The following is a 57,671-nucleotide window of genomic DNA, read 5'->3' as shown; positions in this document are numbered from 1 at the left end:
TGCCGCCCTTCTGGGCTGCGAGCTGACCCTTCCGGGCGTGGCCCAGACGGTGATCCTGACTCGTTACGCCGACGCGTCGCCAATGCCGGACGGCGAGCGGCTGGCGGACCTCGCTCGCCATCGCACCACCCTGGCCATTCACCTTGGCGTGCGGCACCTGCCGAACATCGTCGCCGAGCTCCTGCCCCACTACGGCGCCGATTGTCCAGTGGCGGTGGTCCATCGTGCGACCTGGCCAGATCAGGACTGGGTTCGCGGTAGCCTCTGCGACATCGTCGCCAAGGTCGCCGCCAAGGGCTTTCGCCGCACGGCGCTGATTCTGGTGGGCCATGTGCTGGGTGACTCGCCGTTCGCCGATTCGGCGCTGTATCGAGCCAGTCACGCCCACCTGTATCGCCCAGTGGACTGAACGCCGACCCGCCTTGGCTGCCGCCTGACCGGGCCCGCTCGTCAGGCGGCTCGCCGTGCCGCTCTTCGCGCCCTTCCCACCTGATAGCCCCCGCCGATCTTGTAAGGATTATCAACATCCTCTAGTGGCTTTTTCCACACGCCTATACTCGCCATTACCAAAGCGTTCTGAGGGACGTATCGTGCCAGCAGCCAGATTGGCCCTACAGACGTATTCCTGTGTAAAGCCGGGAATGAACACAAATTCTTACAGGAGCTTGCCCATGACTACCGTACTGATGGTCGATGATCACCCGACCGTCCGCCTTGCCGTGCGCATTCTGCTCGAACGCGAACGCTTCGAAGTCGTCGGTGAATCCGGAAACGGGATCGAGGCCGTGCAACTGGCACGTCAGCTCTCGCCCAAGGTGGTGATCCTCGACATCGGTCTGCCGGGCCTGGATGGCATGGAGGTGATCAAGCGCCTGCAGATGCTCGACCCCGCGCCGAAGATCATGGTACTCACCGGCCAGTCCTCCGAACTTTACGTGCGGCGCTGTCTGGATGCCGGCATCGCAGCCTTCGTCAACAAGGACGAAGACCTCGACGCCTTGCTGTTCGCCCTCAAGGCCCTGGTCAAGGGATACTCGACCTTCCCGCAGATGTCGGTCAACAGCAACACCCTGGAATCCGAGACGGTACGCCTGAACAGCTTGTCGAACCGGGAAATGGAAGTGCTGCGACGGCTGTCGCGTGGGGAGAACAACAAGTACATCGGCATGGCCATGAACCTCAGCGCCAAGACCATCAGCACCTACCGCGGTCGCATCGGCGACAAGTTGAAGACCGAATCGCTGGTGGAAATGGTCGATCTGGCCAAACGCAACAGCATCACCTGAGCACAGGCCATGAGCATCAGCCTGCGAGGACTGCTTCTGACGCTGCTGCTGAGCCTGTCGTCGACAGCGCTCGCCGAGGGCCAGATGCGCCAGTTGCTCGCACGCTCACTGAGCGCAGCCCCCCCGCTGGCCCTGAGCCAGGCCGATCGTCAGTGGCTGGACCAACGCAAAGTTCTGGTGCTCGGCAGTTCGCAACCCGACTATCCGCCCTTCGAAATCAATGTCAGCCCCCAGGATTACGAGGGCCTGAGCGCCGATTACGCCGGCCTCATCGGCGAGCAACTGGGCCTTGCCATCCAGGTCCGGCGCTTTCCCACCCGCACGGCGGCCATCGAGGCCCTGCGCCGCGGGCAGATCGACCTGCTGGGCAGCTCCAACGGTTTCGAGGCGGCCAATCGCGAGCTGGCCCTCAGCCACCCCTACGCCGACGACCTGCCGGTGATCGTCACGCGCCAGGACCGCGCACAGCGGGACGACCCGCACCTGACCGGCAGCACACTGGCCATGGTCGATCATTATCTTCCCCCCGAGGCCGTGCGTGCGCTCTACCCCCAGGCCAAACTCACCCTCTACCCCTCCACCCAGGCCGGCCTCAGCGCCGTGGCGCTGGGCAAGGTCGACGCCTACATCGGCGACGCCATCAGCTCGGACTACGCCATTGGCCGTGCCTATCAAGGGCAGGTGCGCATCGACCACTTCGTGCCGACGCCCGCAGGTCATTTCGCCTTCGCCCTGGAGCAGCATGACGGCCGCCTGCTTGGGCTGGTCAACGCAGCGCTGGCGCGCATCACCGACAGCGAGCGACTGAACATCCTGCGCCGCTGGTCCAGCGGCAATACCAGCCTGCTGATGCAGCGCCGGCCTGCCACCCTGACCGATGAGGAACAGCAGTGGCTGCTGAACGCGCCGGCCATCGAGGTGGTGGTCAATCCGAGCCTGGCACCGCTGACCTTCAACGACAGCCAGCAGCAGCCTGCCGGTATCACCGTGGACGTGCTCAAGCAGATCAGCCTGCGCACCGGATTGCGCTTCGAGATCATCGAGCGCGAGGGGGTTGCGGCCATGGTCGATGAAGTGGCCCGCGGCGACGTGCAGATGGCCGGCGCACTGGACTACAGCCCTGAGCGCGCCGCACGGGTGCGTTTCACCCGCCCCTATCTGGTCAGCCCGACGGTGCGCGTGGTGCGAAGAAATGCACCTTCCAGCCCATCGCTGGACGGCCAGCGCGTCGCCCTGGTACGCGGCGCCTCGCCGCACGTTGCGCTGTTGCGGCACCACCCTCAGGCCCGGGTGATCGAAAGCGACAACGCCTTGACACTTCTGGAGGCGGTAGCCAAAGGACAGGCCGACGTCGCCTTGATCAGCCAGATTGCCGCCTCGTACTACCTCACCCACGTGTTCAAGGACCAACTGCGGATCGCCGGTTTGCAGGACGACGAGCAGTCGGTGGCGGCGTTCGCGGTCTCTCCCGAGCTGCCGCTGTTGCAGTCGATCCTGGACAAGGCACTGTTGAGCATTCCCCCCGACGAGCTGGATCAGCTCATCAACCGCTGGCGCACCAGCACCATCGCCAGCGACAGCCTGTGGGGCGATTACCGCGCATTGGCCCTGCAGGTGCTGGTGCTGTCGGCAGTGCTGTTGGCAGGCGTGGTGTTCTGGAACGGCTACCTGCGCAAGCTCATCCATCAGCGCGGCGACGCCCAGCGGGCCTTGCAGGCGCAACTGAGCCTGAGCCGCAGCCTGCTCGATCAGTTGCGTCAGGCCAAGGAAGAGGCCGAGCGCGCGAGCCAGGCCAAGAGCACGTTTCTGGCCATCATGAGTCACGAGATTCGTACACCCATGAACGCGGTCATAGGCCTGCTGGAACTGGCCCTTGACGACGCCCGGCCGGGAGACGCTGACAGGCAGGGCCTGCAGACCGCCCATGATGCCGCTCGTGGGCTGCTCGACCTGATCGGCGATATCCTCGACATCTCGCGGATCGAAGCTGGGCACATGACGCTACAGCCTGTGGCAGTGGATCTGGTCGAGCTGGTTCGCGCAACGACGCGGGCGTTCGAGGCCAATGTACGTCTCAAGGGCCTCCAGATGCAGGTCAGTTTGCCGGACACCCCGGTCTGGGTCAGTGTCGATGGGGTCAGGTTGCGCCAAGTGATTGCCAATCTGGTCAGCAATGCCATCAAGTTCACCGAACAGGGTCAGGTAGCGGTGACCTTGACGACGCAAACTGCCACACAGCAGCGGCTGCAGGTTGCGCTGCAGGTTCAGGACAGCGGCATCGGCATCGGCGAGGCGGATCAGGCCCGTCTGTTCAAGGCCTTCGGCCAGCTCGACAGTCAGCGCGTTCGACACGGCGCGGGGCTGGGCCTGATCATCAGTCGGACGCTGTGCCAGCTGATGGATGGCGACCTCCAGCTGCACAGCGTCGAAGGCGTAGGCACCCGGGTCGATGTACGCCTGCTCCTGCCAATCACCTCCCCGCCAGTCACTTCACCGGCCCAAGCACCTGCCGACACGGAGCGACAAGGCCGCCTGCGGATCCTGGTGGCCGATGATTATCCTGCCAACCTCATGCTGCTGGAGAGGCAACTGCGCAACCTGGGCCACGAGGTCAGCGTTGCCGAGAACGGTGAGGTCGCCCTGCGCCTGTGGCAAGCGAGTCCCTTCGACGTGGTCCTCACCGATTGCAGCATGCCCATCATGGACGGCCACGAGCTCACCCGCCGCATCCGCTGCCTGGAACGCGAGCGCGGTTCCGTGCCCTGTCGCATCCTAGGGGTCACGGCCAATGCCCAGGCCGAGGCGCGCGCGCAGTGCCTGGCCAACGGCATGGACGACTGCCTGTTCAAGCCCATCGGCCTGCAGACCCTGAGAACCCAGTTGGCGCAGGGCTCCAGGGGCGCAGCAGCGGCCAGCGACAGCGGCTTCGACCTGGAACAGCTGCGCCATCTGACCCAGGACGACACCGGCCTGACTCGACGCCTGCTCGAACAACTGGCACGCAGCACCGCTGAAGATCTCCAGGCGTTGCACCAGCTGACGCCGCACAGTGCGGCCGAGCAGGTCAAATCCCTGGTTCACCGCATCAAGGGAGGCGCACGGATGCTGAAGGTTCGCGGGGTGGTGCGCGACTGCGATGCCGTCGAGCGAGCACTGGCCGACGGCGCGCCGCTGGCCGATGAGCTGCACCGTCTTCGGACGAACCTGCAAGGCCTGGAACGCCAGCTCAGGCAAGGGCTGGATGCCCTGGGCGGCGCAGGGCCGCAAGACCAGGCCTGACCCGGCGCTCAGCCCCACCCGCGGCGCAGGGGCTGTGTGCGCCAGGGCTCAGGAGCTCTCCCGCACCACCAGTTCGAAGCCCAGGTCCTGCCGTTCTTCCTGCACCCGTCGACCATCGAGCAGGCTCAGCAACGCCTGGGCAGCGGTTCGCCCGACGGCGGCACGCGGCGTGCGAATCGAGGTCAGACGCGGCACCATGTGCGCTGAAGCCGGCAGGTCGTTGAAGCCGACCATGGCGACCTGCTGCGGTACCGCGATCCCCTGGCGCAGGGCTTGCAGTACCGCCCCTTGGGCGAGGTCATCGTTGCAGAAGAACACACCATCGACCTGCGGTGCCTGGGTGAGCAGACGGGAGAACAGCTCGCCCCCCAGGCCGATGGACGACGGTTGGGGGTCGAGCAGTTCCACCGCAGGATTGGGCAAACCCGCCTCGTGCAACACTTGGCGAAAGCCCTCGGCTCGCTGCATCACCCGGGGATCGAGTTGCGCCGCCACGAACGCCAGACGGGTGCGCCCCCGCTCGATCAGATGGCGCGCGGCGGCCCTGCCCGCCTGCTGCTGGGAGAAGCCTACAGACAGCGCGCCCGGCTCACCACCGAGCTCCATCATGTGCACGCAAGGTACACCGCTGGCGGCGAGCATCTGCCGCGAAGCCTCGCTGCGCTCGAAACCGGTCAGAAGGATGCCGCAGGGCTGATACGCCAGGTAATTGCGAATCAGGTTTTCTTCTTCGCCCACGTCATAGTGGTAATTGCCAATGAGCACTTCCAGGCCCCGCGGGCGCATCACCTCATGGATCGCTTCGAGGGTGTCGATGAACAGTTGGTTGGACAGCGAAGGGATGAGCACCACCACCGAGTGGCTGCGTGCGCTGGCCAAGGCGCGGGCGGCAGGGTTGGCGACGTAACCCAGGCTCGCGGCCGCGGCGACAACCTTTTCCACCAGCGCTGGCGCAACCGTGCTGATGCCACGCAGGGCACGCGACGCGGTGATGGGGGAGACCCCGGAGAGCCTGGCGACTTCAGCCAGAGTGGGACGACCGGTGGTGCGGGAGCCGATGCGGGTCATGAATGTTGTAATTTTACTGTTGCAAGAAGGGGGAACGGTCTCTAAGGTAGCGCTGTCTCAGGACGCAGGCAACGTCATAATCGCCGTAGCGTCCATACTGCGTATCACAAGATCAATAACACCCGGGAGGGTGGCGCCTGCGCTCACTGCTCTTCGAGCGTGAGACAGCGCTGTCTTACCCCGCAGGAGGTACCGATGAACCCTTCCCTATCTGCCATCGTGGTCATGGGCGTAGCGGGCTGCGGCAAAAGCTGCGTCGGCTCGGCCATCGCTACCCACAGCGGCGGTCGCCTGATCGAAGGCGATGCGTTCCACCCTGCCGAAAACATCCGCAAGATGAGCGCCGGCATTCCTCTGGACGACGACGACCGTGCAGGTTGGCTGACGCGACTTGGCGAGGAACTGCGCGCCATCGTCCAGTCCGGCGAGCGACCGATCCTCACCTGCTCGGCCCTCAAGCGCCGTTATCGCGAAACCCTGCGTCAGGCGGTGCCGGACCTGGGCTTCGTGTTCCTCGAACTGAGCCCGGAAGAAGCCGAGCGACGCGTGCTGGCCCGGCCTGGACATTTCATGCCTGCCAGCCTCATCGACAGTCAGTTCGCGGCCTTGGAACCTCCCTTGGACGAGCCTCGCACCCTGGCACTCGACGCCACCCAACCGATCGCCACACTCGCTGAACGGGTAGACGACTGGCTAAAGCCGTGCGGTGAGCCGAGCCTGGCGCGCACCGCCTGATCGGCGGCGGCTTCAGCTCACCAAAGACAGCGCTGTCTCGTCGGTTACGGCGGACACGCTACCCATAGCGCCCTTACAACAACAACGACAAGACCGAGGCATAGACCCATGTTCGGACTGGCTACTGATACCTATCTGCTGCTCGACGCACTGGTTACCATCGTCGGGCTGATTCTGCTGATCACCCATTTCAAGGTTCACCCCTTCGTCGCCTTGACCCTGGCCGCAGGCTTTCTCGGCCTGACGTCAGGGATGCCCGTGGCCAAGGTGATGAAATCCTTCCAGGACGGCTTCGGCGGCGTGCTGGGCTTCGTCGGCATCATCCTGGCACTGGGCACCATGCTGGGCAAGCTGATGGCCGACTCAGGCGGCGCCGACCAGATCGCGCAGACGCTGATCCGGGCCTTCGGCAAACAGAAAGTGCACTGGGCGATGATGTTCGCCGCGTTCCTGGTGGGCATCCCACTGTTCTTCGAAATCGGCTTCGTGCTGCTGATTCCGTTGGTCTTTATCGTCGCTCGACGCTCCGGGGTGTCGCTGGTGAAAATCGGCATTCCCCTGCTAGCCGGGCTGTCCGTGGTCCATGGGCTGGTGCCTCCGCATCCAGGCCCACTGCTGGCGATCGGCATCTTCCACGCTGACATCGGCAAGACCATCTTCTATGGCCTGCTGGTCGCCCTGCCCACTGCCGTCATCGCCGGCCCGCTGTTCGGCAACTTCATCTCGCGCTACATCCCCGGCAATCCTTCCCAGGAGCTGATGGACCAGATCGCCCGCGAGTCGGATCAGAAAAACCTTCCGAGCTTCACCATCACGCTGGTCACCGTGCTGCTGCCCGTGGCGCTGATGCTGCTCAAGACCTTCGCCGATGTGGTGCTGCCCACCGACCATATCGTGCGCCAGTGGATGGACCTGATCGGCCACCCGATCACCGCCTTGCTCGCCGCGCTGCTGCTGGCCTTCTACACCTTCGGCTCGGCGCGCGGCTTCAGCCGTCAGCAGATCATGAAGATGCTCGACCAGAGCCTGGCGCCGACCGCGGCCATCGTGCTGATCGTCGGTGCCGGCGGGGGCTTCAAGCAGATGCTGGTCGATACCGGGGTCGGCAACGTGATCGGCCAGATGGCGGTGCAGGCCGAGATCTCGCCGATCATGCTGGCCTGGTTGGTGGCAGCGGTCATCCGCATCGCCACGGGCTCGGCAACCGTGGCGACCATCACCGGTGCCGGCATCGTCGCCCCGGTCATTGAACTAGTGCCGGGAGTCAATCGTGAGCTGCTGGTGCTGGCCACGGGCGCAGGCTCGCTGATTCTGTCCCACGTCAACGACGCAGGCTTCTGGCTCGTCAAGCAGTACTTCAACATGACCGTGGCTGAAACCTTCAAGACCTGGAGCATGATGGAAACCATTCTGTCGGTCGTGGGCATCATCTTCATCATGTTGCTGTCGACAGTGGTGTGACCGTCGGTCGGAATGATGGCACCTTGCCGAGCGGGACAGGGCCTAAGAATCAACCGCCCTGTTCTGTGCAAAGGAGCATGCCCGTGAAGCCTTCTCTCATCCGTACGTGCCTGCTGGCTGCAGTGTTCTGCTCACCGCTGGCTATGGCTGTAGGTACCAGTAACGACTACCCCGACAACCCGCATAATCCAGGCCCTCAGCCTGGTGTGGACAGCACGCTGAACCCCATTCCGCCACCCACTCCGCGTGAGACGGATCCACGGGTGCCGAATGCCGACACCGAGAGCACGACCATAAAGCAGAAAGACGACGCCGATCTGCCTGGAATGGATCAGACCGGCTCTGAGGGGGCCGGGGGCGCAGGCGGCGCCAGCCGCTGAGGGTCTTTCACGACTCCCGCCTCCCATTGAAGGGGCGGGATCTCGCTCTCACCTTAGTTCTTCGCCCTTTCCTCACTCCGAACCCGAAGATCCAGACGCAGCTCATTGCTCGTACACGTACATTCCTTGCCTAGCCCTGCCGCAGGTCTTCGAAACAGGCCATTTCCGCGGGGATATGGCGCGAAGCTCGCGGCAGTGTCGCCGCGTCGCCTGATACCTGTTCGACATGCCAGTAACAGTGTTTGATCGCCCGTGTCACACCCACGTAGGCAAGGCGCTGCACCTCATGCGCCTGGGCGGTGTCGTAAGCCTCGGCATCGTTCTGACGCCCCAGACCTGCCATCCGATAGAGCTGATTCTTGTAAGGCGAGCGCGTCAGATACTGACAATCCCCGAGCATGAACACGGCATCGGCCTGTAGGCCTTTGGCGCTGTGGTAGGTGAGCAGGCGCAGCCGTCGCTGGTCACTAGGCAGGCCTGCCTCCAGCTTGATCAACTCATCCAAATGCTGACTTATCATCGACTTATCAGCTGTTTTTCGAAACAGTATCATCAGCGACTCACCGGCCTGATAGTGCTCCAGCGCAGTCTGCGCCAAGCCGAGTTCATCTCGCTCGAAGACCTTCACCGGCGTGATCGGCAGCTGAGCAGCCGCGCCGCTGGCCTTGGCCTTCTTGCCAGCGATGCAGGGGGTTCCTTTCACCAATTGTTCGGCGGCGTCGATGATGTGCTGCTGGCTGCGATAATTCTCGACGAGCATCACGCGAGTATTGGACGGCGACGGAAAAGTCTTGGCGAAGTCGATGAAATACTGGGGCGAACTGCCTCGCCAGCCATAGATCGATTGCCAGTCGTCCCCCACGCACATCAGTGACGAATGAGCGGCCCTGCGACCCACGCTCAGGTCGGAGCCTCGCCGGCGAATCTCGGCGAGGGTGGCACGCAGCCAGGAGACGATTTGCGGCGACACGTCCTGGAACTCGTCGATCATGAGATGGGCCATCGGTCTGAGCACCGAGTCCGGTACCAGCCGAAGGTTTTCAGGGTTGTGCTCGGCGAACAGGGCGAACATGCGGTTGTAGGTCATGACCGGTGGCGACATCTCCAGCAGGTGCGCCTCCAGTGCTTTCCAGTAAAGCGCCAGGGCCTCGAAGAACAGTGCGTCACTGTCACCTGCCGGAAAACGCATATCTGCGACTGCGCGGCTCACATCGAGGCCAAGGTTCTCGATGAATCCGGCCGCCGCCACGAAGGCGTCGAGCAAGGGAGTGGCCGCCAGCTCGCCCTTGACCTTGAATTCGAAGCCAGGCCCTGCCACGGCTTCATTGGCCAACGAGGCAGCAAGCCGACGAGCACTGTCGTAGCTGTCTATCCAAATCAATGGCTTATCGCAGAAAGCTTGAAACAAGGTGCGCTTCACAGACCATTCCGCCCGCACCGAAAGCTTGGCGCCCGGCCGTTGATACTGCGCGCTTTCGGCCGGATCGAAGCCCAGCACGACCCAAGCATCCAGCCCCTTCAGGCGCCCGTGCACATGGAACCCGTGCCCCCGGACCTGCACCACTTCACGGCAAGGTTCGATGCCCCTGATCGGCCAGACCCCGGCAGCGAACCACAGGTCTTCGATCGTGTCGCAGAGTTCCTCGTCGCGCCGGGCCGCCAGTTCGATGACCTGCAGGCGCTTCTGTACATCCGGATGATCCGAGTCCATCGGCTTGAGTTGCAGGGCTTCACGACGCAGCAGAGCGATAAGCTCTGCGAAGCGCGGGCTTTCACGCACCAGGCCGGCGTAGCAGGCGTTCATGACCTGTCGCTGCACCTCGTTCAGCCGCAGGTCGAAGGCATTGCTTTCGGCCTGTGCCTCACCTCCCGCCGGCACATCGTTGCCCAGGGTTTCGAACGCCCGCAGTTGGGAGAACCCTGGCAAGCTGCGCACTTGCGGCAGGATTCGCGAGTGGAAGGTGCGCACCAGATCGCGTCCAGCGTTGGCTGGCAACAGGATCTGCCACCGCTCGAGTAGCTGCAGCAGGCGCCTGATGAAGTCGCGGCGCGACTCACGGGTGAAGGTCACCACCGTCATGGCATCGAGTTCGAAGCCCAGATAATGATGCAGCAGCAGGATCCTGAGTGCCAGGGACGTGGATTTTCCTGCCCCTGCCCCGGCCACCACGCAGGTGGTGGGCGTATCGCTAAAGATCAGCTTCCATTGGGCGAGGCTCGGTTGGGCACCCGGCGGTAGCCGTTTCGCGACATCCGCCTTGAAGCGCTTCTTCAGCTCAGCAGTCAATGGCAGGCGCCAGTCGTCGAACAACTGGTCATCGAGTCCCGGGACGGCTGCGGTTTCGTCACGGCAGTCACGAATCACCAGCACCTGGCGCCCGGCTTCGTATCCCTCGACCCGTCCGCGTTCATAGCCTTCACGCATGCCGTCGGTGTGACCACTGCGCTGACCGCAGACATGGCCCATGAACCAGGAGTCCCGGTGCTGCGCGCGCAGACCGTCGAGGCCACGTCCCAGCAGGCGAGCCGCGAGGCGTCGCAGCCAGGGCAATTGGGCGGGCGGGGTCAGGTCAGGCGGCGAAGGTTCGGGCAGTTCGCGAGACACGGTCACTCCAGGGCGAATCTAGTGAGATGGCACATGTTCCACCCATCCGATTCAAATCGCCAGCTTTGGCTTGTAGATCAGCCGATTAAGCGATGAAACACATAAATCACATGATCTTTAAATATCGATAAACCCAATATTTTGCAGCCAATAATTACGCTTATTTTCGATATTGAATCGGTGCATCATTGACCCATACGAATTCCAGAGGATGTGCATCATGCTGCAACTTCGCCCCTTCCAAAGCCTGGGCCACGCTGATCACGGTTGGCTCGACGCTCACCATCATTTCTCCTTCGCCGAGTATCACGACCCCCAGCGTATGCACTGGGGCACCTTGCGCGTGTGGAACGATGACGTGATCGCAGCCGGCAGCGGCTTCCCGCCCCATCCTCACCGAGACATGGAAATCATCACCTACGTTCGAGAAGGTGCGATCAGCCACGAGGACAATCTGGGCAACAAGGGCCGCACCGAGGCAGGTGACGTGCAGGTGATGAGCGCAGGGACTGGAATCACCCACAGCGAATTCAATCTAGAGGCGACCGACACCCGAATCTTCCAGATCTGGATCATTCCCGAGAAAAGTGGCCAGGCGCCTACCTGGGGCACCCGCCCCTTCCCCAGGGGCGAGCGCGACCAAGGGTTCGTCACCCTGGCCAGCGGTCGTGAAACTGACGTACAAGCGCTGCGTATCCGCGCAGACGCCCGCTTGGTAGCGGCTACCCTGCGCGCTTGGGAGAGCGCCGAGTACAGCTTCGACTCAGGGCGTCGAGGGTATCTGGTACCTGCCAAAGGCCTGATCGAAGTCAACGGAGTACGCGTCAAGACCAGGGATGGCTTGGCAATCGAGGACGAGCAGGTGCTCAGGGTAACGGCACTCGAAGACAGCGAAATCGTACTGGTGGATGTGGCCTGAGTATTTCTCGGAGCACTTCAGATCAGCATCGCAGGGCTGCGTCACAGCCCTGCGGTGGCTACCAGCACGGATTTCACCTGATGGCGGCGTCGACCAGCGCCTGTGCTTCCTGCACCAGGCGTTGGAGGTGAGCCTCGTCGACGAAACTCTCGGCGTAGATCTTGTAGATGTCCTCGGTACCTGAAGGGCGCGCGGCGAACCAGCCATTGGCCGTGATCACTTTCAAGCCGCCAATCGCCTGGCCGTTTCCTGGCGCATGACTGAGAATCTGTTCGATCGCTTCACCGGCCAGTTCCGTGGACTTCACCTGCTCCGGCGCCAGCTTGCTCAACAGCGCCTTCTGCCGCGCATCGGCCTTGGCTTCCACTCGGGTAGCCCAAGGCTTGCCGAGCGCGCTGGTCAGGTCGGCGTATGCCTGGCTGGGGTTGCGACCGGTGCGCGCGGTCATCTCCGCTGCCAGCAAGGCCGGGATCAAGCCGTCCTTGTCGGTCGACCAGACGCTGCCGTCCAGGCGCAGGAAGCTGGCGCCCGCGCTCTCTTCTCCACCGAAGCCCAGCGAGCCCTCGAACAGCCCTTGGGCGAAGAACTTGAAGCCGACCGGCACTTCGTACAACTGGCGGCCCAACTGCGCAGTGACGCGATCGATCATGCCGCTGCTCACCACTGTCTTGCCAACGGCCGCATCCTTGCGCCAGTTCGGGCGATGACGGAACAGGTAATCGATGGCCACGGCCAGGTAATTGTTGGGCTGCAACAGGCCATCGCGGGTGACGATGCCATGGCGATCGTGGTCGGGGTCGCAGGCGAACGCGACGTCGAATCGCTCGCGCAGGCCGATCAGCCCTTGCATGGCGTGGGGCGAGGACGGGTCCATGCGGATCTGCCCGTCCCAATCGACGGTCATGAAGCGGAAGGTCGGATCGACGTCGGTGTTCACCACCTCTAGGTCCAGACCATAGTGCTCGGCGATAGCCGACCAATAGCGCACACCAGCGCCGCCCAGTGGGTCTACGCCCAGACGCAGCTTGGCCTGACGAATCACGTCGAAATCGATGACGTTCTGCAGGTCGGCAACGTAGGTCGCGATGTAATCGTGGCGCTGGGTGGTCGGGGCCTGCAGGGCCTGTGCGTAGTCGATGCGCTTGACCCCCTCAAGACCCGCAGTGAGCAGTTCGTTGGCCTTGGCCTCGATCCACTTGGTCACATCGCTGTCGGCGGGGCCGCCGTTGGGCGGGTTGTACTTGAAGCCTCCGCTCTGGGGCGGATTGTGCGAGGGCGTGATGACGATCCCGTCGGCCTGGCCCTGCTCTCGGCCTCGGTTGTAGCAGAGGATGGCGTGGGACACCGCTGGCGTCGGCGTGTATTCGTCGTCCTTGGACAGCCGTACCTGAACGCCGTTGGCCGCCAGCACCTCCAGCGCACTGGCGGCCGCTGGCGCCGACAGGGCGTGGGTATCGGCGCCAATGAACACCGGGCCATCGATGCCCTTCTGCCGGCGATACAGGCAAATGGCCTGGGTGATCGCCAGAACATGATGCTCGTTGAAGCTCAGCTCGAACGAGGTACCGCGGTGCCCGGAAGTACCGAAGGCTACGCGCTGCGCTGCGATCGAAGCGTCTGGACGGCCGGTGTAGTAGGCAGTCAACAGGCGGGGGATGTCGACCAACACGCTGGCCGGTGCCGGCTTGCCTGCCAAAGGACTGAGCGTCATGCAAAACCTCGAGTTCTACGAATGTAGGTGTTTGAACGCGCAGTGTACTGGGAGTTGCACTACCGCGCGATGGCGTCTGAGCGGCTAATTGGCGATCTGCCACCAAGCCGGAAACATCTGCTGTACGCGCGCCTCGCTGAAACGTTCGTCGATCAGGAACAGCACTCCGCGATCCTGATCGCCACGGATCACCCGCCCGGCTGCCTGCACCACTTTGCGCACACCGGGATAGAGGTAGGTGTAGTCGAAGCCGGCACCGAACTGACGGCCCAGTCGCAACTTGAACTGTTCGTTGACCGGGTTGACCTGGGGCAAGCCCAGGGTCGCGACGAAGGCGCCGATCAATCGCGTGCCCGGCAGATCGACACCCTCGCCGAAGGCCCCACCCAGCACCGCGAACCCGATGCCCTGCCCGCCTTCTTCGAACCGGGCGAGAAAGCCCTCGCGCGCCGTTTCGTCCATACCTGGGGCCTGACACCAGCACGCGACCTCCGGGTGGCGCTCGGCGAATAACGACGCGACCTGCTGCAGGTATTCGAAGCTGCTGAAGAACGCCAGGTAGTTGCCAGGTTGCTGCTGGTACTGCGTGCCGATCAACTCGACGATAGGTGCCAGCGAGCGGTGGCGCTGTTGGTAGCGGGTCGAAACCTCGCTGACGATACGCACCCGCAACTGCTCGGCGCGAAACGGTGCGGCCACCTCGAGCCATGCGGTGTCGGTAGGCATTCCCAGCAGATCGGCGTAGTAATGCCGCGGGCCCAGTGTCGCGGAGAACAGCGTGACGCTCTGCGCCGCCGCCATGCGTGGGCCGAGCAGCCGTGCCGGGATCACGTTGCGCAAGGTCAATGTCGCCCACTGACGACGCTTCGGCCCCTGGCGCACCGAGATATCGAACAGGTAGTGTTCGTCGAACAGTTCGGCCACACGGCTGAATTGCAACGCCTGGAAGTAGAACTGCAACAAGGCCGGATCGACCTGCGCCGGAGCCTGCTCGAACTGCTCCTGAATCGCCGCAGTACAGCGCTGCAGGGCTTGCATGAACGCCTCGGGGAGGACCTCACACGGCTCATAAGGTGCTGTTTGCAGCTTGTACAGGGCATTCCATTGCCGGTTGAGGCGATCCAGCACGCTCGTCAAGCCCGCCGGTTTGCTGCGCCGAAGTGCGGACAACTGACCCTGGTCGAAACTGGCGCTGTACATGGCGCGACCGCGCTCGACCAGGTTGTGGGCCTCGTCCACCAGCACGGCAACACGCCACTGATTGACCTGGCTCAGGCCGAACAACAGCGCGTGGGCATCGAAGTAGTAGTTGTAGTCGGCCACCACCAGGTCGACCCAGCGCGCCATTTCCTGGCCAAGGTAGTAGGGACACACCTGATGGGCCATCGCGACGTCGCGCAAGCCGTTGCGGTCGAGCAGCGGCACCTGGGCGGCCGCTTCGCGAGCGGCAGGCAGGCGATCGTAGAATCCCTTTGCCAGCGGACACGACTCACCATGGCACGCGCTGCCTGGATATTCGCAGGCCTTGTCCCGGGCAATCAGTTCCAGTGCCCGTAGACGCGGCTGCGGCGTGGCACGGACGATCTGGCGCAGCGCATCCAGCGCCAGCGCGCGTCCCGGGGTCTTGGCGGTGAGGAAGAACAGCTTGTCCAGTCGTTGCGGAGCAATGGCCTTGAGCAACGGAAACAGCGTGCCGAGCGTCTTGCCGATGCCGGTACTGGCCTGGGCCATCAGGCAGCGGCCCGTGGCCACGGCCTTGTACAGGGTTTCGGCCAGTTGACGCTGCCCCTGACGGAAATCGGCATAGGGAAACCTCAGCGCCTGCAGGTCGCGATCGCGCTCGCGCAGGCGAGTGCTCTGCGCCTGGGCCCACCCCATGAACCGCTGGCACAGGCCCTCGAAAAAGGCTCTGAGGTCGTCGGCCTGGTGCTGCTGGGTGAAGAGCGTCTGACGCTCGGTGTCGATATCGAGGTAGACCAGCGCGACCTCGATCTGGCTCAGCGACCTGGACTGACACAGCAACCAGGCATACACCTTGGCCTGGGCCCAATGCAGCTGGCGATGGTTGTCCGGCTGCCGCTCCAGGCTGCCGCGATGGGTCTTGATCTCCTCGACGCGATTGCGCAGCGGGTCGAAGCCGTCCGCTCGGCCGCGTACGCGCAGCCCCCGATAATCGCTCTCCAGGGCCACCTCCGCCTCGTACCCAGGCTCACGCCTGGCCACCACGCGGCGGTGACCCTCGATGCCCTGCTGCGCCGTGGGCGATGGGGTGAAGCGCAGGTCCAGATCGCCCACCTTGGCGGCGAACTCGCAAAGCGCGCGCACCGCCACGCTGGAAATCACGCCGCCGCCTCGCACCAGCGTACATGGCACACCGCCAGGGGCATCGCATGAGTCTTGCAGAACTCCAGCCAGCGCAGCTGGTTGTCCTGAAGCCGATCGCCCGGGCCCTTGACCTCGATCATGCGGTAACGCCCCTGTTCAGGCCAGAACTGGATGAGGTCAGGCATACCCGTGCGGTTATTGCGGATGTCCTGCAGCAGCCGTGCGAAACACTGCTTGAGGTGTTCGGCTGGTACACAGGCCAGTGCCTGTTCGAGCAGCGTGTCGTTCAGCGCCCCCCAGAATACGAACGGCGATTGCAAGCCGTGCTTGCTGACGAAGCGCTCGCGAATGGTCTGCCGGTAGCGCCCGTCGTCGAGTTGGGCGAAACAGGCCTCGAACAGCTCGGTACGGCGCAACTGGAAGTCGTCGTCGTGCAGATCCTGGGGTGCGGACTGATAGGGGTGGAAAAAGGCGCCCGGCAGCGGCGCGAAGATCGCGTCCCAGCACAACAGGCCGAACAGGCTGTTGAACAGGGTGTTCTCCACATAATGCACCTCGCCGCCGCCGTTCTGCAGATGGTCTCGCACAGCCCGTTCAACACCCTGCCCCGCGGTCTCGAAGGGGAGCTGCAACTCGATCAGTTCCTCTACCACCGTCGCACGACGTCGACGTGGCGGCCCGCCCAGCTTGCGCGCCAGGCGCGGCAACATGCGCGCCAGCGCCTGCACCTCCAGCGCATTGGCGGGCGCCTCGGCCATGTGCTGCGCCAACGCGTGAGCGCATTGCCATCGCTCGCTGCGCTCCAGCACCCGCACCTGGCGAATCCGCGCCTGCGGGTGGGCCAGCCCTTGATAGACTTCGGTCGCCAACGACCACTCCCCCAGACGCTCGCATTGCTGCCCGATGGCATACAGCACCCTGGCCCGTCGACGCGCCAACCAGGGGTTGGCGCTGTTCAGGCAGGACAACGAGGCCAGCAACGCGCCCGGCGCCTCACCTAGTTCGAGGCGTTCGGCACAGGCATGCAGGGCCAGCGCCAGATCCACATCGTCGCGGTGGCGCAAGGCCCGTGAATCCAGGCTGAAGCTGACCTGCTCGTAGCGCAACAGGCCAAGATCGGCCAACACGAACTCCGACCAGTCCTGATACAGGTTGCCGAAGAACAACAGGCGCAGACGATCGCACAGCGGTTGCAGACGCCAATGCACGATGCGCAGGGGCGTACCCTCGTACCAGTCGTTCAATCGCCGTTCTGCCAGGGACAGCGGTTGCAGCTCGGCCAGCAGCCGACCCTTGGTGGCCTTCGGCTGACTCAGCCGATCGGCGAAACAGTGCACCAGTTCATCCTTGCGCAATAACGCAAACAGCTGCTCGAGATCCAGCAGCGGCGCTACGCACACCCAATCCAGGGCGAGCAGGGGCTCGAGCGCCGCCGCCGTCTCGCCGATCTCGGCATAATCGAGGCGATCCTCGCGGAACAGCTCGCCCTTGCGCATGACCATTCGCACCAACAGTGCCTGTGCAGCCTGGGGAAGCTCGGCGAACTGCGTCAGGAACGCGTGCTCATGACGGTCGAGCAGATCGGCATAGCGCTGCCCGACCCAATGCAGGACCTGGCGGAAATTGTGCAGGTAATAAAGAGGGTCGTCGACGGAATGGGCAATCACGGCGATGGATCGAAAAACCAATGGAAGCACTGGTTATACATACAGAACCGCGTACCTGGCAAACGCAACGGACCGACGGTCCGCGCGTAGAGTCGGTCGCTGCCAGCCAGGTCATGAACCAGCCGTCGCAGCACTCGGGTGTGGCCTGGACGGTCCGATCAGCCGCAGGTGGGTATCACGACGCGCCAGCCTGCGCACCAGCCGCGAGACGATCGGATCGATACGTCCCTCGTACAGGGCACGCAACTGGGCAAGTGACAGACCACTGGTGTCGAGCATCCACTGCACCACGCTCTGCGGGCATGGCTCGCCTTGCAGCGCCTGATGCAGGTGCGGCAAAGCTCCGCGCATTGCCGGATGACAGCGCTCGATGAAGTTCGCCAACCCCTCGCCTCGTTCGGCGAACGGCGCGAACAGCAGGCAGGTCAACTGCACCTCGTCTATACCGTAGGCTCGCTTGAACAGGCCACTGCTCGACTCGTTCGACATCCAGGCAGTGTCGCTGCCCGGCTGCGACCAGTGGACGTACAGACCTTGCAGATGATTCAGATAGGCTGGATCGATGCAGGTCGCAGCCAGCGCCGCACTGGCAGACGGCGAGCGGCGCAGGCCCAGCGCGCTGATCAGCCGATCGTCGGCCTGAGGATGGTTCAGCAGATCATCCACGGCGATCACCCGCAATGCCAACTCTGCCCGAGGCCCGCTCACCGCGTTGCCGGGATCGTGCAGCGCCGATGCCAGCAGGCCGTGCACGCGACCGAGCATTTCGCACAACGCGCCCGCGCAGCGATGCACGGCCGGATCGCCGCGCTCGCCGCTCAGGCGCATCGTCGCGCGACTCCAGGCGACATAGCGCTGACGCTGACGAGCTGGGATAGCGGTGACCAGCGCGCTGGGCGCAGCGCCACAGATCAATAGCGCTCGCAGCGTATCCGCCGCCTCCAGGTGCAGGCGGCTGCCCAGCACAGCCTCCGGCTGTCCCGCCGCAAGATGGCCGAACATCAATAGCATGTCGCGATCTGCATCCAGCGGCTCGACCCCGCACAAGGCCTGGCGGCTGAAACTCTGCACCCGACTGCCACTGGCGGCCAGCAATTCCACCCGCGGGTCGTCTTGCAGGAACAGGGTTGTGCAGGCCTGTTCGAAGGTATCGAGCAGATCGTCGGTAAGCGCGGTCCGGCTGCCCACCACCACCTGCAGACGAAAAGTATCAGGCGCGCGCAAGGCGATGCTCAACTGCGCAGCCCGCAGAAATGCCAGCAGGCTCAAGGTACTACGATCATGACCCAGCACCACCAGCAGCCGAAAATCATGAAGGTATTCGACTCCGCCGGCCGACACCAGCAGTCGCTGGATCAACAGTTGCACCGAGGCGCGTTGAGCCTGGGTCATATGTTCCATCAGACGCTCCAGCACCTGCTGGTAAATGTAGTACATCGCCTGATCATGGATATTGCTCATCGATTATCACTCCTTTCCTTGAGCGCACTTAGCCGCAGGCCAATGAACTGGAAATTGATCAGAACTAGACTTGCGGAATACTCCTACAGATATTTTGGACGTTTCCACGCCTATTATCTTGAACATCTCAGCATCGAGCATGCGCGAGGCCAGAGCCCTGCATTGAGCGGCCTACTGCCGCCTGGACATCATAAAGCCATTACCGATAGCGGCATACTCATTGACACAATGGATTGGCATTTTTGACAACTTCATTGAAGAAAGTAGCACAGACAGGAGCAAAACAATGTGCTTGACGCAAGGACTGGATAGATTATTCAGATGGTCGATTTTAATTATCTATAAAAGTATGCCGGATAGAGGCTATACAACTGTAGGAAGTTTCTGAGCATGAATAGGACGATGAAGGTTGCTGTTCGAGGGCGTAAAAAAGCCGCCCCGCCAATTCTGGTATCTGCATGAGATTTGCCAGGGTTGACGCGGGGCGGCCGGTTTACGCCTCACTGACCATCCGCGAGCATCGCTTCAGGACGAGGATCCCAGCTCCAGTACGATGCGCCCGCCACACGGGCATTCATCCATCAGCCGATGGGCCTGTACCGCCTGCTCGAACGGAAATACCCGGATGATCTGCGGCGTCAGCAGTTTATCGGCAGTGAACTGATTGATATCACGCAACGCCCGCTGCATCGCCACCTGGTCCTGGGCGATGCCCAGCTCCGGCTTGCCCGTGAAGTTGCCGATGCAGTGCACGTGGAACTGGATGTTCTTCTGGAAGGCCGCGCACGCCGGGAACGGTGTCTGGTTGCCGCCCTGCAGGCCGTACAGGACCAAGCTGCCACGAGGTGCCAGGACATCGCCCAGCAGCGACATCTGCGGCCCACCCATTCCGTCGAGAACCATGTCGACCCCCCGGCCATCGGTGTGCTTGCCGATCTGCATGAGCAGATCCTGCTCCTCTGTGACGATGACCTTGTCGGCTCCCAGGCTCAACAGATAATCGCGCTGCTCCGGCTCCTTGGTGGCGGCAAACACCCGCAGGCCCAGGGCCTTGCCCAGTTGCACGAAGGCAGGCCCCGCGCAATGGCTAGCATCGGTGACCAGGGCAGACTGCCCTGCCTTGGCACGGGCAAGATCCACATAGGCGAAATACGCGATCAGCAGCGGAGTGTAGTGAACGCTCGCTTCCACCGGGGTGAGATGCTCGGGGTAGCGGGTAATGGCGGTGCGCGGCAGCACGATGACCTCGCCATAGACCGGGTGCTCGTTGGGACTGGTGGCGGGGAAACTGGCCACGCGATCACCGATGGCGATATCGTCGACACCTTCGCCGACCTGGGTCACCACACCCGCCATTTCATGACCGATACCAGCCGGCAGGCGCGCATGGGACGGGGCCAGGTTCTGCCGCCAGAGCACGTCATACCAGCTCACGCCGATGGCTTCGACGCGCACCTGCACTTCGCCGGCGGCGGGCGACGGTTCAGCCTGCTCCTCGCAGCGCAGCACATCGGCCGGGCCGAACTTGTGGAACCGGATCATGCGGGACATCGCCTACCTCACCTTTATGACTCTCGTATTACCACGAACTTTATCGGGGCTTTGCCGGTTAGACCATCAGTGGCCATTAATAGTCGACATGCCTGCGATTGATCCGAGGCCGGTAAATCCGTGCAGATTAGCAGTCTTTGCCCTTACTATTCATCCCGACCCATTTGAGCAAGGTGGCACCAACCGATGAATCGCAACGATCTGCGCCGAGTAGACCTCAACCTGCTGATCGTGTTCGAAACGCTGATGCACGAACGCAGCGTGACCCGCGCTGCCGAAAAGCTGTTCCTTGGTCAGCCGGCGATCAGCGCGGCGCTGTCACGGTTGCGCAACCTGTTCGACGACCCGCTGTTCGTGCGTACGGGCCGCAGCATGGAGCCCTCGGCACGGGCACAGGAAATCTTCGCCCTGCTCTCTCCGGCCCTGGACTCGATCTCCACCGCCGTGAGCCGCGCGGCCGAGTTCGACCCCGCCACCAGCACGGCAGTGTTTCGCATCGGCCTGTCGGACGACGCCGAGTTCGCCCTGCTGCCGCAGTTGCTCAAGCGCATCCGCGCCGAGGCGCCAGGCATCGTGCTGGTGGTGCGTCGGGTCAACTACCTGTTGATGCCGACGCTGCTGGCCTCGGGCGAAATTTCCGTCGGCGTCAGCTATACCTCCGACCTGCCGGCCAACGCCAAGCGCAAGGTGCTGCGCCGCAGCAAACCCCAGTTGTTGCGCGCCGACAGCGTACCCGGCGCGCTCAGCCTGGACGATTTCTGCGCCCGCCCCCACGCGCTGGTGTCCTTCGCCGGCGACCTGTCGGGTTTCATCGACGAAACTCTGGAAGGCATAGGCCGCAAGCGACACGTGGTACTGGCCGTGCCGCAGTTCAACGGTCTGGGCAGTCTGCTGGCCGGCACCGACATCCTCGCCACCGTGCCGGACTACGCCGCCGAAACCCTGATCGCAGCAGGCGGCCTGCGCGCCGAGGACCTGCCGCTGGAGGTGCAGACCTTCGAACTGCACATGGCCTGGCGCGGCGCCCAGGACAATGACCCGGCCGAGCGGTGGTTGCGGTCGCGGATTCAGATGTTTTTCGGGGATCCTGAGAGTCTTTAGTCGCCGCCGGATAGGCTGTTCATCTGATCATCTCTGCCTTTCCACAAACCATGGAGCTCTATTTACTTCCAGTGGATTGCTACATTGGGGGCATATTTGAGGGCATGCTATGGATGGTTTGAAAAGGATGCCCCCAGCCTGAGGCCAAGCAGGTTATAGATGGCGATGGGTGGACTGAGGGAGATATGAACCCGCGACCCTACCCCGTCTCAATGACCGAGCCGTAGTGAGCTCACCACCCGCCAGGCTGGACAAACGCGTGCAAATGTAAAAAAATTATGATGGCATAATGCCTCGTCAACCGGCAAAATCCACACGCTCCCAACGGATTTGAAGGACCGGTTCCGATGACATGGCCAGTCACGCTAAAACTCGACAGTGCAGCCTACCCGCTCAGCGTGGTGCAACGCGCCGCTTATTGCCTGGCCGACACTGTCACGATCCAGGTCGGTATTGAAGCCAATCAGATAAGCCTCACGGCCCACCCCGCTGAAGCAAGGCTAACGCTTTCCCCAGAGCAAGCTTACTCGCTGATCCTTCAGCATCTGAACGACTTCGCCCTACGCGACCATATCAACCGCGAAACAGTAGGGTTGCGCGAAGTCCTGGCCCGAGCCGCGCTCGCTGGATGTGGGATTTCCCAGTGACACTGATTGCGACAGACGCCAAGCACTACCGCTTGCTGCCTTTTCGATTCATGCGCATGAACACGGGAAATGACCGTGACATCCTGCTCACCTCCGATACCGGTGAGTACATGCACGTGAACGACGCGCAATTACGAGCCCTCAGTTACTTCGACCTTCAAGCAACTACGCCTTTTTACAAGGACCTGCTGGCCCGCCACTTCATCTACGAACCAGGCCGCCACGATCCGTTCCCGGAAATGGCTGCGCAGTATCGCAGCCGCAAGGACTTCCTCTTCCAGGGGCCTGCACTGCACTTGTTCGTGGTTACATTGCGCTGTAACCACACCTGTCAGTACTGCCAAGTGTCGCGGGCCCCTGTGGGAGGGTCCGGACACGACCTGTCGGAAGCGGATGCACAAGCGGCGGTCGATCGCCTGTTCGAATCGAACGCCCCTGCCCTCACTGTGGAGTTTCAGGGTGGCGAGCCGCTTCTGGCCTTCGAACGCGTCCGCCAGATCGTCGAATGGGTCGTTGAGCGGAACGTGGTCGAACAACGGGATATCCAGTTCGTCATCACCACCACGCTGCACCACCTGACGGAGGAAATACTCGACTTCGCAGAACAAAATCGCATCCAGTTTTCGACTTCGCTCGATGGGCCGGCGCCCTTACACAATGCTAACCGCCCTACCCCGTCACGAGACTCCTACGAACGCACTGTAAAAGGTATCCAGTGGGTCCGTGAGCGCCTTGGCCATGATGCGGTTTCCGCACTGACCACGCTGACTTCAAGGAGCCTCGAACAACCTGAAGCGATCATCGATGAGTATGTAAGCCAGGGTTTCTCCAGCATCTCGCTTCGACCTCTAAGCCCTTATGGGTTTGCCACCAAGAGTGCCCATCGACTTGATTACCCTATTGAGCGATACCTGGCCTTCTACAAGAAAGCACTGGCCTATTTGCTGCACATCAACCAGCAGGGCGTATACCTCTCAGAGAGTTACACAAGCCTGCTGCTGAAAAATATCCTGACACCCTTCTCCTCCGGGTACGTAGACCTGCGATCCCCTGCTGGCGCTGGCACTGCAGCACTGGTTTACAACTATGACGGCTACGTCTATCCCTCGGACGAAGCCCGAATGCTGCTGGAAATGGGTGAAGACGGCTTGCGGCTCGGCACTGTGCAGCAACCCTTGTCGGAATTACTCGCATCGCCAGTTATGAATGCGTTGCTCGCCAGTGGTGTAGCAGAGACGCTGCCGGGCTGCTCCGATTGCGCACTTGTCCCGTACTGTGGCGCTGACCCTATCGAGCACTATGCCCGCCAAGCTGATCCGATCGGACACCGAGTGTTCAGCAGCTTTTGCAAGAAGAACATGGGGCTTCTGAAGCATCTATTCGGTCTGCTTTACGATGGCGACGATAACGTGCAGAGGGTGCTGCTGTCCTGGTTGAACAGGCGCTCTTACAACGATGTCCGGTTCCCGGGTTACAGGGGCTGATGGCGATGCTGCGCAAAGATACCCACTTCGAAATCCATCACCTGAATGGGCCGAAACTGCTCAAGGTCATCACGCTGGATGAGTTTATCGAACAAGGCCTGGCTGTTTGTGCCGGAAGCGCTGAGTTAGGTGACCTGCTATTTTGGCTGCCAAACGAAGAACGGCTACGGAGTCCGCATCTGCTGTCATTGCCAGTGGGTGGATTCCTGATCCCAGAGCCATTGATCGGCGACTTCGACAGCGCGCGACCATATCTCCACACACCCAAAGATGCGGATGTCGTGCAGCCCGGCGACGTCATTGCCATCACGCCAGGCAACACGTTGGTGCGAGTACTCTATCGACGAGGCTCAGACAGCAACCTGCTGTTCATGACCGATCGTTGCAACAGCCTCTGTCTGATGTGCTCGCAGCCGCCCAAAGATATCGATGACCGTTGGCACATCGAGGAGAACCTACGGCTGATCGACCTGATGGACCCGGGCGAGGAGAATCTGGGAATCAGCGGCGGAGAACCAACGCTTTATCGCAACGGCCTGCTGGAAATCCTGGCCAAGTGCAAAGCCGTTCTGCCGCAGAAATCTATTCATGTACTCAGCAACGGGCGCCTGTTCCAAGACCCGAGCTGGATCGCAGCGCTCTCTGCCATCGGCCACCCCCAGTTGAGCTGGGGCATCCCGCTGTACGCCGACAATGCCGAAGACCATGACCATGTGGTACAGGCTCCAGGCGCGTTTAGCGAAACTCTGCAAGGTCTTTACAACCTGGCGCGGGCCAACCAAATCGTCGAAATACGTGTGGTGCTCAATCGCCTGACTACGCCACGCTTGCCCGAGCTCGCCTACTACGTGTTCAGAAACCTGCCCTTCGTGCATCATGTTGCGCTGATGGGTATCGAAAGTACCGGCCTGGCCAGGAAGAACTATGAAGAATTGTGGATTGACCCGCTGGACTATCAGCAGTCGTTGAGCCAGGCCGTGTATTTCCTTTTCAACCGCGGGATGCCGGTTTCGATCTACAACTTGCCCCTGTGCCTGATCCCGGCACACCTCTCACGTTTCGCCCGCCAGAGCATCTCGGACTGGAAGAACCTGTTCATCGATACCTGCCAACAATGCGCTGCCGTCAAACATTGCTCTGGCTTTTTCAAATCCCACACCGACCGCTGGCAGAGCCGCGGCGTACAACCACTATCGACCGAAGCCTTTAGTGCCTATGCAAGGAGTGCACAGTGAAATTGCTCGACCGCTGGAAAGTCCTGATCAGTGGGATCAGCCTGCTGCCAATGGTAAGTACCACCCTGGCACAGGTGGGCTCTATGCCGCTCGCCGATGCTAAATGGCAACCCATCGACAAGCTACAGCCCCCAGTATTTGCCGATACGCTCAATGCGCCAGACACCGTCAACATCTATGCGGCACATCGCTCGCACAGCTCGCACCGGTCCCACAGCTCGCACAGCTCTCACTACAGCGGCTCTGGGGGCTATAGCGCACCTCGCTACTACAGTCCACCCGCGACCACTACCCGAAGCTACAGCACATCGAGTACACCGAGCAGCACACCAAGCAGCAACAGCCTTTATCAGTCGTCTGGCACTACCCGCGGGACCAGCTCGAACACGTCAAAGAGCCGCGCGACCAATGAGCAGAAAAGTAACCTGGTCACCCGTGTGCAGACCGCGCTGATGGTGCGTCAGTATTACCAAGGCGCCATTGATGGGGTGATGGGTAAAGCGACGCGTGGTGCGTTGATGGCCTTTCAGATGGACAGTGGGCTGACAGTCAATGGTCGGATGGATACGCCATCGCTGAATGCGTTGGGGATCAAAATCCCCTGAGTCGCTTTGGGTTGAAGCTGGCGCAGATTCAACAACGCACGAATTTCCCGTGCTGCACAACACTCAAGTCGGCAACACTCGCTAGAGGTTGCTCGACCATCTGCAAGATGACTCCCCGGGAGGTAGAGTAAGTAATCCTGAGGTGGTTGTTGAGCACCTGCCCCGCTTACACTTGGGAGCAGAACACCATGATTGACCACGTAAGGACTATTCCTTACCATTCGATCAATCGACCCGGGAGATCACCCATGCCTGCCATCCACGAAATCGCCACGCTGACCTCGAAGGGCCAGGTCACACTGCCCAAATCCGTTCGCCAGCTACTGGGCATTGATACAGGCGGCAAGATCGCATTCGACGTACGCGACGGTGAAGTCGTGGTCAGCCGTGTAGAAGCCATCCATGAGGATCCTGCCATCGGCGCATTCCTGGGTTTGCTGGAGGCTGATGTCCGAAGCGGACGTAACCTCACCACCCTGCCGGAAGACTTGGCGCAAACCATGCTCGCCAACGCAAATCACTCCGTAAACCTGGACGAAGATATCGATGGTGAGGTCGCGATCTGATGCTGCAACATGGCTGGACATTGTTGTTCCATGAAGGTGTGACTTTACAGCTACGCAAATTGCAAGAAGCCGCCGCCCGGGTCGAGCAAAACGACCCACAAGGTTTTGAAAGCAACGCCAACGTGAAGCTGTTTCGGGCATTGAGCCATCTGATCATGGAGGCTGTACCAACCGACCCGGGCCGTGATGAGTTCCGCCAAGGCAACACGCTGGGCACCGCCTACCGACATTGGCGCCGCGCAAAAATCGGCAGGCGCTTTCGGCTGTTCTTTCGCTACGACTCAAGATCCAAGGTCATCGTCTATGCATGGGTCAACGACGAAAATACCCCACGGTCCGCAGGCAGCAAATCCGCTCCCTACGCCGTATTCGAGAAGATGCCGGGCCACGGCAATCCTCCTGATGACTGGGACGCGCTGATTGCTGCGACGCGTAGTGACTGGGATAAGCCCAAAGCGTAAGCGGCACGCTTTGGCAAGTGATAACACGTTCAACACCGCCCCTCAGTGCGTCCACTCTCTTCCACTCGTAACCACTGCAAAAAGGTGTACTTCTAGGGGTACAAATTCAATTTCCGACTCATAACTTGTTGATTCGCATGGATGCCCAAATGTTTTTTGGGGATCCTGAGAGTCTTTAGCAGTCATTCGGCGGGTTGTTCAGCTGATCATTTCTGTTTTCCCGCAGGCCATCAAGGGCCATCCATTTCCAGAAGATGAGGATCCTGTGCCTGGGAGTGGTGTCGCTCCTCCTGCTGTGCTTGCGAGCCTTCATCCTGCTTATGCTTGATCAGCAGAAAATCCAAAGATCCTATCAGCGCTACCACCAGTGCGCATGAGGCACTCACCTTCGCAGGGATAGATTACATCGCCCTGCGAGCCAGCATGGATCACCGACTTGCAGCGGCCACCGATAAGAATGCTGCGGCCCGTACCTCCTACCAGCCCATTATTGCCACCAGCGCCGGGTTACCGGAGCCGCCCCCCCCCCCAATGCGATGGTCGGCCCGGCTTATGCCGAGTTCAGCACCTCGCCTTTGTCCCCGGAATTTTTCTGTCATCACTGTAAATATAGAGTTCGAGGTCCAGGCATCTGTGAGTGAACCGTTGCCTTGAAAATCTAGCCATGTAAGATCCGCGCTTCGTGGTGCGCAACGTCTCCAAATACAAGTCCTTTAACCCACCCTGCGGTACGAATCAACTCCTTAGTCAACTATGTTAGACAGCACAAACGTCTTAGTTGAGTCAATAATTTTTTTCCAGGCATCCAACTTATCCGGCGTAAAACCGACTGCTACCTTTGACGCTAACTGCTCAAGAAAGAACTCTCCCTGGCAGCTATAGACCTTGCCTCCATTTCGACCGCCTAAGCACTCAAAAACAGCCTGTATGTCACCGTCTTCTTCGCGCCAATAATATTCATTAGTGTTCTCTGGAAATGTCTTATCTTGCCGTCGGGTGAGGTAAAGCCCCAGCGACTCAACATACTCAACGGGCTCGAGCCCCCCTTCTTGATCACGACCGAGAAGAAAATTTAGCCGCGACCGCAGATCGAAGCCATTGCTTTCAGTTGGTGTTAGCACAATATCCAAACCTTCAAATCTCAGTCCCTGTTGAAAATACTTGGCTTGGTTCGGCGGCTGAAAATCGGGCCAGGACACCACCATGGGTAATGAAACGAGATCTATAGCGCACCCCGTGTGGCGACGGAACGTTTCCTTGTCCCAAGAACTTTCACCCTCATACTCTGCCCAGAACATCACATAATGGCGTGGTACGGATATCGTCTTCCCGAAGACTCGACCACAAACCGGCTGTGTGGAGTCGGGCGGCGAGACCACCGTTTTCTTCGGAGACTCCACTATCAAAAAAATAAAAAAACAGAAAATAGGCAGCAGAATGATCGCACTCATTATTCGCAGCAATTGCCACACACAAGTATATAAGCCTACGATAAAAACACCAACCCTCACATGTACCTTCCCATTACCGAACCGTTTACTTTTGCCAAACAATCAACGCTCAAGAAATCCCCCATCTGACTTCACGGTGAATTTATCATTATTAAGCTGACAAGGCTAAAGCCATCGAAACCTGAAGAAAAACTCAAAAGCTTGTCGGGATGAGTTTACCACTACATCATACGATGGCCCACATGAGCTGAAGCACTGGAGAGGTCACCGATCGCGTCTGAACCGCGCTGCATTATTAGCGTGCACGCCTTCGGTTGCGCTGCGGATGCACTCGAGGAACTGGGTGCGGAAAGAGGTGCCGGGTTTATCTGCACGCTGACAGAGAACTTTCCATCTCATACCGCTCACCCAAGCTACATGTGCTACCGCCCTGGTTTTTACGGGCAGAATGTTTCTTTAATTAAAAGCGCTTGGCAAGGCCGGATAACCATTGATACAGCGGGCAACTGCTCGTTCAAACTCGCCCTTTGAGCATCCCGTGATTCACCAGCAAGGTACGCATGGCATTACGGGTAATACCCAGCAACTCGGCGGTGCGCAACTGGTTGAAGCCACAATGGGCGAAGGCCTCGCGCACCAACAGGTCCTCGATATCGTCGAGCAGCGAATCGCCGGGGGTGTCGAACAGCCGTAGCAACTGCTCGCGAATCACCTCCTGCGGCAGTTTGACCACGCTGCTGGCCCCAGCGGACAAGGCGCTGAGCCCCGCCGAGAACTTCAAGTGCTCCGGGCGGATCGGCTTGTCGCCCGCCACCAGCAGGGCCAGGTGCACGACGTTCTCCAGTTCTCGAATGTTTCCTGGCCACGGATAGTCCAGCAATGCCTGGGCGGCGGACTCGGACACCATCGGCTCGGCGATCTTCAAGCGTGCGCTGTAAAGCGCGCGGAAGTGCTCCACCAGCGGCAGGATATCCAGCGGACGCTCGCGCAGCGGCAACACCGCGACCTGGGCAACATTGATGCGATAGAACAAGTCGAGGCGGAAATTGCCCGCCTCCACCGCCTGCTCCAGATTGACGTTGGTGGCAGTGACCAGGCGGATATCGATCTTCACCGGTTTACGCGAGCCGACCCGTACTACTTCCTGCTCTTGCAGCACCCGCAGCAGCTTGACCTGCAGGGGCAAAGGCAGATCGCCGATCTCGTCGAGAAACAGGGTTCCGCCGTCCGCCTCCTCGAACCAGCCGACACGCCGGCCGGTGGCCCCGGAGAAGGAGCCCGCCTCGTGGCCGAAGAACTCGCTTTCGGCAAGGTTCTCGCTAATCGCCCCGCAATTCACCGCGACGAAGGCCCCGCTGCGTCCGCTGGCGGCATGGATGTAGCGCGCTACCAGTTCCTTACCCGTGCCGGTCTCGCCGTTGATCAGCACCGGTGCCTCGCTGGGCCCGACCCGTTGCAGGTATTCCAACAGTTGCCGCGAGCGCGGGTCGGCGAAGACCAGAGCCTTGGCCCGGATCGACAGGGGATCCTTGGCACCGTTGGGCAGCGTCAGAATCGGGGTCGGATGTCCCTGAGAACCGCTCATGGCAAATACGTCCCGATGTTCGCTGTAAGAAAGTTGCCACTGTAACGCGGGCCTGCTTATAGCCAGAAATATTAAAAAAGCATTAGAAAATAACTGCCTTTCTGGATTGCTGATTCTGCAACAACTTGCTTCACCTAGTGCTGAATATCAACCAGTGAGTCCCAGCGGCTCGCCTGCTCTGTCATGAAGGCGACGTCGTACTTGATGAACCCGGTGGCCCTATCACGGACAAGCCAGGAATCACGTACCCATAGTCAACCCGATCAAACCCGTTGCACAGGCTCCAGCAGGTCAACCCGCGCCAGCAACCCCTCGAACGCCTCCAGCACCTCCCCCGGCTTCTCCAGCATCAACTGATGCCCACAGTTCTCCAGCACCCGGAATGTCGCCTGCGGCAGCTGCCGGGCCAGTTCCTCGCCGCCCTGAGCCGGGGTCAAGCCATCACGGTCACCGGCCACGACCGCGATCGGCACCTCAAGCCGCGTCAACGCCACGGAATCCGGCCAACGTGCATGGGCGACCAGCGCCTTGAACACCCGCAGCGAATTGCCTTGGGCCAGCCCATCCTCATAGGCCACTAGCGCCGGATCAGCCTTGGGATGCCAGGCCGCCTGGCGAAAACCCCGGGCCAGGCGCGGCCTGAAAAATTCCAGGACCCACACCGGCAAGTTCAGCAGGCCTTTGCGCTTCAACGGCCTGTGCAACTGGCTGCCCAGCAGCAAGGCCGCCTCGATTTTCACCGCCGGGCCCGCCAGCAAAGCGCTCAACGCCAGCCCGGTGCCGAACGAGTGGGCGACGATGACGTTGCGCTGCCCACCAAAGCGCCGCAGTACCTCAAGCTCGTCCGCCACCAGCTCATTCCAGGCATAGGCCCTGGGATCGTTGGGTCGGTCACTGGCACCATGACCGAGCAGGTCCCAGGCCACCAGGCTGTAGCCGCGCCGGCCCAACTCGCGCCAGAGCTCGCGCCACTGGTCCTTGTTGCCGCCGCCGCCATGGCCAAAGAACACCACGCTGTCACCGCCCGCCTGATAGGCCACGCTCAGCCGCCGGCCGGGACGGATCTGCAGCAGTTCGCCGCGCACGTGCGGCAGGTCGCGATAGTCAGCCATGAGCCGTTCGTACCTCTTCTGAAAGCGAATGAACGGGGCGGGAAAGCCCCAGGTGATCACGCAAGGTCCGGCCCTCATAGGCACGGCGGAACAGCCCCCGGCGTTGCAGTTCGGGCACCACCAGTTCGACGAAGGCTTCCAGCCCCCCGGGCAGGTACGGCGGCATCACATTGAAGCCATCCGCGGCGCCCTCGACGAACCATTGTTCAAGACAGTCGGCAACCCGCCGCGCATCGCCGACCACCACCAGGTGCCCCCGCGCCGCCGCCATGCGCAGGTACAGCTGACGGATGGTCAACCGCTCGCGGCGAGCCACGGCGATCAGCAGGTCGCGACGGCTGACCCCGGACTGGGTCGCTGGCAGCTCCGGCAAAGGCCCGTCCAGTGGATGGATCGACAGGTCCGTGCCTCCGGCAATGTCCGCCAGCAACGACAAGCCCACCTCGGGCTGAACCAGAGCCTGCAACCGCTCGAACAGCGCCTGCGCTTCGGCATTGCTCTGGGCGACAATGGGCAGCACCCCCGGCATGATCTTCATCTGCTGCGCCTGACGCCCATGGCGCGGCAGCATGCCCTTGAGCTGGCGGTAGAACTGCTTCGCAGCCGCCAGCTCGGGCTGGGCAGTGAAGACCATTTCCGCATGGGCGGCGGCCAGTTCGCAGCCGGCCTTGGAAGCGCCCGCCAGCACCTGCACCGGCGCCACGCCTTTTAGCGCCCAATGCGCCCGCACCCGCTCAAGGAAATCACGGGCCAGGACATAACGCCGGGCATGCTCGACATGAGTGTCGAGACCGAAATTGAAGGCTTCCTCGGCATTGCTGGACGTGACCAGGTTCCAGCCGGCACGTCCGCCGCTCAGGTGCTCGAGCGAGATGAAAGCACGGGCCACACTGTCGATGCTGTTATAGGACGTGGTCACGGTAGACACTAGTCCAATGCGCTCGGTGACGGCTGCCAGCCCTGCGAGCAGGGTCAGCGGCTCGAAATGCTCGGTGCGCGACATGCGGCTCAGGGCGGCATGGCTACCGGGCAGCATCGCCAGCGTATCGGAAAGAAAGATCGCATCGAAACAGCCGCGCTCGGCGGTCTGTGCCAGGTGCCGGTAATGCTCGAAGTCCAGCCCGCCATCGGCCCGGGCTGCAGGATGCCGCCAGCCGGCGACATGGTGCCCGGTGGCCATGAGGAAGGCATTGAGGCTCAGCATGCAGCCACCTCCGCTGCCTGCGGCGCCAGGCTGTGTCGAACACCGCCAAGCAGTTCGCGGGTATAGGGGTGCTGCGGGTGATTGAGCACACGCGCCGTGTCGCCCGACTCCACCACCTGCCCACGCTGCATGACTGCGATGCGGTCACACAGCCGAGCGGCGACCCGCAGGTCGTGGGTGATGAAAACGATGGCGAGCTTCAGACGCCGTTGCAGCGACTCCAACAATTCAAGGATCTGCACCTGGACCAGGGCATCCAGGGCCGAAACGCATTCATCGGCGATCAGGATCTTCGGCTGTACCATCAGGGCCCGGGCAATGCCGATGCGCTGGCGCTGGCCGCCGGAAAACTCGTGGGGGTAACGCTGCAGTGCAGTAGCCGGCAGCCCCACCAGCGCCAGCACCTCACGCGCCCGCCGCGCCGCCTCGTCGCGACCCACGCCCAGGGCCAGGGGCCCGGTCATCAGGATGGTGTCGATGCACTGGCGAGGATTGAGCGAGGCGAAGGGGTCCTGAAAGATCATCTGCACCGCGCCGCGCAAGCCGCGCAGGCGCGACTGGGACAGCTCGCCGACGTCCCGCCCCTGCCACTGGATGCTGCCACCGTCCACTGCCAGCAGCCGCACCAGTGCCCGGCCCAAGGTCGATTTGCCCGAGCCGGATTCACCGACGATTCCGAGGGTTTCACCTTCCACCAGACGCAGGTCGACCCCGTCCAGCGCGCGGGTGCTGCGCCGCCCCCGCCAGCCGGCGCGGCGACTGAAGACCTTGTCCAGCGCCTTCGCCTCCAGCACCACCGCCTCGTCGTGCAACGCCGGGCGTGGGTGCAGGGCGCTGGCGCTCACCGCCGCCAGTAGTTGCCGGGTGTAGCTTTGCTGCGGTCGTTGCAGCACCTCCAGAACCGTGCCCTGCTCCACCAGCCGGCCTTTTTCCAGGACCAGCACACGGTCGGCGATGGCCTCCACCACGGAGAAGTCGTGGGTGATGAACAGCATGGCCATGCCTTTTTCCTGCTGGATACGCCGCAGCAGGGCAAGGATCTGCGCCTGGGTGGTGACATCCAGCGCCGAGGTCGGCTCGTCGGCGATCAGCAGACCCGGGGCGAAGGCCAGTGCCATGGCGATCACCACGCGCTGGCGCTGGCCACCGGACAGCTCGAACGGCAAGGCATGACGCAGGCGTTCGGGATCCGGCAGGCCGACATACCCCAGCAGCTCGATCACCCGCCGCCGCCGCGCGGCCTTGCTCTTGATGCCATGGGCCTGGAGGGTCTCGTCGATCTGCCGGCCGACGCCGAGCAGTGGGTTCAGCGCGCTCATGGGCTCCTGGAAGACCATGCTGATGTCCCGGCCACGCAACTGGCGCATGGCCTCTTCATCGTGATCGGCCAGGTCCTTGCCGCGAAAGGCGATACGCCCGCCCTCGACCCGCGGACCGGGCGGCAACAGGCGCAGCAACGCCTTGGCCAACATGGACTTGCCCGAGCCGGACTCGCCCACCACACACAGGCACTCCCCCGCCGCCAGAGTCAGGGACAGGTCATGCAGCGCATGGCTGCGGTCGGCACCCGCGGGCAAGGCGATACGCAGGTGCTCGATGGTCAATAGTGCACTCATGGGAAATCTCCAGGCCGACGGGCCGCGTCGAAGGCGACCCGCAGGCCCTCGCCGACGCGGTTCACCGCCAGCACGCAAAACAGGATCGCCAGCCCTGGCAGCAGGCTCATCCACCAGGCCTCCCGCAGCAGGCCACGGGAGGCATTGATCATGTAGCCCCAGCTCATCGCCTCCGGATCGCCCAGGCCGAGAAACGCCAGGGCCGCCTCGGTGAGAATCGCCGTGGCCATGACGAAGGTCAGGATCACCAGCAATGGCGCCAGCGCATTGGGCAGGATCTGCTGGAACAGGATGGCCAGCGGCGACTGGCCGAGCACCCGCGCCGCCTGGACGAATTCCCGCTGACGCAGGCTGAGGAACTCGGCGCGCGCCAGGCGCGCCACCGCCGGCCAGGCCACCAGGGAAATGGCCAGAACGATGGAGCCCAGCGAGGGTTCGAGGATCGCCACCAGGATCACCGCCAGCACCAGTTGCGGAATGATCTGGAAGAACTCGGCAATGCGCATCAGCACGCCATCCAGCCAACCGCCGAAGTAGCCGGCGATGGCCCCGAACACCAGGCCCACCAGCAGAGTTGCAAGGCTAGCCAGCAGCGCCACCGCCAGGGACACCCGTGCGCCATACAGCAGCCCGGCGCCGAGGTCGCGACCGAGCAGGTCGGTGCCCAGCCAGTGCGCGCTGTCCTGCAAGGGCGCCAGCATCGGCTGCGCGGCCATCTCCCAGGGGTCGCCCTGGCTGATCCAGGGTGCGGCCAGGGCCAGCAGGCCCAACAGCAGCAGCCAGGCCGCACCGAGCAGGGCCGAGCGCTGGCCGAGAAAACGTCTTCCTACGGAAAGAGTACTCATGCACTCTGCCCTCCAGCCCCGATACGCGGGTCGAGCCAGCGACACAGCAGATCGGTGAGCAGGTTGAAACCCACCACCAGCAGCGAGATCAGCACAAAGCCCCCCATCAACACGCCGTAATCCCGTTGCGCCAGGGCGTCGTACATCAATCGGCCAATGCCTGGCCAGGAATACACGACTTCCACTAGCAAGGCGCCGCTGGCCAGTTGACCCAGTTGCAGGCCGGCGAAGGTCACCACCGGCAGCAAGGCATTGCGCAGCACGTGCCCAAGCAGGATGCGCCGTGGACGCAGGCCCTTGGCCCGGGCGGTGTAGACGTATTCCTGCTGCATGGCTTCAAGCGTCGCGGCGCGGGTCAGGTGGATGTACAGGGCAAGGAACAGGAAGCTCAGCGACAGGCACGGCAGCAGCAAGTGGCGAAGCCGGTCGGCCAGCCAGGCGCCGCCGTGCAGGTCGCGGGCGACGCTCTCCATGCCGAACGCCGGCAGCCAGTCGAGCTTCACCGAAAACAGCAGGATCAGCAGCATCGCCAGCCAGAAGGTCGGTACGGCATAGAGCAACAGCGCGCCCTGGGAGATCACCCCGTCGAGCCAGTGCCGGCGCTGCCGGGCACGGGCGGCGATGACCCCGAGGGTGACACCCAGCAACGACGACAGCACGAAGGCCGAGCCCATCAGGCTCAGGGTCGCCGGCAGGCGCTCGGCCAACAGCGCCCAGACGCTTGTCTGGTTACGGTAGGAATAGCCGAGATCCAGTTGCGCCACCTGGCCGAGGTAGATCAGCAGCTGCTGCTGCAGCGGCTGATCCAGGCCCATCTGCTGGCGCAGGTTGGCGATGAAGGCCGGATCGTCCACCCCGGCCTCCCCCGCCATCAGTAACGCTGGATCGCCCGGCGCGAGGCGGATCAGCACGAAGCACAATACCAGTACCCCGACCACCATCAGGGCGGCGCGGCCCAGGCGCGCGCCGAAGAACCACAGGCCGTTCATGGCGCGGGAGCGTCGAGGTAGACGCTCTCGTAGTCTTCATTGAGGCTGGTGGCGGTGCGCAGCAGGTTGTGCACCTGAGTGTGGTAGAGGGTCGGGTAGCGCATCTCGAAGATCGGTGCGATGGGCAGATCCTGGTTCAGCAGTCGCTCAAGCTGGCTGTAGAGTTTTTGCCGTTCCGGCCCCTCGGCGGTGTCGGCGACCTGGTTCCACAGGCGGTCGGCCTCGGGATTGGCATAGCCGCTGACATTGGCGAAGGGCGAGGTCTTGACGATGTAGTCGGAGCGGTACAGGTAGGCATTGGTCAGATAGGGGTCGCCGATCTGGAAAATGAAGTTGTAGGTCAGGTCGAAGTCCCAGTCGCTGACCCGCTGGAACCAGGTCGCCGCGTCCGAAGTCACCACCTGGACTTTGAAGCCGAGCGGCTGGAGAGCCTGTTTGGTGTACTCGGCAAGGCGCTCCCAGGCCCCGCCTTTCTCGCCGTTGAGCAGGCGGATGCGCACCGCGCCGACGTCCACCCCGGACTCGGCGATCAGCGCCTTGGCTTTCTTCAGGTCGTAGGCGTACTGCGGCAGTTGCGGGTCGTGATAAGGCGAGCTGGAGACGAAGGGCCCCTGGGACACGCGGCCGGCGCCGAAGAAGATGTTGTCGACGATGAACTGACGGTTCAGCGCGGTGAGGATCGCCTGACGGACCTTGGGGTTGTCCAGCGGCGGCTTGCGCGTGTTGATCTGCAGGAAGGCCAGCCCGGCGTACAGCTCGTAGCCCTGCTCCGAGGACTTCACCCCCGGCAGCCCCGAGAGGCGCTTGAGATCGGCGTAGTCGGCATCGCCGGCGCGCAGCACCTGCACGTCGTTGCGCTCGAAGGCGGCGGCGCGGGAGGCGCCGTCGGGGATCACGTGGAAAATCACCCCGTCCAGGTGCGGCAAGCCTTTTTTCCAGTAGCCGGGGTTTTTCGCCAGCTTGATGTAGGCGCCGCGCTTCCACTCCTGGAAGACGAAAGGCCCGGTGCCAACCGGCTTGAGATTGTAGGGATTGGCACGCAAATCGGTGCCCTCGTACAGGTGCTTGGGCACGATCGGCCGCAATCCGCTGCCCAGAGACGACAGCAGCGGCGCGAACGGTTTCTTCAGGTGGAAGGTGACCTGCAGCGGCTTGCTCGACTCGATGGACGCGACGAACTGCTCGAAGATCGAGCCAATGCGCTTGTCCACCTCGGGGTAGAACGTCTGGAAGCTGAACAGCACGTCCTGTTCGGTGAACGGTTTGCCGTCGTGCCAGGTGACGCCGGGTTGCAGGTCGAAGGTGTAGGTCAGGCCATCGGGCGAGACACTCCAGCTTTTCGCCAGCACCGGTTGCGGTTTGAGCTCGGTGTCGAAGGTGAGCAGGCCTTGCAGCACCTTGCCACTGACGTACTGGGTGGACACGTGGGTGACGACCCCGTGCATCAGCGACGGCGGCTCCGGCTGAGCCACCAGGCTGAGGATGCCCCCGTCCCGTGGTTCAGCCTGGGCATTGCCACCGAGCAGCGCGGCGAAGGCCAGCAGGGCCAGTCCCAGGCTCTTCAGGGGGTGACTCGGGGGGCGATGAGGCGCGGGCATGGTGACTCCTTGGCAAATGGTCTGCTGGGGATTTAGCAAGCGCTATGCCATGGGATTGGCGTACCGTGAAACCGGGCCGGAGGAGGTTCAGCACGGGCCAGCGCTGGTGAAAAAACCACAACGCGGTAGCCGGAGTGTGGAAAAAGCAGCAGCGTGATTTCGCGTTGGGCCGCGGATCCACAGGGGCCCGACCCTGGCACAGGCTTTGCTCTCCAATCTCCAACACCCCGCGCCTAGGTGTGCGAGTTCACCCATGATGACGGTGGTGATGCCACTGCAGCCATCGCGATAAATCCCACAGGTTTTGCGGTGATCTACCGACCTGTTCGACGGACATACCCGATGCCACACGACTACCTCGGCAACCCTCTCGACAGCGACCAACCGGACGCTCTTCAGGGCCTGAATGACTTCATCGGCGGCTTCATCGGCTACCACCCCCGCGCCGAAGCCATCCTCGCCACCGCAGACCGGCATCCTGATTCGGCATTGAGCAATGCCCTGGCGGGGATCCTGCTGATGTTCAGCGAATCACCGCAAGGCCCGGCGCTGGCGCAGCGCTACCGGCAACGGGCGGCGCAGGTGGGCACGCCGCATCCCCGAGCGGCGCTCTACCTGGCGCTACTGGATGCCTGGATAGGCGACGATCTCGACCAGGTGCTGGCTCTGAGCGAACGACTGCTGACGGACTACCCCCGCGACCTGTTCGCCGCCAAGCTCAACCAGTACGTGGAATTCAATCGCGGCAACTGGCCGGCCTTGCTGCGTATCGCCCTCAAGACCGTCGACGCCGCGCCGGACATCGCCCAGAGCCACGCCATGCTGGCTTTCGCCTACGAGCAATGCCACCTGCTCGCCGACGCCGAACGCAGCGCCCGCCAGGCCTTGGCCCTGCAACCGGACGAACCCTGGGCGCAACACGCCTTGGCCCATGTGATGCTCAGCGAAGGCCGGATCGAGGAAGGCATCGACTTCCTGCACAGTGTCAGCACCCACTGGGAGGGCCTGAATTCCTTCATGTACACCCACAACTGGTGGCACCTGGCGCTGTTCCTGCTGGCCCGCGGTGAAGACCAACGGGTGCTGGAGATCTACGACCGGCATGTCTGGGGGATCCTGCCGCAGTACTCCCAGGATCAGATCGGCGCAGTCTCGCTACTGGCGCGCCTGGAGTTCGCCGGGATCGACGTCGGGCCGCGCTGGCAGGCCCTCGCCCCCTGGCTGCAACAGCGTCACGCCGACACCGTGCAGCCGTTCCTCAGCCTGCAATACCTGTACGGGCTGGCCCGAGCCGGCAAGGTCGAGGCGGACCGGCTGTTCGCCGCTCTGGTGGACCGCAGCCGCCAGGCCCCGGAGTTCAGTCGCGAGGTCTGGGCCGAGGTCACCCTGCCACTGGCCGAGGGCCTGCTCGCCCATGCCCGCGGCGAACACCGCCGCGCTGCAAGGCTGCTGGCCGCCAGCCTGCCGCGGCTGAACGAGATCGGCGGCAGTCACGCTCAGCGTGACCTGTTCGCCCAGGTCGAAGTGGATGCACGCTTGCGCAGTGGCGAGTGGGAAATGGCGCAGCAGACCCTGGAACTGCGCCGGCGCTACGACGAACTGGATGTCCCGAGCAACCGCCACCTGCAGCGGGTGTACCGTGAACTCGGGCTGCCGGCCCTGGCGGAGCAGGCCCGGCAGCGGGTCGAACAGGTGCTCAGCGCTGGCCTCGGGCAGCGTGCACACCCCGGGCAATAGCCCGGGCCACGCAATCGGCGGCTGCCGAGCCGATGCTGCCGATGCGCACCTGGCGAGCGGCCCCGGCGCCCAGCTCCAGCGCCCCGGAGGCCAGGGCGAAGACGCTGTCGCCATCGAACGGCAGGTGTGCCGGACGCACCGCCCGGGCGATGCCGTCCTGGGCCATGATCGCCACCCGCTTGCACTCGGCGGTGCTCAACGCCGCAGTGCTGGCGACCACCGCCAGCGTGGTGTTGGCCCCCGCCTGCAGGCGACCCATGGAATCCAGCCGGGACAGCTCGGGGATCGGATCGCTGCAATCCTGGTCCGCCAGCGGCCGCGCACCACCGAACTCCCCGGCGATTTCCCAGGGCCAGGCCCAGAAGGTCCGGCCATCGGGCATGTACACCGAGCCGATCGGATTGGCCACCACCAGCGCGGCCACCAGCAGGCCGTCGCCGAGATCCAGGGACGCCGTGCCCAGGCCGCCCTGCAGGACCCCGGCCATGGCCCCGCGGCCGGCGCCGACAGCGCCCTGGTCGATCTGCTTGCCGGCATTGGCCAGGGCTTCGAAACCCAGGCGTCGATAAGGCGGTTCGAGGCGCCACAGCTTGTCGCCGCCGTTGGCCAGGTCGTGCAGCACCGCCGCCGGCACGATCGGTATCGCCGGCGCACCGGCCTTCAGGTGCAGGCCGACGCCCTCGGCGGATAACGCGGCGGCCACCGCATCGGCGGCGCCCAGACCGAACACCGAGCCACCGGAGAACACCAACGCATGCAACTGGCCGACCATGTTTTCCGGCTCCAGCGCTGCCGACTCGCGTCCCCCAGGGCCGCCGCCGCGGATGTCGACGCTGGCTGTCCAGGCGTGCTCGGCACGGATCACCGTGACCCCAGTGTCGACCCGGGTATCGGTGGCATGGCCGACGGTCAGGCCGGGGATATCGGTAAGGGCATTGCGTGGACCGGGAAGCGGCATACAGGCACATCCTCAAAGGTGGTAGTCCGGGGTGGTCAGCAAGCGATGTGCCAGGCAGGTGAATGAGCTCACGGTTGACGGCCTCCACACTGGCAATCCGCTCTCACAGGGTTTTCTGTGTTGCTGTGTAGCCCAATGGCCGGCCGGGTTACAGGTGTGGGAAAACCAGCAGCCTGCCCTCGCCACCGCTGAAAAATCACCAGTTCACCTCAAGCACAACCGACAACCCGTTGCTTTCAAAAGGTTTTACAGCCTGGCACAGGCCTTGCTCCTACCCCGCTACCAGAGCTTGTCCCAACAAGCCGCACACTACTGACCTTCCGGAGTAAGCCCCTATGCATTCCCCGTCCCGCGCAGCTCTGCGGCGCCCCCCTCAAGCCTTCGCCTACAGCCTGCTGTTCCTCGCCCTCGCCGACGTGGCCCCGGTGCTCGCCGCCGATAACCCGCTGGATACGGTGGTGGTGGTCGGCAATCGCGGCCAGGCGCGGACCTTGGCCGAGAGCCCTGCCCCGGTCGACGTGATTTCCTCCAAGCAACTGCTGGCTACCGGGCAAGGCGACCTGACCAAGGCACTCAGCCGGGTACTGCCGTCGCTCAACCAGCCCGCTTCCTCCGGCTTCGGCTCCACTTCGGTGGTTCGGCCCATCAGCCTGCGCGGCCTGAACGGTGACCAGGTACTGGTATTGGTCAACGGCAAACGCCGGCACAACAGCGCCCTGCTCAATAACGGCACCTACCTCAACTCCGGCTCGCAGCCGGTCGATCTGGACATGATCCCCACCGCATTGGTCGACCATGTCGAGGTCCTGCGCGATGGCGCTTCGGCCCAGTACGGTTCGGACGCCATCGGCGGCGTGGTCAACATCGTGCTCAAGCAGACCGACAACGGCGGCAGCGTCTCCACCACCTACGGTCAGAACTATGAGAACGGCGACGGTGAGACTGCACGCCAGACCGGCAACGTCGGCCTGGCCCTGCCCAACGACGGTTTCATCAACCTGGCCCTGGACGTCAAGCGGCAGAAGATCTCCGACCGCTCCGACAAGGCGCCCTACACCGACAGTGCCGGCAACACCAGCCTCCAGCACACCTACTACGGCACCGGCCTGCCGGAGGCACGCAACTTCAGCCTGGGCTACAACGCCGAGCTGCCGATCAACGATGAGCTGAGCCTGTACTCCTTCTCGACCTATACCCGGCGCAATTCCGAGAAGCCTCTGGCGTTCCACCAGCCGGGCACTTTCGACGGCATCGCCACCCCCTTCCCGGAAGGGATCGAAGACACCCTGCGCTTCATCGAAAACGACTTCCAGGTGGCCTTCGGTGGCAAGGGCACCGCCCTGGGCTGGGACTACGACCTGTCCAGCACCTACGGGCAGGACCACGCCGAAGCCACTTTGCGTCACACCTACAACCTGAGTTACGGGGCCGATTCGCCGACCTCGGTGGACACCGGGGTGAAGACCTTCAGCCAGTGGACCAACAACCTCGACCTGACCCGCGCCTTCGATCTGGGCCTGGCCAAACCTACGCAGATATCCTGGGGGCTGGAACAACGCTACGAGAACTACAAGATCGGCAAGGGTGACTATGCCTCCTATTCCAGCGGCCCGTTCACCACCGGAGCCAGCGGTAATCCGATCGCGCCAGGCACCATCTCAGGCGCCGGCACCACCCCGCAGGATGCCGCTGAAAAAGGCCGCACCAGCCTCGGCGCCTATGCAGAAGTGGGCCAGGACTTGACAGATGAATGGCATGTGGACCTCGCCGGTCGCTATGAGCACTACAACGACGGCTCAGGCACCACCACCAATGGCAAGCTGTCCACGCGCTACCAACTGACGCCGATCCTGGCCGCTCGCGGCACGTTCAGCACGGGCTTTCGTGCCCCGTCGCTGGCGCAGCAGATCTACAGCTCCACTTCCCAAAGCAGCGTCAACGGCAACCTGATCGACTACCGCAACGTCGCTGTCGATTCCGCGGTGGCCAAAGCCCTCGGTGCCTCGACCCTCAAACCGGAGAAGTCCACCAACATCAGTGTCGGCCTGACCCTGCAACCGTCCGCCAACACCTCGGTCACCCTCGACGCCTACCAGATCAAGATCAAGGATCGTATCGCCCAGACCGGTTACCTCGGCGGCACCGCGCAGATCGAGGCGATCCTCGCGGCCGCAGGCCTGGCCACCAACCAATCGGTGACCTACTTTACCAATGCCCTGGACACCACCACACGCGGCATCGACCTGGTCGGTGATTACCGCCAGGACCTCGGTGCCTGGGGTGGCCTGCGCTACAGCCTGGGCTTGAACTGGAACACCACCGAAATCGACGATATCCATGCCTCCTCGGTGGCCCAGCAGGCCCTCGGCCCTACCGGTGGCTACGACCGCCAACGTCAAGGCAACCTCAAGCACGGCCTGCCAGAATCCAAGCTGCTGCTGGGCGCAACCTGGACCTTCAAGCAGCTGGAGCTGAGCCTGAACCTGACCCGCTACGGCGAGTACACCCAGTACGGCACTGTCCAAGCCTACGACCGCACCTTCTCACCGGCCTGGATCACCGACCTCAATCTGGACTACCACCTGACCCAGGACCTGACCCTGACCGCCGGTGCCAACAACCTGTTCAACCAGTACCCCGAGCGCACGGGCCTGCCGAGCAGCTCGGGGGCATTCCCCTACGGCAACTTCTCGCCCTACGGCACCACCGGTGGCTACTGGTACACCGGCGTGACCTACAACTTCTGACGATCACCCGCCTGCCCGATAGCAGGCAGGCATCCACTCAATCCACGGGAGCTGGTATCCATGACCCGTCGTACCGACCAACTCAAGCTAGGCGCGTTTCTCGCCAACAGTGGCCACCACGTCGCCGCCTGGCGTCACCCACTGGCGCAGGCCGATGCCAGCCTCGATTTCGACCATTTCAAGAGCATTGCCCGCAGTGCCGAACGCGGCAAGTTCGATGCGCTTTTCGTCGCCGATGTGGTCGCGCTGTGGGGCCACCACCTCGACGCCCTGAGCCGTACTGCCCGGGCCGAGCACTTCGAGCCACTGACGCTGATGGCCGCCCTCGCAGCGGTCACCGACAATATCGGGCTGATCGCCACCGCCACCACCAGCTACAACGAGCCTTACCACATCGCCCGCAAGTTCGCCTCCCTCGACCACCTCTCCAAAGGCCGCGCGGCCTGGAACCTGGTGACCTCGGTGGTCTCTGACGAAGCCTGGAACTTCGGCAGGGAAACCCACCTCCAGCATGCCGACCGCTACCAGCGCGCCGAGGAGTTCCACGACGTGGTCAAGGGCTTGTGGGACAGCTGGGACGATGACGCTTTCCTGCGCGACAAAGCCAGCGGCCAGTACTTCGACCCGCTGAAGTTGCATACCCTGAACCACCGTGGCCAGCACTTCTCTGTTCGTGGGCCCCTGAACGTGGCGCGGCCTCCCCAGGGCCACCCGGTGCTGGTCCAGGCCGGTGCCTCGGAGTCCGGCATGGCCCTGGCGGCGCGCGTCGCCGAGGTGATCTTCGCCTCGCACCACGAACTGCCGGCGGCCCAGGCCTTCTACCAGGACATCAAGCAGCGCGCCGCCGCCCTCGGCCGCAACCCGGACCACATCAAGATCCTTCCCGGGGTCACGCCCTTCATCGGTACGACCCAGGAACGGGCCCAGGCGCTGTTCGACGAGTTCCAGGCGCTGATCGACCCGGTCCTGGGCCTGCGCCTGTTGGCTGACACCCTGGGTGAAGACATTGACCTGTCCGGTCACGATCTCGACGGCCCGCTGCCGCAGACCCCTGCCGGCCAGCGCGGCAGCCGTCGTGACCAGGTGCTGGAAATGGCGCGGCGCGACAAGCTGAGCATCCGCCAGCTGTACCTGCGCCTGGCCGGCGGCAACCCGGTGATCGGCACCCCCGAGGACATCGCCAACAGCTTCGAGGTCTGGTTCCAGGGCCGAGCCTGCGACGGTTTCAATGTGTTCTTCCCGTACTTCCCGGGGTCCATCGACACCTTCGTCGACCAGGTGATCCCGCTGCTGCAGGCCCGCGGGCTGTTCCGCCACGAATACGAGGGCCGTACCCTGCGGGAAAACCTTGGTCTGCCGCGCCCGGTCAACCGCTTCAGCGCGGCGCAGGAGGCCCTGCAATGAAGACCCTGCCCGGCCTGCTCCTGACCCTGGGCTGCCTGGCCGCGAGCCCGGCTTTCGCCCTGGATATCCTGTTGAGCAACGACGACGGCTACCGTCACCCCAATATCCGCGCGCTGTACACCGCCCTCAAGGCTGCCGGGCACCAGGTCACGATCGCCGCGCCACAGAGCGAACAGAGCACCCGCGGCGGCGCCTTCATCTATGGCCGCGAAGTCATGGTGGGCCGCGACGACGATCCGGACTATCCAGACAGCTACTACATCACGACCCAGGAAAGCGGCCTGTGCAGCAGCGACGCCTGCGCCGGCAAGGAAGTGCGTATCCAGATCAGCGGCACGCCGGTGATGGCGCTGCTCATGGGCCTCAGGAAAGTGCAGCCGGACCCGGACCTGGTCATCGTCGGGCCCAATCCCGGCAACAACGTCGGCGCCATAAACACCGCCTCCGGCACCTTCAACGCCGCCAGCTTCGCGGTGCGTGCCGGCTACCCTGCGTTGGCGGTGAGCACCGACCTCAAGGAAAAGGATCCACAGCACATTGCCCGACAGGTGGTGAAGCTGGTGCAGGCCCTCGACCATCATCGCCAGCCCGACGGCAAGCTGCTCCCCGCCGGGCTTGGTCTGAACGTCAATTTCCCCGCCGACAGCATCGCCCCCAAGGGCGTGCGCCTGACCCGCATCGGCAGCTATGTGGGCTTCGACACCCTATATACCGATGATCTCGGCCCGCTGTTCCCGGCCCAGGCCGGCAAGCCGGGCATCAGCTTCCAACGCAGCGCCCCGGCGAACCAGGCGCAGGACGACGACGAGGGCGTGTGGCTAGCCAAAGGCTACCTGACCATCAGCCCGTTCAACGGCCAACTGCAATCCAGCGACCAGGCTGGCGCCGCGCAAGCGTTGGCCGGCTTGCCCCTGTTCACGGAGCAAGGACGACCATGACTGGCGGATTCTCCCTCGGCTTTCTCAGCCGGGTGTACCAGACCGAGTACAGCCCCCGGGTCTACCGGGACACCCTGGAACTGTTCCAGGCCGCCGAGGAACTGGGCTTCGACAACGGCTGGGTAGCCCAGCATCACTTCGCCAGCGAACAAGGACGCCTGCCCTCGCCGCTGGTACTGCTGTCGGCCATTGCCCAGCGCACCCGCCGTATCGGCCTCGGCACCGGAATCATCGTCCTGCCCCAGGAGCCAGCCCTGCGCCTGGCCGAAGACGCGGCGGTACTCGACCTGCTGAGCAACGGCCGCCTGGAACTGGGGCTTGGTGCGGGATTCGATCCGGAAACCTTCACGGCCTTCGGCCGCGACCCCGAGCAGCGCCACCGAGACTACGAGAACAACCTGCAACGTCTGCAGGCCGCCCTGCGCAATGGCGCGCTGAACGACGACGGCCTGCGCCTGCAACCCTTGGCCCCGGGCCTGAGCGGACGGATCTGGGAAGCCACGTCGCGGGTAGAACTGGTCGCCGCCCGCGGCAACGGTCTGATCACTGCGCCCAATCCACACCTGCCGGCCCAGGCGAGCATCGACCTGGTGCAGCGCTACCGTGATGCCTGGACCGGCGACAACGGCACCCCGCCGCGTATCGCTCGGGTCCAGGGGGTCTTTCCGTTGGCGCCGACCCAGGCCCTGCGCCAGGACATTCACACCTACCTGGCCCGACAGCAGCGCATCGGGGTCTACCACGGGCCGCTGGACGGTGACTTCACCGAAACGCTGCAACGCCTCGGCGTACTGCACGGCTGCGCTGACTCGATCTTACAGGGGCTAGCCAGCGGCCCGCGCCTGGGCCGTCACGACCATCTGATCGTCCAGGTACAAAGCGCCAGCACGCCGCTGCGCGACGCCATACGCGCCCTGCACGTCATCGCCGAAGAAGTGGCCCCGGCCCTGGGCTGGCGCCCCGCCGTGGGCCGAGCCGCCAAGGAGCCCGCCCTGCCATGACCGCCACCACTCCCCGCTCGCGCTTCAAGCTGGGCTTTCTCACCCATGCCTTCGGCGAAGACCCGCAACAGACCTACCGTGACCTGCTGGAGCAGTTCGACGTCGCCGAGGCCCTGGGCTTCGACGGCGGCTGGATCGCCCAGCATCACCTGAGCAACGGCTTCGGCCGCCTGCCCTCGCCGCTGCTGGCCCTGGCCGCCGTAGCCGAGCGCACCCGGCACATCGAACTGGGCACCGCGGTGACCGTACTGCCCTTCGAAGATCCAGTGCGCCTGGCCGAGGACGCCAGCGTGCTCGACCAACTCAGCGGCGGCCGTGTGCAACTGGGCTTGGGCAGTGGCGGCGCCAACCTCGACGGTTTCAGCGTCTTCGGTCGCGATGCGGAGCAACGCCGGCAGGGCTTCGCCGAGGATCAGCAACGCCTGCAAGGGCTGCTCGAAGGCCAGCCCCTGTTCGCCGGCAGCGAGCTGACCCTGCAACCGCCGGGGCCGGGTCTGGCCCGACGTCTCTGGCACTCCCACGGCAGCCTGGAGGGTGCGCGCTACACTGCCAGCCAGGGCAACGGTTTTCTGCTCGGCACCGCCACCCACGACCCACTGACGGTGCAGAAACCCCTGGCCGATGCCTATCTGGATGCCTGGAAACACCCGAACGAAACACCCAGGATCGGCGTAGTCCGCGCCGTCTTTCCTGCCGCCGATCGCGCCACCGCCCAGGCCGAACTGGCGGTGGACATCGAGCGGCATGTGCCGCGCCTGCAGCGCGAGGGCCTGATCGAACAGGCCATCGACCTGGAAGCACACCTAGGCCTGCTCAATGTCCACCATGGGCATCCCGACGAGATCGTGCGCGGCCTGCGCGAGGACCCGTCCGTGCTGCCTTACGCCGACTACCTGATCGTGGTGGTCCAGGCGGAAAGTTCGACCCAGGAACAGGTACTGCGCCGGCTGCGCATCGTCGCCGAGCAGATTGCCCCGGCCCTGGGCTGGCAACCCCGCCCTACCCAGGCCACGGCGGCGGTGGGATGATGCGACGGTCTCTGTCCATTCTCGCCCCGGAGCCGGCCCATGGCACTTGAATTCAGCTGGCAACTGCCGCTTGGCGCCCCGGCACAGACGCCCGGGCAGTGGATCCAGCTGGCCCAGGCCGTGGAATACGCAGGGCTGGACGGCCTGTGGATCCCCGGCGGCGCGCCCTGCGCCGATAGCCTCGCAGTGGCTGCCGCGCTCTGCGCCCATACCCGCCGCCTGCGCCTGAATGTCAGCGTGCCGGCGGAGGTCATGGTGCCTGCTGCGCTGGCCAGTACCCTGCAAAGCCTGCAGTCGATCAGCGCCAACCGCGTGCGTCTGCACCTGCCCGACGGCGACCGCAACAGCCTGCGCCAGGTCTTCGGTGAGTGGCTCAACCGCGACCAGCGCAGCGAACGCGTGGCTGAGTACCTGGAAATCCTGCAACGCCTGCTGCATGGCCACGAGCCCGGGTTCAACTACAACGGCCGCTATTTCCAGCTGGAAAATGCCGGCTTTGCTCGCCGTCCGTTACCGGCCCCGCCACTGATCCTCGACGACGGCCACGGCACTGCGCTGATCGCCGCCCATGCCGACCTGTGCCTGCTGCGCAGCGCACCGCCTGCCTGGCTGGAACAGGAAATTCGCCGCCTGCGTGCGGGTTCGCGGCAACGCCTGGGGTTCGTCTGCCGCTTCGGCCTGATCCTTGGCGACAGTGAAGAACAGGCCTGGGAAACCGCCTCTGAGCAACTGGCGGCGCACATCGAGGAGCTGCCCGGCGCCACGGCGGTACGGCACCTGGCCCGCGACCGGCATCCGCTGCGGCATTTCGAGGTCCATCCCAACCTGCTGCAACTGCGCGGCGGCCAGCCGCTGTATCTGGTAGGCAGCGCACAGCAGATCGCCACTCGCCTGGGCGAGCTCCACGGGCTGGGCATCGACCATATCGTGGTTCTCGAGCAGCCGGCGGTGGCCGAGGTGCTGCGCTTCGGCGAGCGCATACTGCCCCTGCTCCAGAAGCAGGGTTTGCGTGAGGAGCTAGCGCATGGCCGGTGAAACGCGTCACTCCCTGGAACTGAACTGGTTCCTGCCCACCAATGGCGACGGCCATCACCTGACCAGCAGCGGCCTGCCCAAGGTCGGCCTGTTCCAGCACGGCGAGCGTGAGCCGAACCTCGACTATTTGCGGCAGATCGTGCGCGCCGCCGAACTGTCGGGCTTCGACGGCATCATGGTGCCCACGGCCAGCGGTTTCGAAGACCCCTGGCTGATCACCGCGGTGCTGGCCCAGGAAGTGCGCCGGCTGCGTTTCCTCCTGACCCTGCGCCCCGGCCTGGAGCTTCCGGCCTGGAGCGCCCAGCGCGCAGCGACCCTTCAACTGCTCAGCGACAACCGCCTCGACCTGCATGTGGTCAGCGGTTCCAGCCGCTTCGAGCAGCGTTCGCTGGGTGACTACCTGGAGCATGACGAGCGCTACGCGCGCACCGCAGAGTTTCTCCAGGTGTTTCAGGCGGTATGGTCCGGACGTCACCAGTTCCATCCCGGGCGTTACTACCGCTGCGCCGGCGACACGCCCATCGACCCGCGGGCGCGGATGCCGGCCATCTATTTCGGTGGGGCGTCCAGCGCTGCCGAACAGGTGGGGGCTGCTCATGCGCAGACCTGCCTGATGTGGTGCGAGCCGCCAGCGATGATCGCTGAGCGGATCCAGCGCATGCGCGAGCTGGCGGCTGCGCACGGGCGTACCCTGCGTTTTGGCCTGCGAGTGCATGTGTTCGCGGCTGCAAGCGATGACGCGGCGTGGAGCCATGTCGAGCGGTTGCTCGACGAGATTCCCAAGGACGCTATCGATCGGGCGCAGTCACAGTTGGCTAGCTACGAGTCCGTGGGGCAATCACGGCAGACCGGACTGGTCAAGGGACGGGGACGGCGCGCTCGGGAGCTGGAGGTATCGGCCAACTTGTGGGCCGGGGTCGGCCTGGTGCGCGGTGGCGCGGGCACGGCACTTGTGGGGAGCTACCAGCAGGTGGTGGAGCGGATCGAGGAGTATCACCGGCTGGGAGTGGACTGCTTCATCCTGTCCGGTTTTCCGCATCTGGAGGAAGCCGTTCACCTGGGTAGCGAGCTGTTGCCGCAACTGCGGCAATTGGGTGGATAAACGCCCAGTTGGCTATTTCAATTCTTGCGCGCACAGACCCCTAAGACTGCACCCATGCTGCAGATCAGCGTGTTGCGATTCACAAACCGCTGGCAGCAACACCCATCTCCAAGGCCACCCATCGACAGTTCGCCCCCGGAGCGACGAACCCGTTCCATGGCTTGCGGGTCGAATTCAGGCTGAAGTTTTTTACGCTTGGACATGAACACTCGCCCAGTTCAGTGGGCGCTCACTCGAAAGTGTCCGAGTCAACGGGGTAGAGGTCTGCTTTCCATCGGCGAGACAAGAGCTTCGATTAGTCGTCCGGCTCGTTACATCCACCCTCTTGTGCCAATGCCATAGTGGAGCAAACAAGACGGATAAAATCCCATGTACAGAAATACCTCTACCCCGGCAGACGATAACGGCTGCGGCTGGTTCCACCTCAGCGCCCAGCGCCAGCCCCGCGCCGCGCACCGGGGGCGGAGCGAGGCGCGCTGGGTGGTGCTCGGCGCGGGCTTCACCGGCCTGGCTGCCGCGCGGCAGCTGGCGCTGCACCACCCTGATGACGAAGTGATTCTGGTCGAGGCCCAGGAGGTCGGTTTCGGTGCCTCGGGGCGCAACTCCGGCTTTGCCATAGACCTGCCCCATGACATCGGTGCCGCCGACTACATCGGCGACCTGCCCACCGCGCGCATGAACCTCAAGCTCAACCTGCGTGCGCAGTCGATCTTGCGTGGGCTGATCAACCAGCACGGCATCGACTGCCAGATCCGCCCGGACGGCAAGTACCAGGCAGCGGTCGAGGCCAAGGGCCTGGCGGTGCTAGAAGCTTACCGCAGCGGCCTGGAAAAGCTCGGCCAGGCCTACCAGATGATCGATGCCCGCGACCTCCCGGAGCACTTCGGCACCGGGTTCTACCGCAAAGCGCTCTACACACCAGGCACGCAATTGCTGCAGCCGGCCGCCCTGGCCAAGGGCCTCGCCGAAAGCCTGCCGGCCAACGTCACCCTGCATGAACGTACCACCATCACCCTTATCGAGCAGGGCCGGCGCATCACCCTCAAGCACGCCAATGGCGAAATCATCGGCGATCAGCTGCTGCTGACCAACAACGCCTTCGCCTCGCACTTCGGTTTCCTGCCCGGCCGCCTGCTGCCGATCTTCACCTACGCCAGCCTGACCCGCCCGCTGACCGAGGAAGAACAGGCCCGGCTGGGCGGCAAGGCCAACTGGGGAATCATCCCCGCCGACCCGTTCGGCAGCACCCTGCGCCGTACCCCGGACCAACGCCTGCTGGTGCGCAACAGCTTCAGCTTCAACGCCGACGGCCGCGCCAACCCACGCCATATCGCCCGCGCCGGACGCCAGCATCGTGACTCGTTCGAGCGGCGCTTCCCGATGCTCTCGGGCCTGCCGTTCGACTACACCTGGGGCGGCTCGATGTGCCTGTCGCGCAACCACCTGTCGTACTTCGGCACCCTCGCGCCCAGCATTCATGCAGCGCTGTGCTGCAACGGCCTGGGCATTACCCGCGGCACCGCCACCGGCACCCTGCTGGCCGACTGGCTGAGCGGCCAACGCGACGAGCTCATCGACTTCCTGCTAGGCTCCGCCGGCCCCAACCGCAACCCGCCGGAGCCGTTGCTCAGCGTGGGCGTCAATCTCAACCTGCACCTGGGCCAGCGCCGCGCGGGCCTGGAAAGCTGACAAGGAGGCATCATGCATAGCCTGGGTATTCTCGGGGTGGGCGAGCTGAGCGAAAAGGTGGTCATCGGCCTGCGCCACAGCGGTTTCGATGGCCCGATCCTGCTATCACCGCGCAATGCGCAACGGGCTGCCGCGCTGGCCCAGGCGCACGGCTGCCAGGTTGCGGCCAGCAACCAGGAGGTGATTGACCGTGCCGAGTTGGTGATCCTCGGCGTACGCCCGCAGTCGTTGGGTGAACTGGCCAGTGAAGTGCGCCTGCGTCCGGACCAGCGCCTGGTATCGCTGGCCGCCGGGGTCAGCCTCGCACAGCTGCAAACGGCCTTCCCCGGCGCCTTATGTGTACGGGCGATGCTCTCGTACGCCGCACAGTACAACCAGACGACGGTGGTGGTATGCCCGCCGGATGCACTCACCACCCAGACGCTGGGGCCCTTGGGCAAACTGGTGATGCTGCAGGGTGAACCCGAGTTCGAACTGGCTACGGTGGCGGCGTGCATGAATGGCTGGTTCTACTTCCTGTTGCACGATCTGCAGCAATGGTTGATTGACAAGGGCCTGCCGGCCGCCGAGGCACGCGCATTGGTGCTGGGCAACCTGCAGGACTGCGTGACCAGTGCCGAACGACAGCCAGGCGATACGCTCAAGGCCCTGGGGCAAGCTATCGCGACTCCAGGCACCTTCACTGCCGATGGATTGGCGGTGCTGATGCACCAGCCGGTGAGCGCCACGTGGGGGGCGGCGTGCGAAGTGGTGCTGGATGCGCTGTTGACGCGCTCCGACCTGGCTGGTCGATAGACTCACCTGCCGCGACCCCGTCGCGGCTCCGTCGCGAAGCGGTCCGCCCCTGTGAGAGACAGTCGGCTGGCTTTGGCGAGTATGTCGTCGATCTCGTCATCCATTACGCGGAGGGTGTCCGCATCGTCGCGGTGAAACCAACTGCGCCGGCCACCACTACGTCACAGGTGTCGCCGTCGAGAGATCGCAATGGGGACGGGAAATGAATGGATTCCGGGTTCTCGTTTTTACTGCGCAAAGTCTCTACTCCACATCACGGGCCAGCAAGGCAAAAACACTTCCGCCTGCCAGGCCACGATGGAAAAGCCGTCCCCCTCCAGCACCTCGCGGACAACTTGCATAAGCCCGCGGCGCAGCCTGCCCGCTCATCCCATGACTCGTCCCCGCCGTTATATGGAGCCCGCTATCCGCGGTGTCATAGTGCCGCGGCGCTGACGCATCAATAACAACAAAAGGTGAGTTCAATGACCACGTCCAAACGCTCTGTCGAAGATGCCCCGCTCAATGCCTTCCACCGCAAGCTGACCGTTTACTCCGCCGGTGGGCCATTTCTGGATGGCTATGTGCTGAGCATCATTGGCGTCGCCATGCTGCAGATCACCAACGCCTTGCAACTGTCCGCGTTCTGGGAAGGGTTGATTGCCGCCTCTGCTTTGATCGGGGTATTCCTCGGTGGGTTTCTCGGCGGCTGGTTCACCGACAAGTACGGGCGCAAGGTTTTGTACCTGATCGACCTGATCGCTATCGTCGGCTTTTCGGTAGCACAGTTCTGGGTCGAGTCCGCCTGGGCACTCTTCGCCTGGCGCCTGCTGATCGGTATCGCGGTCGGTGCCGACTACCCGATTGCCACTTCGTTGCTGGCCGAATTCCTGCCACGCAAGCAGCGTGGGCCGTTGCTGGCAGCGATGGTGTTGATGTGGTTTGCCGGTGCCGCCGTGGCCTACATGGTCGGCGAGTTGCTGCTGCGCGTGGGCGGTGAAGACGGTTGGCGCTATGTACTGGCCAGCGCCCTCGTACCGGGCGCGCTGTTCCTGATAGCCCGCAATGGCACGCCGGAATCGCCCCGTTGGCTGCTGAGCAAAGGCCGCAGCGACGAGGCCGACGCGGTGATCAAGAAAGTCTATGGCCCCGACTACTCCATTGCCGACCTACCAGAACAGACGGCCGACAAACCGATGTCGGTATGGTCGCTTTTCCACTCCGGCTACGGCAGGCGCATGGCCTTCGTCACCCTGTTCTGGACCTGCGCGATTGTGCCACTGTTCGCAATCTACTCGTTTGCCCCCAAAGTCTTGCAAGCGCTGCGACTGACCGGGGATTGGGCTGCGTATGGCTCAATCGCGATCACCTTGCTGTTCACCCTCGGCTGCCTGCTTGCCACTAAACTGATCAACCGCCTGGGCCGACGCAAGATGTTGATCCACAGCTTCCTCTGGTCGGGCATGTCCCTGGTGATGCTGGGAGTGTTTCCAGACGCCTCGCCCACTACCGTACTGGTGCTGTTCGGTGCCTATGCAGTGCTCATCGGCGGCGCCCAGGTGCTGGAGTACGTGTACCCCAACGAACTGTTCCCCACCGAAATTCGTGCTTCTGCCGTTGGCCTGGCCACCTCGCTGTCCCGTATCGGCGCGGCGATAGGTACTTACCTGGTCCCGATCTCCCTGGCCTCTTATGGCGTGGCCAACACCATGTTCGCCGCTGCGCTGGTGTCGCTGTTCGGCGCGCTGATTTCCTGGTGGCTGGCGCCCGAAACCGGCAAGCTCGACCTGCAGCAGGCTGCTGCCCTGGGTCGTGCGGTCGGTGCCAGCGCCACCACTGCCAACCCTGTAGCTCGCAAAGCCTGAAGGTGTCATTTCATGAACCAAGTCCTTACCGTTGTCCGCAATGCCCCCGCCTCGCCGCTGAGCACGCCCATCCCGGCCCGCCTGCCCATCGGCGAACTCATCGCCCAAGCCGCCACAGCCCAGACGCAGACCGACCAGGCCAGCGGCGCCAGCATCGGTATCTGGGAAAGCAGCCCAGGCGTGTTCCGCCGCTATCTGAAAAACCGTGAGTTCAGCCATATCGTCAGCGGCTGGTGCACCTTCACCCCTGACGGCGGTGAGCCGGTTGAGCTGCGCGCCGGCGATGCGGTGTTGTTCCCGGAAAACTGCGAGGGAGTGTGGGATATCCGCGAAACCCTGCGAAAGACCTACGTGCTGTTCTAGGGGCTGACTCGATGATAGATCGCCGGGGCTGCTGCACAGCCCTCGCGAGACACAGCGCCGCCCTATTCACTCCACACACCCGCCCTGCAAGTTACAACTCTGGGTCCAGCCCTACCTTGCCACTATGCCAGTCGAGGCGCTCTACCTCATGGCGACGCTTGCGAAAACTGTAAGGCGTCTCGCCATACTGTTTGCGGAACCACAGGATGAAATGCGAAGCGTCGGAAAAACCGCACGCCAAGGCGATGGTCGTAATGTTCTGGCTAGTGTTCACCAGCAAGCGCCTGGCATGATCCAGGCGCAGCTTGCGCCAGTAGTTGGCCGGTGGTTCCTGGGTATTGGCCACAAACTCGCGGTGCAATTGCCGTGGGTGGGTACCCGCCGCTTCAGCGACTGCCTTGAGGGTCATCGAGGCGTCCAGGTTGGCGCGCATGAAGCTGATCGCCCGCTGCACCCGATCGTTCTGGTACACGCTGTCATCGTTGATCCTGTCCTGCGGCTCATCGGCTCGCTCGTCCACCAGCAGGTACTCCAGTCCCTTCTGCGCCCGTACCGCGCCGCAATGGCGGCGGATCAGGTTGGCCGCCAGATCGATGGCAGTGCCGCCCGGGCAGGTGATGATGCCGCGGTCATCCACGTAGCTCTTGTCAATCACCGCCGTGGACTGGGGGAAACGCTCCTTGAACTCATCGCGCAAGGTGAAATGCAACGCACAGCGCCGGCCATCGAGCAACCCAGCCTTGCCGAGCACGAACGACCCGGAACACAAGGCGATGATCGGAATGCCCGCCGCATGCACATTGCGCAGTGCATCCAGCAACCAGTGCGGCGGGTTGCGGGTTTCGTCCAGCAAGCCACCGGCCAGCACGACGTAGTCATACTGGGCGAACAGGTCGAGCGGCTTGGTCGGGGAAATGGGCATGCCGCAGCTCGCGGTGATCGGCTGGTCGTCGAGCGTCATCCAGTCCCATTGGCAGAATACCTGCTGGCTGCGGAACGACTTGTCGGCAGCGAAGCGCAGCGAGTCCACCAGCCCTGCTACCGGCACCAGCGTGAAATGGTTCATCAGCACGAAGCCCACTCGCAGTTCAGGCTTTACCTGCGCGCAGGTGACAGGGGCTGCGACCGGTGCGATCTGTTGTTCTTTTTGTTGTTCTATTTGTTGTCGAGCAACCATGGACGCTGGCCTCATGACGTTCACAATAGCGCCATTCTAAGTCGCGCCCTGCGTCCTTCATATCACACGCATCCCGACAAATAGTAAATCCGTGACAAAAGACAGTGCCGTTCTATCAATTGTCATGACTGTAATATCGCCGCCCTGGCCACGCTGAGCATGATGTCTGCACAAGATCAATAGGCTCAGAGGCCCCCTCATGTACCGTGGATTCTGGTATGCCCAGGCGCTTGACCTGGACAGTGAACTGGCCCCTGCCCTGCAGGACTCGATTCAAGCCGACGTGTGCATCGTCGGCGGTGGTTTCCTTGGCCTGTGGTCGGCCATCCGCCTCAAGCAGGCGCACCCGGAAAAAACCATCGTCATCGTCGAGCGCGACCGCTGTGGCTCAGGCGCCAGTGGGCGCAACGGCGGTATCGCCACCAATTGGTGGGGCAAGTACCTGTCGGTACGCACCATCTGCGGCGATGTAGAGGCGCGGCGCCTCTGCGAAGCGGCCGAGTCGGCTATCGACGAGATCGGCAGCTTCTGCGCCGAGCACGGTATCGATGCCCAGTACCGCAAGGACGGCTGGCTGTGGACCGCCACCAACCAGCGCCAGATGAACTCGTGGAAGGTGCTCACCGACGGCCTGGAGAATCTCGACGTCAATCCGTTCCAGGCGCTCGACCGCCAGAGCATTCGCAGCCGCGTCGGTTCGCCGCTAGTGCTCGGCGGCATCTTCGACCCCAACGCTGCCACCGTGCAGCCGGCCATGCTCGCCCGTGGCCTGCGCCGAGTCGCGCTCAAGCTCGGCGTGCAGATCTTTGAAAAATCCCCGTTCACCCATCTGGAACGCGGCAAGAACCCCGTGGTGCACACTGCCAGGGGCTGCGTGAGGGCAGGCCACGTGGTGCTCGCGCTCAACGCCTGGGGCGCGCAGTTCCCCGAACTGCGCCGGATGATCGCGATCATGTCCAGCGACATGGTCGCCACGGCCCCGGTCAAGGCCAAGCTCGACGCCATCGGTTTCAGCCGCGGAGAGTGCATGACCGACTCGCGCACCGTGCTCAACTACTGGCGCAACACCCCGGACGGGCGCGTGGTGTTCGGCAAGCCGTTGGGCCAGTTCGCCTACGCCGGCCGCATCGGCAACCTCTACGAAAAACCCTCGCCCGCTGCCGACCGGGTCGCCGCCGAACTGCGCCGGCTGTATCCGCAGCTCGAAGAGGTGCCGGTGGTCAGCAGCTGGACCGGCCCGATCGACCGCGCCATGAAAGGCCTGCCCAACTTCGGCTACCTCGATCCGCACCAGAGCGTCAGCTATGGCATCGGCTTCTCCGGCAACGGCGTGGCGACCACGGTGTTCGCCAGCCGCATCATCAAGTCGTTGGCCACCCATGCCAATGACGAGTGGGCCAACTGTGGCCTGGTCAACCAGAAGATGAAACTGCTGCCGCCAGAGCCGCTGCGCTTCTTTGGCGCCCACCTGGTGCGCGATGCACTGGTGCGCAAGGAGTCTCTGGAAGACCACGATCAGGACGCAGGCTTCATCACTCGCCAACTGGTCGGCATGGCTCCGGCCGGCTACGTGCCAGCGCAAAAGCCATGAGGACGCGAGCATGAGCGAACACATCGTCTTCCTCGACGACGACGGGCTGGCGCCCTCGACCCGTCTGAAGCGCCCGGACTGTAACCACACCTGGCAGCAGTTCGCCTATACCCACCCCGAGCAGGTACTCGAACACCTGCAGGACGCCACCGTCGCGCTGACCTGCAGCGTGCCGCTGCGCGAAGAACACCTGCGCCAGTTGCCCAAGCTGAAGATGATCTCGCTGGCCCTGACCGGACGCGACATCGTCGATGTCGACTACTGCGAGGCCCATGGTATCCAGGTGTCCAGCGTGCCTGGGTACGCTGCCAACACCGTGGCCGAGCACAGCCTGGCGATGATCCTCGAACTGTTCCGCCGCCCGGCGGCGTTCACCCGGCTGATGCGCCAGGTCCACGCTGGCAGCAAGCCACAGCAGAACATCTACTTCAATCACCGCATCCGCGATGTGCGCGACAAGCAACTGGCGATCATCGGCAGCGGCCCGATCGCCGTGCGCCTGGCGCACCTGGCGCGAGCGCTCGGCATGCAGGTGCTGTTCGAAGACCGCGGCGGCAAACGTCAAGGTCCTGACTACCGGCCATTGGCCGAGCTGCTGCAAATCTGCGACGTGCTGTCGATCAACTGCCCGCTCACCCCCGAAACCCACAACCTGATCGATGCCCCGCGGCTGGCTCTGATGAAGCCCGATGCCGTAGTGGTCAACACCGGCCGCGGCGGTGTGGTGAACGAGGCGGCGCTGATCGATGCGCTGCTGCATGAGCGCTTGGGTGGCGTGGCGCTGGATGTGGTGGAGCACGAGCCGCTACACCCGAGCAATCCGCTGTTCCAGTTGATCGAGCGCGACGACTTCCTGCTCAACCCGCACATTGCCTGGAGCAGCGAAGACGCCATGCAGCAACTGATGGACAGCGCCGTGGACAACATCACCGACTTCGTCGCCCGCCAGGACTCTGAACAAAGGATTCGCCGCGCATGACCCTCGTTACCAAGAGCAGCTACATCGATGGCGCCTTTGTCGCGCTCGGCAACAGCAGCGACATACTGGAAAACCGTAACCCGTCCAACCCGGGCGAGGTGATCGAGCGCTTCGAGCGCGCAGACGTCGAGCTGACCGAACACGCCATCGCTGCCGCCCGCCGCGCCCAGCCCGGCTGGGCACGCAGCAATCCGCAGCAGCGCGCCGTGGAACTTCCCCATCGCCATCCCGGCTGCACAGGCATTTCGTAGGCGCAAGGTCGAATCGGGCGTTGCGGGTTTAGGCGTTGCGGGTCTCGAAACCGCAGTTGGAATGTCGAACGCCATTCACTGCCAG

The 57,671-nt window shown here is 63.4% G+C and carries 47 protein-coding genes (1 of these 47 cut by a window edge); 29 read left to right on the top strand and 18 right to left on the bottom strand.

The window, feature by feature from the left end:
- The 3 genes from cobM to IAE34_RS06625 all read left to right on the top strand — a co-directional run.
- Positions 1-409, top strand: partial view of a precorrin-4 C(11)-methyltransferase gene (gene cobM, locus IAE34_RS06635; RefSeq protein ID WP_200138074.1) — the 3' portion only. It extends 344 nt beyond the left edge of the window; 409 of the gene's 753 nt are visible here — the last part of the coding sequence; its start codon lies off the left edge, out of view; its stop codon occupies positions 407-409.
- Between the two features lie 262 nt (positions 410-671).
- On the top strand, positions 672-1,286 hold the full coding sequence (locus tag IAE34_RS06630) for a response regulator transcription factor (RefSeq protein ID WP_200138073.1): 615 nt from the start codon (positions 672-674) through the stop codon (positions 1,284-1,286).
- 9 nt (positions 1,287-1,295) lie between these two features.
- The gene (locus IAE34_RS06625; protein WP_200138072.1) at positions 1,296-4,565 is read left to right on the top strand and encodes a transporter substrate-binding domain-containing protein; all 3,270 of its coding nucleotides are present in this window, start codon (positions 1,296-1,298) and stop codon (positions 4,563-4,565) included.
- A 48-nt stretch (positions 4,566-4,613) separates the two neighbouring features.
- Here IAE34_RS06625 and IAE34_RS06620 read toward each other — a convergent pair whose 3' ends face one another.
- Complete coding sequence (locus IAE34_RS06620) at positions 4,614-5,633, bottom strand: LacI family DNA-binding transcriptional regulator (RefSeq protein WP_200138071.1); 1,020 nt, start codon at positions 5,631-5,633, stop codon at positions 4,614-4,616.
- A gap of 195 nt (positions 5,634-5,828) precedes the next feature.
- Here IAE34_RS06620 and IAE34_RS06615 point away from each other — a divergent pair, with 195 nt between their 5' ends.
- The 3 genes from IAE34_RS06615 (at position 5,829) to IAE34_RS24310 (ending at position 8,209) form a co-directional block, all read left to right on the top strand.
- Positions 5,829-6,368, top strand: coding sequence for a gluconokinase (locus tag IAE34_RS06615; protein ID WP_200138070.1), 540 nt, complete (start codon positions 5,829-5,831; stop codon positions 6,366-6,368).
- A 108-nt stretch (positions 6,369-6,476) separates the two neighbouring features.
- Positions 6,477-7,829 (top strand): GntP family permease, encoded by a 1,353-nt coding sequence (locus tag IAE34_RS06610; RefSeq protein ID WP_200138069.1) that lies wholly within the window; start codon positions 6,477-6,479, stop codon positions 7,827-7,829.
- A 77-nt stretch (positions 7,830-7,906) separates the two neighbouring features.
- On the top strand, positions 7,907-8,209 hold the full coding sequence (locus IAE34_RS24310) for a hypothetical protein (protein ID WP_200604674.1): 303 nt from the start codon (positions 7,907-7,909) through the stop codon (positions 8,207-8,209).
- 130 nt (positions 8,210-8,339) lie between these two features.
- Here IAE34_RS24310 and IAE34_RS06605 read toward each other — a convergent pair whose 3' ends face one another.
- Positions 8,340-10,814, bottom strand: a complete 2,475-nt coding sequence (locus tag IAE34_RS06605) for a UvrD-helicase domain-containing protein (RefSeq protein WP_200138068.1) — start codon at positions 10,812-10,814, stop codon at positions 8,340-8,342.
- A gap of 220 nt (positions 10,815-11,034) precedes the next feature.
- On the opposite strand from IAE34_RS06605, the gene IAE34_RS06600 reads away from it, so the two are divergent.
- Positions 11,035-11,733: a pirin family protein gene (locus IAE34_RS06600; protein WP_200138067.1), complete on the top strand. Its 699-nt coding sequence runs from the start codon at positions 11,035-11,037 to the stop codon at positions 11,731-11,733.
- Between the two features lie 73 nt (positions 11,734-11,806).
- Here the strand turns inward: IAE34_RS06600 and pgm are convergent, their stop codons facing one another.
- From pgm to IAE34_RS06575, 5 genes are all read right to left on the bottom strand, one after another.
- Complete coding sequence (gene pgm, locus IAE34_RS06595; protein ID WP_200138066.1) at positions 11,807-13,444, bottom strand: phosphoglucomutase (alpha-D-glucose-1,6-bisphosphate-dependent); 1,638 nt, start codon at positions 13,442-13,444, stop codon at positions 11,807-11,809.
- Between the two features lie 84 nt (positions 13,445-13,528).
- Entirely contained in the window at positions 13,529-15,787 is a 2,259-nt protein-coding gene (locus IAE34_RS06590; protein WP_200138065.1) for an ATP-dependent DNA helicase, read from the bottom strand.
- The gene (locus IAE34_RS06585) at positions 15,784-17,436 is read right to left on the bottom strand and encodes a VRR-NUC domain-containing protein (RefSeq protein ID WP_200138064.1); all 1,653 of its coding nucleotides are present in this window, start codon (positions 17,434-17,436) and stop codon (positions 15,784-15,786) included. The genes IAE34_RS06590 and IAE34_RS06585 overlap by 4 nt, the downstream gene beginning before the upstream one ends.
- Positions 17,437-17,547: 111 nt before the next feature.
- Complete coding sequence (locus tag IAE34_RS06580) at positions 17,548-18,897, bottom strand: hypothetical protein (protein ID WP_200138063.1); 1,350 nt, start codon at positions 18,895-18,897, stop codon at positions 17,548-17,550.
- A 525-nt stretch (positions 18,898-19,422) separates the two neighbouring features.
- Complete coding sequence (locus IAE34_RS06575; protein ID WP_200138062.1) at positions 19,423-20,448, bottom strand: zinc-dependent alcohol dehydrogenase family protein; 1,026 nt, start codon at positions 20,446-20,448, stop codon at positions 19,423-19,425.
- A 186-nt stretch (positions 20,449-20,634) separates the two neighbouring features.
- Between IAE34_RS06575 and IAE34_RS06570 the strand changes: the two genes are divergently transcribed.
- From IAE34_RS06570 to IAE34_RS06540, 7 genes are all read left to right on the top strand, one after another.
- Entirely contained in the window at positions 20,635-21,549 is a 915-nt protein-coding gene (locus tag IAE34_RS06570) for a LysR family transcriptional regulator (RefSeq protein ID WP_233630979.1), read from the top strand.
- A gap of 347 nt (positions 21,550-21,896) precedes the next feature.
- The gene (hxsD, locus tag IAE34_RS06565) at positions 21,897-22,196 is read left to right on the top strand and encodes a His-Xaa-Ser system protein HxsD (RefSeq protein WP_200138061.1); all 300 of its coding nucleotides are present in this window, start codon (positions 21,897-21,899) and stop codon (positions 22,194-22,196) included.
- On the top strand, positions 22,193-23,680 hold the full coding sequence (hxsB, locus tag IAE34_RS06560; protein WP_200138060.1) for a His-Xaa-Ser system radical SAM maturase HxsB: 1,488 nt from the start codon (positions 22,193-22,195) through the stop codon (positions 23,678-23,680). The genes hxsD and hxsB overlap by 4 nt, the downstream gene beginning before the upstream one ends.
- Positions 23,680-24,915 carry a His-Xaa-Ser system radical SAM maturase HxsC gene (hxsC, locus tag IAE34_RS06555; protein WP_200138059.1) on the top strand — a complete coding sequence of 412 codons (1,236 nt, stop codon included), beginning with the start codon at positions 23,680-23,682 and terminating at the stop codon, positions 24,913-24,915. Before hxsB ends, hxsC begins: the two co-directional genes overlap by 1 nt.
- Entirely contained in the window at positions 24,912-25,520 is a 609-nt protein-coding gene (hxsA, locus tag IAE34_RS06550; RefSeq protein WP_200138058.1) for a His-Xaa-Ser repeat protein HxsA, read from the top strand. Before hxsC ends, hxsA begins: the two co-directional genes overlap by 4 nt.
- A gap of 248 nt (positions 25,521-25,768) precedes the next feature.
- Positions 25,769-26,086 carry a type II toxin-antitoxin system PrlF family antitoxin gene (locus IAE34_RS06545; RefSeq protein ID WP_200138057.1) on the top strand — a complete coding sequence of 106 codons (318 nt, stop codon included), beginning with the start codon at positions 25,769-25,771 and terminating at the stop codon, positions 26,084-26,086.
- Positions 26,086-26,547: a type II toxin-antitoxin system YhaV family toxin gene (locus IAE34_RS06540; RefSeq protein WP_200138056.1), complete on the top strand. Its 462-nt coding sequence runs from the start codon at positions 26,086-26,088 to the stop codon at positions 26,545-26,547. The genes IAE34_RS06545 and IAE34_RS06540 overlap by 1 nt, the downstream gene beginning before the upstream one ends.
- Before the next feature lie 743 nt (positions 26,548-27,290).
- Here IAE34_RS06540 and IAE34_RS06535 read toward each other — a convergent pair.
- The 8 genes from IAE34_RS06535 to IAE34_RS06500 all read right to left on the bottom strand — a co-directional run bounded on the left by IAE34_RS06535 (position 27,291) and on the right by IAE34_RS06500 (position 36,947).
- On the bottom strand, positions 27,291-27,998 hold the full coding sequence (locus IAE34_RS06535) for a hypothetical protein (protein ID WP_200138055.1): 708 nt from the start codon (positions 27,996-27,998) through the stop codon (positions 27,291-27,293).
- A gap of 514 nt (positions 27,999-28,512) precedes the next feature.
- The gene (locus IAE34_RS06530; protein WP_200138054.1) at positions 28,513-29,583 is read right to left on the bottom strand and encodes a sigma-54 interaction domain-containing protein; all 1,071 of its coding nucleotides are present in this window, start codon (positions 29,581-29,583) and stop codon (positions 28,513-28,515) included.
- A 263-nt stretch (positions 29,584-29,846) separates the two neighbouring features.
- Positions 29,847-30,695, bottom strand: a complete 849-nt coding sequence (locus IAE34_RS06525) for an alpha/beta fold hydrolase (protein WP_200138053.1) — start codon at positions 30,693-30,695, stop codon at positions 29,847-29,849.
- On the bottom strand, positions 30,688-31,899 hold the full coding sequence (locus IAE34_RS06520) for an LLM class flavin-dependent oxidoreductase (protein WP_200138052.1): 1,212 nt from the start codon (positions 31,897-31,899) through the stop codon (positions 30,688-30,690). The genes IAE34_RS06525 and IAE34_RS06520 overlap by 8 nt, the downstream gene beginning before the upstream one ends.
- Positions 31,893-33,515 (bottom strand): dipeptide ABC transporter ATP-binding protein, encoded by a 1,623-nt coding sequence (locus IAE34_RS06515; protein ID WP_200138051.1) that lies wholly within the window; start codon positions 33,513-33,515, stop codon positions 31,893-31,895. Before IAE34_RS06515 ends, IAE34_RS06520 begins: the two co-directional genes overlap by 7 nt.
- Entirely contained in the window at positions 33,512-34,360 is an 849-nt protein-coding gene (locus IAE34_RS06510) for an ABC transporter permease (RefSeq protein WP_200138050.1), read from the bottom strand. The genes IAE34_RS06515 and IAE34_RS06510 overlap by 4 nt, the downstream gene beginning before the upstream one ends.
- A complete protein-coding gene (locus IAE34_RS06505) occupies positions 34,357-35,349 on the bottom strand; it encodes an ABC transporter permease (RefSeq protein WP_200138049.1) in 993 nt (330 codons plus the stop codon). The genes IAE34_RS06510 and IAE34_RS06505 overlap by 4 nt, the downstream gene beginning before the upstream one ends.
- Positions 35,346-36,947 (bottom strand): ABC transporter substrate-binding protein, encoded by a 1,602-nt coding sequence (locus IAE34_RS06500; RefSeq protein ID WP_233630977.1) that lies wholly within the window; start codon positions 36,945-36,947, stop codon positions 35,346-35,348. Before IAE34_RS06500 ends, IAE34_RS06505 begins: the two co-directional genes overlap by 4 nt.
- Positions 36,948-37,289: 342 nt before the next feature.
- Here IAE34_RS06500 and IAE34_RS06495 point away from each other — a divergent pair, with 342 nt between their 5' ends.
- Positions 37,290-38,684 (top strand): tetratricopeptide repeat protein, encoded by a 1,395-nt coding sequence (locus IAE34_RS06495; protein ID WP_200138048.1) that lies wholly within the window; start codon positions 37,290-37,292, stop codon positions 38,682-38,684.
- Here IAE34_RS06495 and IAE34_RS06490 read toward each other — a convergent pair.
- On the bottom strand, positions 38,644-39,642 hold the full coding sequence (locus IAE34_RS06490; protein ID WP_200138047.1) for a P1 family peptidase: 999 nt from the start codon (positions 39,640-39,642) through the stop codon (positions 38,644-38,646). The two genes, IAE34_RS06495 and IAE34_RS06490, sit on opposite strands and share 41 nt — an antisense overlap.
- Before the next feature lie 335 nt (positions 39,643-39,977).
- Between IAE34_RS06490 and IAE34_RS06485 the strand changes: the two genes are divergently transcribed.
- The 7 genes from IAE34_RS06485 to IAE34_RS06455 are packed head-to-tail and all read left to right on the top strand — an operon-like array spanning position 39,978 to position 48,897.
- On the top strand, positions 39,978-42,389 hold the full coding sequence (locus IAE34_RS06485) for a TonB-dependent receptor plug domain-containing protein (RefSeq protein ID WP_200138046.1): 2,412 nt from the start codon (positions 39,978-39,980) through the stop codon (positions 42,387-42,389).
- A 60-nt stretch (positions 42,390-42,449) separates the two neighbouring features.
- Complete coding sequence (locus IAE34_RS06480) at positions 42,450-43,793, top strand: LLM class flavin-dependent oxidoreductase (RefSeq protein ID WP_200138045.1); 1,344 nt, start codon at positions 42,450-42,452, stop codon at positions 43,791-43,793.
- Positions 43,790-44,731: a 5'/3'-nucleotidase SurE gene (locus IAE34_RS06475; protein WP_200138044.1), complete on the top strand. Its 942-nt coding sequence runs from the start codon at positions 43,790-43,792 to the stop codon at positions 44,729-44,731. The genes IAE34_RS06480 and IAE34_RS06475 overlap by 4 nt, the downstream gene beginning before the upstream one ends.
- Positions 44,728-45,732, top strand: a complete 1,005-nt coding sequence (locus tag IAE34_RS06470) for an LLM class flavin-dependent oxidoreductase (protein WP_200138043.1) — start codon at positions 44,728-44,730, stop codon at positions 45,730-45,732. Before IAE34_RS06475 ends, IAE34_RS06470 begins: the two co-directional genes overlap by 4 nt.
- Positions 45,729-46,760 carry an LLM class flavin-dependent oxidoreductase gene (locus IAE34_RS06465; RefSeq protein WP_200138042.1) on the top strand — a complete coding sequence of 344 codons (1,032 nt, stop codon included), beginning with the start codon at positions 45,729-45,731 and terminating at the stop codon, positions 46,758-46,760. The genes IAE34_RS06470 and IAE34_RS06465 overlap by 4 nt, the downstream gene beginning before the upstream one ends.
- A gap of 39 nt (positions 46,761-46,799) precedes the next feature.
- The gene (locus tag IAE34_RS06460) at positions 46,800-47,795 is read left to right on the top strand and encodes an LLM class flavin-dependent oxidoreductase (RefSeq protein WP_200138041.1); all 996 of its coding nucleotides are present in this window, start codon (positions 46,800-46,802) and stop codon (positions 47,793-47,795) included.
- Positions 47,785-48,897, top strand: a complete 1,113-nt coding sequence (locus IAE34_RS06455) for an LLM class flavin-dependent oxidoreductase (protein WP_200138040.1) — start codon at positions 47,785-47,787, stop codon at positions 48,895-48,897. The genes IAE34_RS06460 and IAE34_RS06455 overlap by 11 nt, the downstream gene beginning before the upstream one ends.
- 17 nt (positions 48,898-48,914) lie before the next feature.
- On the opposite strand, the gene IAE34_RS06450 is transcribed toward IAE34_RS06455, so the two are convergent.
- Positions 48,915-49,100 (bottom strand): hypothetical protein, encoded by a 186-nt coding sequence (locus tag IAE34_RS06450; protein WP_200138039.1) that lies wholly within the window; start codon positions 49,098-49,100, stop codon positions 48,915-48,917.
- Positions 49,101-49,266: 166 nt separating this feature from the next.
- On the opposite strand from IAE34_RS06450, the gene IAE34_RS06445 reads away from it, so the two are divergent.
- The 4 genes from IAE34_RS06445 (at position 49,267) to IAE34_RS06430 (ending at position 53,588) form a co-directional block, all read left to right on the top strand.
- A complete protein-coding gene (locus IAE34_RS06445) occupies positions 49,267-50,586 on the top strand; it encodes an NAD(P)/FAD-dependent oxidoreductase (protein WP_200138038.1) in 1,320 nt (439 codons plus the stop codon).
- A gap of 12 nt (positions 50,587-50,598) precedes the next feature.
- On the top strand, positions 50,599-51,381 hold the full coding sequence (locus IAE34_RS06440) for an NAD(P)-binding domain-containing protein (protein WP_200138037.1): 783 nt from the start codon (positions 50,599-50,601) through the stop codon (positions 51,379-51,381).
- Positions 51,382-51,845: 464 nt separating this feature from the next.
- Positions 51,846-53,225, top strand: coding sequence for an MFS transporter (locus IAE34_RS06435; protein WP_200138036.1), 1,380 nt, complete (start codon positions 51,846-51,848; stop codon positions 53,223-53,225).
- A gap of 12 nt (positions 53,226-53,237) precedes the next feature.
- Entirely contained in the window at positions 53,238-53,588 is a 351-nt protein-coding gene (locus tag IAE34_RS06430) for a cupin domain-containing protein (protein WP_200138035.1), read from the top strand.
- A gap of 91 nt (positions 53,589-53,679) precedes the next feature.
- Here IAE34_RS06430 and IAE34_RS06425 read toward each other — a convergent pair whose 3' ends face one another.
- The gene (locus tag IAE34_RS06425) at positions 53,680-54,654 is read right to left on the bottom strand and encodes a GlxA family transcriptional regulator (protein ID WP_233630976.1); all 975 of its coding nucleotides are present in this window, start codon (positions 54,652-54,654) and stop codon (positions 53,680-53,682) included.
- A 310-nt stretch (positions 54,655-54,964) separates the two neighbouring features.
- On the opposite strand from IAE34_RS06425, the gene IAE34_RS06420 reads away from it, so the two are divergent.
- From IAE34_RS06420 to IAE34_RS06410, 3 genes are read left to right on the top strand one after another with little or no spacing between them, the layout of a single operon-like run.
- Positions 54,965-56,356: an NAD(P)/FAD-dependent oxidoreductase gene (locus IAE34_RS06420; protein WP_200138033.1), complete on the top strand. Its 1,392-nt coding sequence runs from the start codon at positions 54,965-54,967 to the stop codon at positions 56,354-56,356.
- 10 nt (positions 56,357-56,366) lie between these two features.
- Positions 56,367-57,335, top strand: coding sequence for an NAD(P)-dependent oxidoreductase (locus IAE34_RS06415; protein WP_200138032.1), 969 nt, complete (start codon positions 56,367-56,369; stop codon positions 57,333-57,335).
- Positions 57,332-57,586 (top strand): aldehyde dehydrogenase family protein, encoded by a 255-nt coding sequence (locus IAE34_RS06410; protein WP_233630975.1) that lies wholly within the window; start codon positions 57,332-57,334, stop codon positions 57,584-57,586. Before IAE34_RS06415 ends, IAE34_RS06410 begins: the two co-directional genes overlap by 4 nt.
- The last annotated feature ends 85 nt before the right edge of the window (positions 57,587-57,671 follow it).

This window comes from Pseudomonas sp. S30, from assembly GCF_016518545.1.
In the GTDB taxonomy this organism is placed as follows: domain Bacteria; phylum Pseudomonadota; class Gammaproteobacteria; order Pseudomonadales; family Pseudomonadaceae; genus Aquipseudomonas.
The sequence above is the reverse complement of the archived record's forward strand: the minus strand, read 5'-3'. Positions and strand labels throughout refer to the sequence as shown.

What these genes read in the sequence shown, in the direction of transcription:
- IAE34_RS06630 (WP_200138073.1), top strand. Translation starts at nt 672, where the DNA reads ATGACTACCGTACTGATGGTCGATGATCACCCGACCGTCCGCCTTGCC.
- IAE34_RS06460 (WP_200138041.1), top strand. Translation starts at nt 46,800, where the DNA reads ATGGCACTTGAATTCAGCTGGCAACTGCCGCTTGGCGCCCCGGCACAG.
- IAE34_RS06435 (WP_200138036.1), top strand. Translation starts at nt 51,846, where the DNA reads ATGACCACGTCCAAACGCTCTGTCGAAGATGCCCCGCTCAATGCCTTC.
- pgm (WP_200138066.1), bottom strand. Translation starts at nt 13,444, where the DNA reads ATGACGCTCAGTCCTTTGGCAGGCAAGCCGGCACCGGCCAGCGTGTTG.
- IAE34_RS06535 (WP_200138055.1), bottom strand. Translation starts at nt 27,998, where the DNA reads ATGAGTGCGATCATTCTGCTGCCTATTTTCTGTTTTTTTATTTTTTTG.
- IAE34_RS06490 (WP_200138047.1), bottom strand. Translation starts at nt 39,642, where the DNA reads ATGCCGCTTCCCGGTCCACGCAATGCCCTTACCGATATCCCCGGCCTG.
- IAE34_RS06540 (WP_200138056.1), top strand. Translation starts at nt 26,086, where the DNA reads ATGCTGCAACATGGCTGGACATTGTTGTTCCATGAAGGTGTGACTTTA.
- IAE34_RS06420 (WP_200138033.1), top strand. Translation starts at nt 54,965, where the DNA reads ATGTACCGTGGATTCTGGTATGCCCAGGCGCTTGACCTGGACAGTGAA.
- IAE34_RS06430 (WP_200138035.1), top strand. Translation starts at nt 53,238, where the DNA reads ATGAACCAAGTCCTTACCGTTGTCCGCAATGCCCCCGCCTCGCCGCTG.
- IAE34_RS06415 (WP_200138032.1), top strand. Translation starts at nt 56,367, where the DNA reads ATGAGCGAACACATCGTCTTCCTCGACGACGACGGGCTGGCGCCCTCG.
- IAE34_RS06505 (WP_200138049.1), bottom strand. Translation starts at nt 35,349, where the DNA reads ATGAACGGCCTGTGGTTCTTCGGCGCGCGCCTGGGCCGCGCCGCCCTG.
- hxsC (WP_200138059.1), top strand. Translation starts at nt 23,680, where the DNA reads ATGGCGATGCTGCGCAAAGATACCCACTTCGAAATCCATCACCTGAAT.
- IAE34_RS06500 (WP_233630977.1), bottom strand. Translation starts at nt 36,947, where the DNA reads ATGCCCGCGCCTCATCGCCCCCCGAGTCACCCCCTGAAGAGCCTGGGA.
- IAE34_RS06530 (WP_200138054.1), bottom strand. Translation starts at nt 29,583, where the DNA reads ATGAGCGGTTCTCAGGGACATCCGACCCCGATTCTGACGCTGCCCAAC.
- IAE34_RS06410 (WP_233630975.1), top strand. Translation starts at nt 57,332, where the DNA reads ATGACCCTCGTTACCAAGAGCAGCTACATCGATGGCGCCTTTGTCGCG.
- IAE34_RS06445 (WP_200138038.1), top strand. Translation starts at nt 49,267, where the DNA reads ATGTACAGAAATACCTCTACCCCGGCAGACGATAACGGCTGCGGCTGG.
- IAE34_RS06485 (WP_200138046.1), top strand. Translation starts at nt 39,978, where the DNA reads ATGCATTCCCCGTCCCGCGCAGCTCTGCGGCGCCCCCCTCAAGCCTTC.
- IAE34_RS06425 (WP_233630976.1), bottom strand. Translation starts at nt 54,654, where the DNA reads ATGAACCATTTCACGCTGGTGCCGGTAGCAGGGCTGGTGGACTCGCTG.
- IAE34_RS06475 (WP_200138044.1), top strand. Translation starts at nt 43,790, where the DNA reads ATGAAGACCCTGCCCGGCCTGCTCCTGACCCTGGGCTGCCTGGCCGCG.
- IAE34_RS06625 (WP_200138072.1), top strand. Translation starts at nt 1,296, where the DNA reads ATGAGCATCAGCCTGCGAGGACTGCTTCTGACGCTGCTGCTGAGCCTG.
- IAE34_RS06580 (WP_200138063.1), bottom strand. Translation starts at nt 18,897, where the DNA reads ATGAGCAATATCCATGATCAGGCGATGTACTACATTTACCAGCAGGTG.
- IAE34_RS06440 (WP_200138037.1), top strand. Translation starts at nt 50,599, where the DNA reads ATGCATAGCCTGGGTATTCTCGGGGTGGGCGAGCTGAGCGAAAAGGTG.
- IAE34_RS06600 (WP_200138067.1), top strand. Translation starts at nt 11,035, where the DNA reads ATGCTGCAACTTCGCCCCTTCCAAAGCCTGGGCCACGCTGATCACGGT.
- IAE34_RS06465 (WP_200138042.1), top strand. Translation starts at nt 45,729, where the DNA reads ATGACCGCCACCACTCCCCGCTCGCGCTTCAAGCTGGGCTTTCTCACC.
- IAE34_RS06620 (WP_200138071.1), bottom strand. Translation starts at nt 5,633, where the DNA reads ATGACCCGCATCGGCTCCCGCACCACCGGTCGTCCCACTCTGGCTGAA.
- IAE34_RS06615 (WP_200138070.1), top strand. Translation starts at nt 5,829, where the DNA reads ATGAACCCTTCCCTATCTGCCATCGTGGTCATGGGCGTAGCGGGCTGC.
- IAE34_RS06470 (WP_200138043.1), top strand. Translation starts at nt 44,728, where the DNA reads ATGACTGGCGGATTCTCCCTCGGCTTTCTCAGCCGGGTGTACCAGACC.
- IAE34_RS06450 (WP_200138039.1), bottom strand. Translation starts at nt 49,100, where the DNA reads ATGTCCAAGCGTAAAAAACTTCAGCCTGAATTCGACCCGCAAGCCATG.
- IAE34_RS06520 (WP_200138052.1), bottom strand. Translation starts at nt 31,899, where the DNA reads ATGCTGAGCCTCAATGCCTTCCTCATGGCCACCGGGCACCATGTCGCC.
- hxsD (WP_200138061.1), top strand. Translation starts at nt 21,897, where the DNA reads ATGACATGGCCAGTCACGCTAAAACTCGACAGTGCAGCCTACCCGCTC.
- IAE34_RS06545 (WP_200138057.1), top strand. Translation starts at nt 25,769, where the DNA reads ATGCCTGCCATCCACGAAATCGCCACGCTGACCTCGAAGGGCCAGGTC.
- IAE34_RS06610 (WP_200138069.1), top strand. Translation starts at nt 6,477, where the DNA reads ATGTTCGGACTGGCTACTGATACCTATCTGCTGCTCGACGCACTGGTT.
- IAE34_RS06495 (WP_200138048.1), top strand. Translation starts at nt 37,290, where the DNA reads ATGCCACACGACTACCTCGGCAACCCTCTCGACAGCGACCAACCGGAC.
- IAE34_RS06455 (WP_200138040.1), top strand. Translation starts at nt 47,785, where the DNA reads ATGGCCGGTGAAACGCGTCACTCCCTGGAACTGAACTGGTTCCTGCCC.
- IAE34_RS24310 (WP_200604674.1), top strand. Translation starts at nt 7,907, where the DNA reads ATGCCCGTGAAGCCTTCTCTCATCCGTACGTGCCTGCTGGCTGCAGTG.
- IAE34_RS06575 (WP_200138062.1), bottom strand. Translation starts at nt 20,448, where the DNA reads ATGTCCCGCATGATCCGGTTCCACAAGTTCGGCCCGGCCGATGTGCTG.
- IAE34_RS06480 (WP_200138045.1), top strand. Translation starts at nt 42,450, where the DNA reads ATGACCCGTCGTACCGACCAACTCAAGCTAGGCGCGTTTCTCGCCAAC.
- IAE34_RS06570 (WP_233630979.1), top strand. Translation starts at nt 20,635, where the DNA reads ATGAATCGCAACGATCTGCGCCGAGTAGACCTCAACCTGCTGATCGTG.
- IAE34_RS06525 (WP_200138053.1), bottom strand. Translation starts at nt 30,695, where the DNA reads ATGGCTGACTATCGCGACCTGCCGCACGTGCGCGGCGAACTGCTGCAG.
- IAE34_RS06510 (WP_200138050.1), bottom strand. Translation starts at nt 34,360, where the DNA reads ATGAGTACTCTTTCCGTAGGAAGACGTTTTCTCGGCCAGCGCTCGGCC.
- IAE34_RS06515 (WP_200138051.1), bottom strand. Translation starts at nt 33,515, where the DNA reads ATGAGTGCACTATTGACCATCGAGCACCTGCGTATCGCCTTGCCCGCG.